Here is a 57,671-nt window from a genome sequence, read left to right as displayed (position 1 = left end):
CTCTCTAAATGAAAGGAGCACTACCATGAAATGTAAACGTCTTAATGAAGTCATTGAGCTTCTCCAGCCGGCCTGGCAAAAAGAGCCAGAGCTGAATCTGATGCAATTTTTACAGAAACTGGCGAAAGAGTCAGGTTTTGATGGTGAACTGGCAGACCTTTCTGACGACATCCTGATCTACCACCTCAAAATGCGTGACTCGGCTAAAGATGCTGTAATCCCTGGCATTCAGAAAGATTATGAAGAGGATTTTAAAACCGCATTACTGCGCGCCCGAGGCGTAATTAAAGAGTAAAAGCTTGTAAGCGGAGCCACCGAAATCGCCACAAGATGATATCCTGAATCATTCGTATAATTTCCGGATGATCGGATGAACGACCAGGCTTTTACTTTCCAGACTTTACACCCGGATACCATTGTGGATGCGCTGTTCGAGCAGGGTATTCGGGTGGATTCCGGGTTAACCCCTTTAAACAGCTACGAAAACCGCGTCTATCAATTCCAGGACGAAGAGCGCCAGCGCTTTGTCGTAAAGTTCTACCGTCCGCAGCGCTGGTCCGCAGAACAAATTCAGGAAGAGCATCAGTTTGCCCACGATCTGCTGGCTGACGATGTTCCCGTTGCGGCACCGATCAAATTCAATAACCAAACGCTGCTGAGCCATCAGGGCTTTTACTACGCGATATTTCCGAGCCTGGGCGGAAGACAGTTTGAGGCGGATAATATCGATCAGATGGAATGGGTCGCCCGCTATCTGGGGCGCATTCATCAGACGGGACGCAAAAAACCGTTTGTTGCCCGTCCGACGATTGGTGTTCAGGAATACCTTATTGAGCCGCGACAGGTATTCGAAACATCGGCGCTGATCCCGAAGGCGCTTAAGGATAAATTTCTTTCGGCGACCGATAAGCTTATTGATGCGGTAAAAACCTGCTGGCGGGATGATATTACCGCTCTGCGCCTGCACGGTGATTGCCACGCCGGGAATATTCTCTGGCGTGATGGCCCCCTGTTTGTCGATCTCGATGACGCACGTATGGGGCCTGCGGTTCAGGATCTGTGGATGCTGCTCAACGGTGATAAAGCCGAGCAGCGCATGCAGCTTGAGACCATAATTGAAGCTTATGAAGAATTTAGCCCCTTTAATTCAGACGAAATTGCCTTGATAGAGCCTTTACGTGCGATGCGATTTGTTTATTATCTCGCGTGGTTAATCAGGCGTTGGGAAGACCCGGCTTTTCCCCGAAATTTCCCCTGGCTTACCGGGGAGGATTACTGGCGCAGCCAGATATCCACATTTACCGAGCAGGTTAAGGTTCTTCAGGAACCCCCTTTGCAATTAACGCCGATGTATTAATTGGACACACTCAGGAGAGAGTTAATCATGAAAAAAATTTGGCTGGCGCTGGCTGGTATGATTCTGGCATTTAGCGCAACTGCTGCGCAGTTTACCGACGGCAAGCAGTACATTACGCTGGACAAGCCTGTTGCTGGCGAGCCTCAGGTGCTGGAGTTCTTCTCCTTCTACTGCCCGCACTGCTACGAGTTTGAGCAGGTGCTTCATGTTTCTGACAACGTGAAGAAAAAGCTGCCGGAAGGCACCAAAATGACGAAATACCACGTTGAGTTCCTTGGCCCATTGGGTAAAGACCTGACGCAGGCGTGGGCGGTGGCGATCGCGCTGGGTGTGGAAGATAAGATCACCGCACCTATGTTTGAAGCGGTACAGAAAACCCAGACCGTACAGACCACGGCAGATATCCGTAAAGTATTCGTGGATGCCGGCGTGAAAGGTGAAGACTACGACGCAGCCTGGAACAGCTTTGTGGTGAAATCTCTCGTGGCACAGCAGGAAAAAGCTGCCGCGGACTTCCAGTTGCAGGGCGTGCCGGCGATGTATGTTAACGGCAAATACCAGGTGAATATGCGTGGTATGGACACGACCAGCATGGATATCTTCGTACAACAGTACGCTGATACCGTGAAACACCTGGTTGAGAAAAAGTAACAAACATAAAGAAAAACGCCGGTCATTGACCGGCGTTTTTGTATGAAGATTTAATCTTCGCTATCTGTTCGTCTTTCTCTTTCCAGAGTGTATTAAGCCAAAGCTGGAAACGACGTTTGAAGTTCTTATCGTTTACGTAATCACCGTGCAGCGCCGCATCTACGGGCACCAGATCAACGCGGACTACGATACGTGTCAGCCTGCCGCTGAGCATATCGTAGAACGGCGTCCTGTCGTTTTCCGGATAGCAGAGCGTTACGTTCAGCAACTTATCAAACTGCTCACCCAGCACGTTGAGCGCCATCGCGATACCCGCGGCCTTTGGCGGCAATAGATTCTGATAGGGAGAGCGCGTCTGCTGTCGCTTCTCTTCGGTAAAGCGTGACCCTTCGACGAAGTTAACGATGGTGGTGGGATGCGCGCGAAACTTCTCGCAAGAACGGCGTGTGGTTTCCACATCCTTACCGCGGCGTTCCGGATGACGAATTAAATAGCTGCGTGAATAGCGTTTCATAAACGGCATATCCAGCGCCCAGCAGGCCAAACCAATGAAGGGCACCCAGGCCAGCTGCTGCTTCAGGAAGTACTTATTCATCGGAATGTGTTTGCGAAACAGCACACACAATACAACGATATCGGCCCAGCTGTGGTGATTGCAGATCAGCAGATACCAGTGCTTTTTGTTCAGCTTCTCCAGGCCCTGAACATCCCACTTCAGCCAGGGGTTCAGATACAACAGGATCGCCAGCCCTTCACACCAGCAGTACATCATAAAATTACAAAAAGCAGACACTGCGCGCCATACCGGAGGGACGGGCAGCAGGAGCTTAATTATTCCGGCAACGATGATTGGCACAGAACAGGCGATGGTAACCAGAATAGTTAAAATGACGCTTAGCAATAATGTTATCGCAGCGAGTAGTCTCGACATAATGAATATTTTCAGATAGTTAGCTGTAATTGAGCAGCCGGCTATCCGGTGCTGGGCGCCGATCTTATCAGAAATACGCCCAGACCAGGGCGCTTTCACACGAAGAGGCTGTTGCTTTTCCTGCTATGCAGCAAAATTCTCTATATAGACACGTTGCTTAAGGCTTATATCCACATAGACTAAATAACCACCAGTGGGAAGGGATCTTAAGCGATCTCAATTCAACCAATTGTTTTTATTAAATAAATAAGTTTGCCTCATCAGCTTTATTGAACTGTTATTCACCTGTATTAAAAATATGCACAAACTTATCCACAGTTTGATTTTGCGAGCGATCTTCACGATCGCAAAATCTTTTTCTGTATAAAGCGCTAAAACCTGATGTTTTCATCCTTCTGTGGCATCCTTTACCCATAAATTCATAACAGGCACGGACATTATGGTTCAGATCCCAGAAAACCCACTTATACTCGTCGATGGCTCTTCTTACCTGTATCGGGCGTATCATGCGTTTCCTCCTCTGACCAACAGCGCAGGGGAACCTACCGGCGCAATGTACGGCGTGCTGAATATGCTGCGCAGCCTCATTCTGCAATATCACCCAACCCATGCGGCCGTTGTGTTTGATGCGAAGGGTAAAACCTTCCGCGATGAATTATTTGAGCATTACAAATCTCACCGTCCTCCCATGCCTGACGATCTGCGTGCACAGATTGAACCGCTGCACGCTATGGTGAAAGCGATGGGGCTGCCATTACTGGCGGTCTCAGGTGTTGAAGCTGATGACGTAATAGGTACTCTGGCGCGCGAAGCGGAAAAAGCTGGCCGCCCGGTCCTGATCAGCACCGGTGATAAAGATATGGCGCAGCTGGTAACGCCGGGGATCACGCTGATCAACACCATGACCAATACCATTCTTGGCCCGGAAGAAGTTGTCGCCAAATATGGCGTGCCGCCAGAACTCATTATTGATTTCCTCGCCCTGATGGGGGATTCCTCAGATAACATTCCTGGCGTGCCGGGCGTGGGCGAAAAAACGGCTCAGGCGCTGCTGCAAGGGCTGGGTGGGCTGGATACGCTGTACGCAGAGTCCGACAAAATTGCCGGGCTTACCTTCCGTGGCGCAAAAACCATGGCCGGAAAGCTCGCCGATAACAAAGAGGTGGCTTATCTCTCTTATCAGCTGGCCACCATCAAAACCGACGTAGAGCTGGAGCTTACCTGCGAGCAGCTTGAAGTGCAGGAACCCGCGGCAGACGAACTGCTTGGCCTGTTCAGAAAATACGAATTTAAACGCTGGACCACGGATGTCGAAGCCGGGAAATGGCTTCAGGCGAAAGGGGCAAAACCTGCGGCGAAGCCGAAAGAGACCCTCGTCGTTGATGCTGAAGAGCAGGAAGAAGAGGCGGCGGCAGCGCTCTCCTTCGACAACTATGAAACCCTCCTTGAGGAATCACAGCTCGTCGCCTGGATTGAAAAGCTGAAAAAAGCACCCGTGTTTGCTTTCGATACCGAAACGGACAGCCTCGATAACATTTCTGCCAATATGGTGGGCCTGTCCTTCGCAACGGAGCCGGGTATTGCAGCCTATGTTCCGGTAGCGCACGACTATCTGGATGCGCCGGAGCAAATCTCCCGCGAGCGTGCCTTAGAACTGCTGAAGCCGATTCTGGAAGACGAGAACGCGCTGAAGGTGGGGCAAAACCTGAAGTACGACCGCGGTATTCTGCAAAACTACGGCATTGAGCTGCGTGGTATCGCTTTTGACACCATGCTGGAATCCTACATTCTGGACAGCGTGGCGGGCCGCCACGATATGGACTCCTTATCTGACCGTTGGCTGAAGCACAAAACCATCACTTTTGAAGAAATTGCCGGTAAGGGTAAAAATCAGCTGACCTTTAACCAGATTGCGCTGGAAGAAGCTGGCCGCTACGCCGCGGAAGACGCTGACGTCACGCTACAGCTGCACCTTAAAATGTGGCCAAAATTGCAGAAGCACGAAGGGCCGCTGAATGTGTTCCAGAACATTGAGATGCCGCTGGTGCCGGTGCTGTCCCGCATTGAGCGTAACGGCGTTAAAATCGACCCAACCGTACTCCATAACCACTCTGGCGAGTTGGCGCAGCGACTGACCGAGCTGGAACAGAAAGCGCATGAGCTGGCGGGCGAGGCGTTCAACCTGTCGTCCCCGAAACAGCTGCAAACCATCCTGTTTGAAAAACAGGGTATTAAGCCGCTGAAGAAAACCCCGGGTGGCGCTCCTTCAACCTCTGAAGAGGTGCTGGAAGAGCTGGCGCTGGACTATCCGCTGCCAAAAGTTATTCTGCAATACCGTGGTCTGGCGAAGCTGAAATCGACCTATACCGACAAACTGCCGCTGATGATCAACCCGAAAACGGGCCGCGTACACACCTCTTATCATCAGGCCGTGGCGGCGACCGGGCGCCTTTCATCAACCGATCCTAACCTCCAGAACATTCCGGTGCGTAATGAAGAGGGCCGCCGTATTCGCCAGGCTTTCATTGCGCCAGAGGATTATCTGATTGTTTCCGCAGACTACTCGCAAATCGAACTGCGCATTATGGCGCACCTGTCGCGTGATAAAGGCCTGCTGACGGCGTTTGCCGAAGGGAAAGACATCCACCGGGCAACCGCTGCCGAAGTGTTTGGGCTGCCGCTGGAGAGCGTGACGAACGAACAGCGTCGTAGCGCAAAAGCGATCAACTTTGGTCTGATTTACGGTATGAGCGCCTTTGGCCTTTCACGTCAGCTCAACATTCCGCGTAAAGAGTCGCAGAAGTATATGGATCTCTACTTCGAGCGGTATCCGGGCGTGCTGGAATATATGGAGCGCACCCGCGCGCAGGCGAAAGAGAAAGGCTACGTTGAAACGCTGGACGGTCGTCGTCTCTACCTTCCGGACATCAAATCCAGCAACGCCGCGCGCCGCGCGGGTGCTGAACGTGCTGCGATCAACGCCCCGATGCAGGGCACGGCCGCAGACATCATTAAACGTGCGATGATCGCCGTTGATGCCTGGCTGGAAAAAGAGAAACCGCGCGTAAAAATGATCATGCAGGTACACGATGAACTGGTATTTGAAGTTCATAAAGACGACCTGGATACGGTCTCACAGAAAATCCATGAACTGATGGAAAACAGCATGAAGCTGGACGTTCCGTTGCTGGTGGAAGTAGGCAGCGGCGAAAACTGGGATCAGGCTCACTAAAGGTTCACGGAACAACGCGCGTTTTATGTAAGTAAGCAACATAAGAACGCGCATTTTGTGACGATCATTAGAATTCCCTATGTAAAGAATGAAAAAAAACTACAAAAAGTGCTTTTTCCAGCGATAAAAAAAGAGTAGAGTTAGCGATGTAGGGTACAGAGGTAAGATGTTCTATCTTTCAGACCTTTTACTTCACGTAATCGGATTTGGCTGAATATTTTAGCCGCCCCAGTCAGTAATGACTGGGGCGTTTTTTATTGCGGCAAGGAAAGTTTCGGGCGAAAAAAACGCGGTCATCGCCGCGCCTGTTGTTACTCTGCTTCCGCTTCTGTCGCCGGTTCCAGGTCGTTAAACCAGCTGTCGAGCTTCTGCCGCAGTTTGTCCACGCCCTGCTTTTTCAGCGAGGAGAACGGTTCAACCTGCACATCACCGTTGAATGCCAGCACCGCCTCACGAACCTTGTTCACCTGCGCCTTGCGCGCGCCGCTCGCCAGCTTATCCGCTTTTGTCAGCAGCACCAGCACCGCAATATCGCTTGCCACCGCCCAGTCAATCATCTGCTGGTCGAGATCTTTTAGCGGGTGTCGAATATCCATCAGCACCACCAGACCTTTCAGACACATGCGTTTTTCCAGGTATTCACCCAGTGCACGCTGCCATTTGATCTTCATCTCTTCCGGTACCTGCGCGTAACCGTAGCCCGGTAAGTCGACCAGGCGTTTTCCTTCAGCCACTTCAAACAGGTTAATCAGCTGAGTACGGCCAGGTGTTTTTGAGGTACGCGCCAGGTTTTTCTGATTGGTCAGCGTATTCAGGGCGCTGGATTTTCCCGCATTGGAGCGGCCAGCAAATGCCACTTCAATCCCTGTGTCTGAGGGCAGGTGGCGAATATCGGGCGCACTGGTGACAAAATGCGTCTGTTGGTAGTTCCAGGTAGTCACGTGGTCGTCTCCAAAAATCGTAATCTGCGGGGGATTATACCTGAATGCGGGCAAAAGGCTTTTCCCATCGTCATTGACCTGTAAGTAAAGACCTTACGGCGTGTGAGAGATCTGCCTTTATGTGTATGAGAAATTTAAGAGAAATCGCAGGCGCTAAAAGAATCAAAATATTAAAATTCAAAGAGTTAATAATGAGTAATTATCTGAAAATCCGGTTTAGTACCTTTTCGTTGCTTGTTAGTTTAAGAGAACAAGGTAAAGTGTGCGTCAAGGCGAGGATGCCAGCAGGATAACGACTTAAGGATAAGGGTCAGGAGCGCCAGGAGGCGAAGACTCAGGATTGTCAGGACGACCGGCGCCTGGAGGCGTTTTTAACAGGAAACGGAACCGTATCACGGACGGTAGTAGCCAAGGGATAAACAGGGTTTGTTGTAGGCAAACACGGAATGTCTGACCCGTTAAGGGTTGTGAGTCAGGAAAAAAGGCGACAGATTGCTCTGTCGCCTTTTTTCTTTGCTTGCTTTCTGCTAGATTTCGCCGCAATTCTATACTGAAGAAAACGACTTAAAGATAAAACATCATGAAAAAACCGACCTCCGCTGCGGGCGCGAAACGCCCTGCAAAAGCACGCCGCAAAACGCGCGAAGAACTGAATCAGGAAGCGCGCGATCGCAAACGCGATAAAAAACACCGTGGCCATGCTTCGGGTAGCCGTGCTAACGGTGGCGGTGCCGCAGGCGCTTCTGCAAAAGGCAAACAGCAGAAAGATCCTCGTATCGGCAGTAAAACTCCCATTCCACTGGGCGTGACAGACACGCCGGTCACTAAGCAGCACAAACCAAAGAGCGAGAAACCTATGCTTTCACCGCAGGCTGAGCTGGATATGCTGGAGAACGATGAGCGCCTGGACGCGCTGCTGGAACGTCTTGAAGAGGGTGAAACCCTGACCGCCGAAGAGCAGTCCTGGGTGGACGCCAAACTGGACCGCATTGATGAACTGATGCAAAAGCTGGGTCTGTCCTACGATGATGAAGAAGACGAAGAGGAAGACGAAAAGCAGGAAGATATGATGCGTCTGCTGAAAGGTGGAAACTAACATTTGCACCCGGCAGGTACACTCGTCCTGCTTATAACCCTTCCGGTTATATGTTATCTGGTGTGGTTATTCGTTAAACTACGGCGGTTGTCGCGGCGACAGAAGTGGCTGCGCACCCGAATGATGGCCCGCAACGGGACCAGAACGGGCCGCCGTATACGAACGCGACACCAACGGAAGGAGTGAGCATGTCTGTACCATCTATCGACTGGGATTTGGCCCTGATCCAGAAATATAACTATTCCGGGCCGCGTTATACTTCATACCCCACCGCGCTGGAGTTCTCTGACGCTTTCGGCGAGGCGGATTTTCAGCAGGCTGTCGCGCGCTACCCCGAGCGCCCGCTGTCGCTCTACGTCCATATTCCGTTCTGCCACAAGCTCTGCTACTTCTGCGGCTGCAATAAAATCGTTACCCGCCAGCAGCACAAAGCAGACCAATACCTCGATGCGCTAGAGCAGGAAATCCTGCACCGCGCACCGCTGTTTTCCGGGCGCCACGTCAGCCAGCTTCACTGGGGCGGCGGTACGCCAACCTACCTGAATAAAGCGCAAATTAGCCGCCTGATGACGCTGCTGCGCGAGAACTTCAGCTTCATCAACGACGCTGAAATCTCGATCGAGGTCGATCCGCGTGAAATCGAGCTGGATGTGCTCGATCATTTACGCGCCGAGGGCTTCAACCGCCTGAGCATGGGCGTGCAGGACTTCAACAAAGAAGTACAGCGCCTGGTCAACCGCGAGCAGGACGAAGCGTTTATCTTTGCCTTACTCAACCATGCGCGTGAAATCGGCTTTACCTCAACGAACATCGACCTGATATACGGCCTGCCGAAGCAGACGCCGGAGAGCTTTGCCTTCACGCTTAAACGCGTGGCTGAGCTCAACCCGGACCGCCTGAGCGTCTTTAACTATGCGCACCTGCCGACGCTGTTCGCCGCTCAGCGCAAAATCAAAGATGCGGATCTGCCTTCCGCCCAGCAGAAGCTGGACATTTTGCAGGAGACCATCGCCTCGCTGACCGAAACCGGCTATCAGTTTATCGGTATGGATCACTTTGCCCGTCCGGACGACGAGCTGGCGATTGCCCAGCGCGAAGGTGTTCTCCACCGTAACTTCCAGGGATACACCACTCAGGGCGATACCGATCTGCTCGGAATGGGCGTCTCCGCCATTAGCATGATTGGCGACTGCTACGCCCAGAACCAGAAAGAGCTGAAGCTGTACTATCAGCAGGTAGACGAAACCGGCAACGCGCTGTGGCGCGGCATCGCGTTAACGCGCGACGACTGCATCCGTCGTGATGTAATTAAGGCGCTGATCTGCAACTTCCGCCTCGATTTCAGCGAGGTGGCGTCGCAATGGGATCTGCACTTCAGCGATTACTTTGCCGAAGACCTGAAGCTTCTGGCGCCGCTGGCGAAAGACGGGCTGGTGGATGTGTCGGAGAGCGCGATTGAGGTCACGCCGAAAGGGCGTCTGTTGATTCGTAATATCTGCATGTGCTTCGACGCCTATCTGCGCCAGAAAGCGCGTATGCAGCAGTTCTCGCGGGTGATTTGAGCTGCAATGCCGGGTGGCGCTTCGCTTACCCGGCCTACATCTCGCACTTATGTAGGCCGGGTAAGGCAAAGCCGCCACCCGGCTTTTCCTCAACAGCTCGCTAGCTAAACAGCCCAACCAGCGCCGCACACAGCACCGCCGCAACGGCAGTTTGTGGCGTGTGGCTTTCCGCTGCTCCGCTCGAAAGCAAAGTCACTAATGATTCCAGCATGATGCTCCCCCAATTTCCGGGCACGATCATACAAAACTCATCGGAACAGTAAAGCGCAAAATAACGGCAATTTGCGCTCAATTAATCATCTTTACACTGCGGTAGAGATCACTCCATTCCCAGCTCTTTCAGCTTGCGCGTCAGGGTGTTTCGACCCCATCCCAGCAGGCGAGCCGCTTCCTGTTTGTGGCCCTGAGTATGACGAAGCGCGGTAGTCAACAGCGTGCGCTCCATCTCAGGCTGCGCTTCGGAGAGCAGATTTTGATGACCGGAACGCAGCGCGCGATCGGCCCACTGCGCCAGCAGAGTCGCCCAGCTGTCCGGCAGCGCATGTCCGGTGCTGCTTTCGGGCACGGTGGCTTCAAACAGTTCGGCAGGGAGATCCTGAATCAACACCTCCTGTCCGGCGGCCATCACGGTCAGCCAGCGGCAGGTGTTTTCCAGCTGACGCACGTTGCCCGGCCACGCCAGACGGGTGAGGGCGGCATCCGTTTCGGGGTGAAGCTGCTTGGCTTCCACGCCCAGCTCGCGGGCCGCCACTTGCAGGAAATGACGCGCCAGGCGCGGAATATCTTCCCGACGCTCGCGCAGCGGCGGCAGGTGCACGCGGATCACGTTCAGGCGGTGGAATAAATCCTCACGGAACTTGCCCTCCTGCACGCGCAGCTCCAGATTCTGGTGCGTCGCGGCGATAATACGCACGTCCACCTTCACCGGCGCGTAGCCGCCCACGCGGTAAAACTGACCATCTGCCAGTACGCGCAGCAGACGGGTCTGTACATCCAGCGGCATATCGCCGATTTCATCCAGGAAAAGCGTTCCACCGTCAGCCTGTTCAAAGCGTCCCTGACGAATGGTGTTCGCGCCGGTAAACGCCCCTTTTTCGTGGCCAAACAGTTCAGATTCAATCAAATCCTTGGGGATCGCTGCCATGTTGAGGGCGATAAAGGGTGCTTTTGCCCGCGGACTGTGGCGATGCAGGGCGTGCGCGACCAGCTCTTTACCGGTGCCCGATTCTCCGTTAATCAATACGCTGATGGACGACCGGGACAAACGCCCGATGATGCGGAACACGTCCTGCATGGCCGGCGCTTCACCGATGATGTCCGTCGTAGGCCCGAAATCCGGTGCGTGGCGGGGCTGCTGTTGCTCCTGATAGTGGCTGATGGCGCGTTCGACCAGAGCAACGGCTTCGTCGATATCAAACGGTTTTGGCAGGTAATCAAACGCCCCCTGCTGGTATGCGCTGACGGCGGCATCCAGGTCGGAGTGGGCGGTCATTATGATGACCGGAAGCATAGGGTGGCGCTGTTTGATCTGCTTTAAGAGCGCCAGTCCGTCCATTCCCGGCATGCGAATATCCGAGAGCAGCACGTCCGGCGTTTTGGTGGTAAGCGCATCGAGCACCTCGCTGCCGCTCTCAAACGTCGTGCAGCTTAATCCCGCTCCCGTGAGCGCGCGTTCAAGCACCCAACGGATGGAGCTATCGTCATCGACTACCCAGACTATCCCTCGTTGCATAAACGTCACCTTTATTTTTTAATCGGCAGGAAAACCGAAAACTCGGTATGTCCCGGCCAACTGGTAAATTCAATTTTGCCGGAGTGTTGGTCAATCAAATTACGGGCTATGGATAACCCCAGTCCGGTGCCGCCTTCGCGACCGCTGACCATCGGGTAGAACAGGGTGTCCTGAAGATGCGGCGGGATCCCCGGCCCGTTATCTTCCACGTCAATACGTGCCGCCAGACGATAACGCACGCCGTGCAGCGTCAGCTGGAACGCGGTGCGGGTACGCAGAATAATTTCGCCACCCTCCGGGCCCAGCGCCTGTAACGCGTTACGCACAATGTTCAACAGCACCTGTTCAATCTGGTCCGGATCGTGTGCCAGCTCCGGCAGGCTTGGGTCGTAATCACGCACCAGCGTGACGTTATCCGGCAGCTCCATAGAGACGAGTTTCACCACTCGCTCCGCAACTTTGTGAATGCTTTCTGAAACGTGCATCCCCGGCTGCTGTGGTCCGAGCAGACGATCGACCAGGTTACGCAGACGGTCCGCCTGCTCAATAATGACGTTGGTATACTCCGCCAGGGCAGGGTCAGGCAGCGCTTTGGTCAGGAGCTGTGCCGCACCGCGTAAGCCGCCCAGCGGGTTTTTAATCTCATGAGCCAGCCCGCGCACCAGGTCGCGCGCCGCAATCTGCTGCGCATGCTGAAGCTGCTCCTGGCTGAGACGACGCTGGTTATCCATCGGCGCCATTTCCAGCAGAATCATGCCATCCGGCAGGCGCTGGGCGGTGAGGGACAAAATATGCGAGCGTCCGTCAATCACCAGCGTCACTTCGTTATCGGTGAAGCCCTGGCCCGCCTGCAAACTCTCCTGCATCAGGCCAATATTCAGCGAGAAATAGCTCAGCAGTTCCGGCAGCGGCGTGCCAAACAGCTTACGGGCGCTTTGGGCGAGCAACTGCTGCGCCGCCGGGTTGGCGTAATGCACCGCCAGCTCGTCGTCGACCAGCAAAATACTGTTAATCAAAGAATTGAGGATCTGCCCAGCATCGGGCAGCGTGCCAGTTGCCATTCAGCAGTCTCCTGGAGTAGTTGCACTATTTTAGTGCAGTATAGCGTTTTAAAGGTAAAAAGCGCGTGAGATCAGGTTGTTGGTGGAGAAAAAAGCCCATCCGAAGATGGGCTAAAGTTTCCACGGCAACTACTCCCGACGCGAAAGCGCCGGGCAAAACAAATCAATTAAACGCTGTAGTACAGCTCGAACTCAACCGGGTGCGGCGTCATGCGAACGCGGTCGTTTTCTTCGGTACGCAGCGCGATGTAAGCGTCGATCGCTTCATCGGTGAACACGCCGCCAGCGGTCAGGAACTCGCGGTCTGCGTCCAGCGCTTGCAGGGCTTCTTCCAGAGAGCCGGCAACCTGTGGGATCTCTTTCGCTTCTTCTGGCGGCAGGTCGTACAGGTTTTTGTCCATTGCTTCGCCTGGGTGGATCTTGTTCTTGATACCGTCCAGACCGGCCATCAGCAGTGCTGCGAAGCACAGGTATGGGTTAGCCGCCGGGTCCGGGAAGCGCACTTCGATACGACGCGCTTTCGGAGACGCCACCACCGGGATACGAATAGATGCAGAACGGTTACGGGCAGAGTAAGCCAGCATCACCGGTGCTTCGTAGCCTGGGACCAGACGCTTGTAGGAGTTGGTGGTCGGGTTCGCCAGGGCGTTGATCGCTTTAGCGTGCTTGATAACACCGCCGATGTAGTGCAGCGCCTGCTCAGACAGACCCGCGTACTTGTCGCCAGAGAACAGGTTGGTGCCGTTCTTAGACAGGGACATGTGGCAGTGCATACCGGAACCGTTATCGCCGAACATTGGTTTTGGCATGAAGGTCGCGGTTTTACCGAAACGGTGCGCAACGTTGTGCACAACGTATTTGTAGATCTGAATCTCATCCGCTTTTTTGGTCATGGTGTTGAAGCGGGTAGCGATTTCGTTCTGGCCAGCCGTCGCCACTTCGTGGTGGTGCGCTTCAACAACCAGGCCCATCTCTTCCATGATCAGACACATGGTAGAACGGATGTCCTGTGAAGAATCGACCGGAGGAACCGGGAAGTAACCGCCTTTCACGCCAGGACGGTGACCTTTGTTACCGCCTTCGTATTTGGTGGAAGAGTTCCATGCGCCTTCGATGTCATCGATAGCCACGTGGGAGCCAGAAATGGAAGCACCAAAACGGATGTCGTCGAACAGGAAGAACTCTGGCTCTGGCCCGAACAGAACGGTGTCTGCGATGCCGGTAGAGCGCAGGTACTCTTCAGCGCGTTTTGCGATGGAGCGTGGGTCACGGTCATAGCCTTGCAGCGTGCCGGGTTCCAGGATATCGCAGCGGATGATCAGCGTAGGTTCTTCGTAGAACGGGTCAATGAGCGCAGTGGTTGCATCTGGCATCAGAACCATGTCGGATTCGTTGATGCCTTTCCAGCCGCCAATGGAGGAGCCGTCAAACATTTTGCCTTCTTCAAAGAATTCGGCGTTCACCTGATGAGCAGGGATCGTGACGTGCTGTTCTTTACCTTTGGTATCGGTGAAGCGCAGATCAACAAACTTCACTTCATGTTCGTTCAGCATCGTCAAAACGTGTTCAGCGGACATACTTAACTCTCCAGATTGGTCATTGTCGTCGTGGTAACGAGGTCTTCAAATCGGCTGGGCTGCCATATTTTTACTGTATTTCTGTAAAGCGAAATCTGTGCCAACTTTTAAAACACCCCCAAAAGGCGTTATCATGCGCACCATAGTGCAGAAGGGCTGCACCACATTGGATTCGTTGCACCATTATAGTGCTTCAATGTGAACATTGAGCACCATATTGGTGCAATTTACGTTAAAGTGCCCTTTTACCGCTCCGTGAAAGCGATCACAAAGCATCTCTGCAATACTTGTTTGCGGGGGATGTTTGTGATCCTGTTTTGTAGTGCGATTAATCCGTGTACAATAACGCGCTATTTCTAAATGCCTGAGGCAAAGTTGTGATCGAAAAATTGCGTAATATCGCCATCATCGCGCACGTCGACCATGGTAAAACTACCCTGGTTGATAAGCTGCTACAGCAGTCTGGTACGTTTGATGCTCGTGCCGAAACTCAAGAGCGTGTGATGGACTCCAACGATTTGGAGAAAGAGCGTGGGATTACCATCCTCGCCAAAAACACCGCTATCAAATGGAATGACTACCGTATCAACATCGTTGATACCCCAGGGCACGCCGACTTCGGTGGTGAAGTTGAGCGCGTGATGTCCATGGTGGATTCCGTGCTGCTGGTGGTTGACGCATTTGATGGCCCTATGCCGCAAACGCGCTTCGTGACCAAAAAAGCATTTGCCCACGGCCTGAAACCTATCGTTGTGATCAACAAGGTTGACCGTCCTGGCGCGCGTCCTGACTGGGTTGTTGACCAGGTATTCGACCTGTTCGTTAACCTCGACGCGACCGACGAGCAGCTGGACTTCCCTATCGTTTACGCCTCTGCGCTGAACGGTATCGCGGGTCTGGATCACGAAGACATGGCTGAAGACATGACTCCGCTGTACCAGACGATTGTTGACCGCGTTCCTGCGCCAAACGTTGACCTGGAAGGCACCCTGCAAATGCAGATCTCCCAGCTCGACTACAACAACTACGTTGGCGTAATCGGCATTGGTCGTATCAAGCGCGGTAAAGTGAAGCCTAACCAGCAGGTCACTATCATCGATAGCGAAGGCAAAACCCGTAACGGTAAAGTCGGTAAAGTTCTGACTCACCTGGGTCTTGAGCGTATCGAGAGCGACATCGCTGAAGCGGGCGACATCATCGCCATCACCGGTCTGGGTGAGCTGAACATCTCCGACACCATCTGCGATCCGCAGAACGTTGAAGCGCTGCCAGCCCTGTCCGTTGATGAACCAACCGTATCTATGTTCTTCAACGTCAACACCTCTCCGTTCTGTGGTAAAGAAGGTAAGTTCGTTACCTCTCGTCAGATCCTTGACCGCCTGAACAAAGAGCTGGTGCACAACGTTGCGCTGCGCGTTGAAGAAACTGAAGACGCTGATGCATTCCGCGTTTCCGGTCGTGGTGAGCTGCACCTGTCCGTTCTGATTGAAAACATGCGTCGTGAAGGTTTCGAGATGGCGGTTTCCCGTCCGAAAGTTATCTTCCGCGAAATCGATGGCCGTAAACAAGAGCCGTTCGAAAACGTAACGCTGGACGTTGAAGAGCAGCACCAGGGTTCTGTGATGCAGGCGCTGGGCGAGCGTAAAGGCGACCTGAAAAACATGAATCCAGATGGCAAAGGCCGCGTACGTCTCGACTACGTGATCCCAAGCCGTGGCCTGATCGGCTTCCGTTCTGAGTTCATGACCATGACCTCCGGTACGGGTCTGCTGTACTCCACCTTCAGCCACTACGACGACGTGCGTCCGGGCGAAGTGGGCCAGCGTAACAACGGCGTGCTGATCTCCAACGGTCAGGGTAAAGCGGTTGCGTTTGCGCTGTTCGGTTTGCAGGATCGCGGTAAGCTGTTCCTGGGTCACGGTGCTGAAGTTTACGAAGGCCAGATCATCGGTATTCACAGCCGTTCTAACGACCTGACGGTAAACTGCCTGACCGGTAAGAAACTGACCAACATGCGTGCGTCCGGTACTGACGAAGCAACGGTTCTGGTTCCACCGATCAAGATGACCCTGGAGCAGGCTCTGGAATTCATCGATGATGACGAACTGGTCGAAGTGACGCCTCAGTCAATTCGTATCCGTAAACGTCACCTGACCGAGAACGATCGTAAACGTGCTATGCGCGGTGCGAAAGAAGAGTAATTCGGTTATGCCGTAGGCCGGGTAAGCGCAAGCGCCACCCGGCAACGAAAAAGCCGCTGAGCGATCAGCGGCTTTTTTATTAGAACGAATACCGTAACCCTAACCGAATCCGGTACTGCTCGCGGTTGTAATCATTCCATCGGTCCAGCCACTGAAGCTCGAGGTACGGCAGCCAGTTTCTGTCGATCTTATAGCTGAACTTGTTGGTTATTTCCCAGTGATGGTCTTTGCCATTTTTGCTGTGGTAATCATTTATCCGCTGGAAAAAGTGCGGCTCAAAGGTGTAGAAAAACGCATCCGTCACTTTGAAATTCCAGTAGTTGGCGAATTCGTGCGTGTCGTTCTTATCCATCTGCCCGTTATAGTCCGGCGTATCGTAATTGTTACGGTTATAGCGATAGCGGAACGTCAGATTAAACCCGTCCGTGAATTTATAGTTGGTATCTAAATACACCGCGCCACCCGAACCGGCGCTGCTGTCGTTGATCAACCCGCCGGGCTGAAAGGTGAGTTTATCCGTCGGTTTAAAGAGCGGATACCACCCCTCTATTTCGTTATAGCTGTGCTTGAGCTCATCCCATCTCCCCACGTTGTAGGCGTTGGTGAACATCAGCCCCGCGCCCATATCGAAGTTATAGCCGGCACGCAGGATCACTTCGTGCAGCTCAGAGGCCGTATTGTAGGCTTCACGGGTTTCAACATAGGCCCCGGCGAATACCGGGCAGGACACAGACGACACGATCAGTACAGTGATGATTCTTTTCATAATTTGTCCATGTATCAGGTACAGAAAGGCCTCCCTCCTGATGAACAGGAAGGAAATACGGGCCGAATTTATTGTTATAAAGTGACTGCTGACGCTTTATTGTTGGATGTTATCTCAGGGGAATTCGCTGACTGTTTTTTCCGTTTTCCAATCTCCTCGATGATAAAGGCGAAGCGCGCTTCGTTGAGTTTATAAAACAGCCCCATGGTCACGGCGGCGATGATTGCCAGACCGCACGGCCAGAGGAAAATAAGCTGACGCAAACCCAGCAGCGTGCCCGCGCTCTGCACGGCGTGGGGAACGTAGCCGATCTGGGTCAGCATGATGCCAGGCAGGAAGCCGGCGAGGGCGGCGGAGATTTTGCGTGAGAAGGTGTAGCCGGTATAAACCGATCCCTCGGCGCGGATGCCGGTTTTCCACTCGCCGTAATCAACGGTATCCGGCACCAGCGCCCAGTTCAGGCTGTTTACAAATGCGGTGCCGAAAAAGGCCATGCAGGAAAAGAGCACGAACAGCAGGGAGCTGGTTCCCCAGAAGAAGTTCAGCACGTCGCCCACCGCCCACAGCGCCAGCCCGCCCAGATAGACGGGCTTCTTGCCAAAGCGCTTCACCGCGCCGGGCACCAGAAACACGCCAATCAGAATGCAGCCCATGCTGAAAAAGCCCATCCACGACAGTAAATGCAGATCGTTTAGCACGTACTGGGTGTAATAGACCTGAATCGCCAGCTTGATGTTAAACGCGGCGAGGGTGCAGAGGTTGGCGATGCACAGCACCAGCAGCGGCGGATTGCGGAAAATCGCGCAGAACGATTTCAGAATGCCGGGCTTATGGTGATCGGGCGTTATCTCGACGTAGCGCTCTTTCACCCCGCTGTAGCACCACCACATGCAGAACAGGCCGCCGGTGACGAACACCAGCGCGGCCACCAGATAGCCGAGAGAAGGCTGGCTGACGAACAGCGCCTGAATGGGCATAAAGCCGACGGTGCAGAGCAACAGCCCCACCGTTGCACCGCCCTGACGCCACGCGGCAAGCTGCGCGCGCTCGTTCGGGTTTTTGGTGATAGCCGGCACCATCGCACCGTAGGCACAGTTCATCAGGCTGTAGCAGAGCCCAAACATCATGAACAGCACGGTGGCGATAGCCGTTTTGACCGTCAGGCTAAAGTCGTTGGCCATAAACTGCGCCGTCGCGACCAGCGCCACCGGCACGGAGGCATACAAAATGAATGGCCGGAATTTTCCCCGCGCGCCGATGTTTCGCCGGGAATCCAGCAGCACCCCGGTAAGCATGTCGGTAAAGGCGGTAAAAAACTTTGCCACCAGGAAAATAATGCCGCCGTAGAACGCGGGCATCCCCAGTTCATCGGTGTAAAACTTCAGCAGGTACAGCGTGCCAATACACAGCATCAGATTCGAGCCAAAATCGCCCATCCCGTAGGCGCACTTCTCTCGCAGGCTCAATTTCAGGGTTAACGGATCAGTATTGTGTGTCATGGTCGATCCTCAGAGCGCCCCGCAGGGCGCTCTATCACGTCATTTATGCCGTACGTTTGCGCAGTTCGATCTCTTCCACGATGCGCACATACATCTTCTCGTTGAGGTTGTAGAAGCAGCCCATCGCCACGATGGTGATGACCGCCAGCAGGCTCGGGTAGATAAATATCAGCTGCCGCAGCCCTTCAACCGTCCCGGCGGACTGCACCACGTTGGGCACATAGCCGATCTGCGTGAGCATGATCCCCGGGAAGAAGCCCGCCAGCGCCTGCGAGACCTTACGGAAGAAGGTAAAGCCGGTATAGACCGTCCCCTCGGAGCGTACGCCGGTGCGCCACTCGCCGTATTCCACGGTATCGGACACCAGCGCCCAGTTCAGGCTGTTCACGAACGCGGAGCCGAAGAACGCCAGGCAGGAGAACGCCACAAAGCTCACCGAGCCGCCGCCGAAGAAGTAGTTGAGCAGATCGCCCGCCACCCAAATCATCAGCCCGCTGATGTAGACCTTTTTCTTGCCGAAGCGCCGCACCGCGCCGGGCATCATAAAGACGCCGATAAAAATACAGCCCATGCTGAAGAAGCCCATGTACGACAGCAGGATCGGGTCGTTCAGCACGTACTGCGTGTAGTAGACCTGAATGGCGAGCTTAACGTTAAACGCGCCCAGCGTGCACAGGTTCGCGATGCACAGGATAAACAGCGGACGGTTCCCGGCAATGGCGCGAAACGACTGCAACAGCCCCGGCTTTTGCGCCGGGTTAGCAGGCTGCGTCTCGACGTAACGCTCGGTGACGCCCTTATAGCACCACCACATAAAGAACAGCCCGAACAGCGAGAAGAGGGTGGCGGCAAAGATGTAGCCAAGCTGGTCGTTACCTTCAATCAGGTTCATCACCGGGACAAAGCCCACCGTACAGAGCAACAGGCCGAGCGTGGCGCCGCCCTGACGCCAGGCCGCCAGCGAGGCGCGCTCGTCCGGGTTTTTGGTGATGGCGGGCACCATCGCGCCGTAAGAGCAGTTCATCATGCTGAAGAACAGGCCGTACAGCATGAACAGCACCGTCGCCATCACCGTTTTGCCGGTCATCTCAAATGGCGTACCGACGAAGTTGGCAATCGCCAGTAAGGTCACCGGGAAGGCGGCATACAGCACGAACGGGCGGAATTTCCCTTTCGGGCCAATTTTGCGCCGGGAGTCGAGCATGATCCCGGTGCCCATATCGGTGAAGGCGGTAAAGAATTTGGCAATCAGGAAGATGATCCCGCCGTAGGTGCCGGGCAGCCCCAGCACGTCGGTGTAAAACTTCAGCAAATAGAGCGTGCCGATATCCAGCAGGATGTTAGAGCCGAGATCGCCCATCCCGTAGGCGAGTTTTTCTTTAAACGGCAGGCGTAGGGTTGCCGGATCGGAAGTATGTTGACTCATTATTGTTCTCCGTCTGCCCGCAGGTTTCCCTGCGGGCGAGCCTTATCAGATATCACGTAAGGTGCTAAACAGATCTGCCCATTCGCTGTGCTGGCGATAGAAGACCGGCGGTTTGCCGATCGGGGCATCAACGGTCACGTCACCGCCCTGGCAGATTTCCCCCGTCCACGCATTGACCCAGCTGTCCTGCGGCAGATAGAGCGACCAGTCCCGGCGGCCCTCTTCATGAACCGGTGCCACCAGCAGATCGCGGCCAAACAGGTACTGGTATTTCAGCGTGTAGGCGCGCGCGTCGTCCTCGTAGTGCAGGAACAGCGGACGCATCACCGGCAGGCCGCTTTTCGCGTTTTGCGCGACCGCAGCTTTGATGTACGGCTTCAGGGTGGTGAACACGGTGGTCATGCGCGCGAAGTGCGCGATGGTTTCCGCATCGCCGTCGAACTGCCAGTTGTCGCCAGGGCGGTTGCCCTCGTGGGTACGCATCATCGGCGTAAAGGCGCTGAAGTCGCACCAGCGCAGGAGCAGCTCCTTGCTGCGCTTCATCTCGAACAGGGTGGTATAGCCGCCGATGTCGCTGTGGTGCAGGCCGTGCCCGGTCATCGCCAGAGACAGAGCCGCGGGCACGACGGACGCCAGACCGTCGTCCAGGCTCCAGTCAACGTTTTGATCCCCCGCCCACATCATCACCGAGTGCTTCTGGCTGCCGGTATAGCCCGCGCGCATGAAGAACAGGATCTCCCCGAGCTTGCCGGTCTCTTCCAGCGCCTCGTAGTTACACTTCGCCCACAGGGCAGGCCAGGCGTTATGCATGATCTCCGCGCTCACGCCGTTGTGCAGGAAGGTATCGGTCGGCAGATATTCCCCGAAATCGGCCATCCAGCCGCCGCAGCCCAGCTCGATCAGGTTCTTTTTAATGACCTCTTTGTACCAGCCGTAGGCTTCCGGGTTGGTCAGGTCGATAACGCCCGCGTAGAACTCGCCGAATTCAACGTGGTAGTCCTCACCGTCGGCGTTTTTGGTCAGATAGCCGCGTTTCGCCGCCTCTTCGCAGAGATCTTTATCGCTGGCGACGTACGGGTTGATATAGGAGAGGAACTGTACGCCCTCCTGCTTCCACTGCCCGATCCGCTCGTCAAGCTGCGGATAGAGCTCGCTGTTCCACTTCCAGTTCCACATCACGCGTTTGCCGAAGGAGGTCATGCGGATGCCGGACCAGTCCTGCGCCCAGATGCCGTTCACATTCACGCCGCCCTCGCGCATGGCGTTGAGCTTCTGCTGGCACACCTCGGTGCCGCCCTGGATGCCCAGCGTCACGCCGTCGTACACCCAGTCCGGCAGCTCAGGCTGACGCCCCAGCAGGCCGGTCAGTTTTTCCAGCAGATCGACGTAGGTTTGTGCACATTCGAAGCGCAGCGTGGCGTTATCTTCCCAGAACGCCAGCTCGTGGAAGTCCGGCGCGCTGAAGTCAAAGTTCATGTAGCAGCTGTTATCTACGTGGCAGTAATACTTCTGGGTGCTCACGAAGGTAGGCTGCGGGAAAAAGGTCCAGTAGTAATCGCCGCCCGCGTTCTCTTTGCAGTCGGCCTGCCAGGTGACGTAGGTCTGCTTGTTGCGGCCCACGCCCTGCTCGCTGGTCCACAGCGGGAACGGCTTGCCGCGCAGATCGAAGTACGAGAACTGCTCGCCGCAGCCGTAGATATGATCTTCCGGCTGCGCCGCCAGCCGCAGCCAGATGCGGTTATGGCCGGGAGCATCATTTTTCAGCTTCAGCTCCAGACGGCCTTCCGCATCCACGCCCACCAGCAGCGTGGCGCTCACCGCATCGCCGCGGGTAAAGCGGATCGCCCAGCCCGCGCTTTGCTGCGTGACGGTCGCGTCCGTCAGGGCAATCTTTTCGTTGAGCTTGTCTTTAATGCTGAAATTGCCGCGAAACATCTCGATATCGGCCTCGCCTGCTCCGATCCACAGGCAAGGCGCTTCTTCGGAGTGGGACAAAATCAGGCGATCCTGCCAGCGCAGGGTGAAGCCACGTTCGTTATTTTTCAGGTCAATATTGTGTAGGGTACGCATAAAAACTCCGTCTTCATTATTTGGCCTGGCTGTCCAGCGATCCGGCGGCGACGGCAGGCGCTAAGCCCGGCGCCAGCGGCAGGCGGGGGATCACCAGGCAGTGCAGCAGATGGTAAATATCCTGCTTGCCGTCCCAGACTTTGGTGGTCACTTCGTTATTGGTGTCCAGCTCCTGCCACCAGGAACCGTTTTCGTAATCCATCAGGTACGTGATGCAGTAATCCCACCACTTCTGATACCAGGCTTCGTACTGCGCTTCGCCGGTCACGGTATAGAGGGCATAGGCCGTGCCCATCGCCTCGACGATTGGCCAGCGCACGCGTTCGCGAACGATAGGCTTGCCGTCCCAGCCCACGGAGTAGACAAACCCGTCGGCGCCGTCGGGTGCCCAGGCGTCGCGGATGGTGGCGTGGAACAGGCCTTTCGCATCTTCCAGCAGCCACTCCGGCGGGGTTTCAAAGCGCGCTTCCAGCGCGGCGCGCAGGTGCAGCATCAGGCGGCCCCACTCAATCCAGTGTCCCGGCGTGCCGCCGTAAGCGCGGAAGCGGTGAGCAGGGTTATCGATGTTGTAATCGCGGATCGGGTTCCAGTCGGTGTCGAAATGCTCGTTAACGCGATACTCACCTTTGCGCGCCACGTCGTGAATAATCACCGAGGCGATGCGCAGGGCGCGGTCGAGCCACTTACGATCGTGAGTTACGTCATAGACAATCAGGAAGGCTTCCACGGCGTGCATGTTGGCGTTACCGCCGCGGTAATCTTCCGTTTTGCTGAAGGCTTCATCCCAGGACTCAAGGCACATTTGCTCCTGTTCGCTCCAGAAGTAGCGCTCAATCACCTCGATGGCATCGTCCAGCAGCTTGCGTGCCTGCGGGTGTCCGGTGGTGACGGCGCTCGCCGCGCCCAGCAGGACGAAGAAGTGCTGATAGCCCTGCTTGGAGGCATCCATTACGCCTTCATCGTTTACGCAGGCGTACCAGCCGCCGTGCTGTTTGTCGCGCAGCGGGCCGTTGAGAGCATTAATGCCGTGCTCAACCAGGGCATACGCGCCGGGACGGCCCATGTTCGCCGCCACCGCGTACACGTGCAGCATGCGGGCGGTGATCCACAGGTGGGTACCCATATCGCTGCGCACCTGCCCGTTATTGCCCAGCCAGCCAAAGCCGGTCGGTACGGCGGCGTTTTTGCCGAAATCAAGAATGCGGTCGGTCTCTTGTTCGAGCCAGCGGTTGTGGCTCAGGGTGTTAAACCATTTCATGTTCGGGTCCTTTCTTAACGGCGAGCCATCATTTCGTCGACGATCTCACCCAGACGCTGAAGTTTTGGTACGGAAATATCACGCAGCATCAGCTCGGTATCCGGCAGGCCAATCACCGAGGACCAGACGGCGCGACCGGCTAAAAAGCCCGATGCCCCCGCCTGCATCGCCACGCTCACGGCGCGCGGGAACAGCTTATCGTCCACGCCGGAGGAGAGGATCACCCACGGCATGGCGATGTTCTCGTTCAGCTTCTGCGAGGCCGCCAGCAGTTCCTGCTGCGTGCCCTTGCCAAACAGCGGCATCTCCACCTTGTAGAGGTCGGCACCGCTGTCGCCCAGCTCTTTCGCCGCATCGATAATCGCCTGTTCGCGGTTAAATTCGGCTCCGCGACGCGGCGGACGCACCACCGGCTCGATAATGCTCAGCAGCCCGTTGTCGTGGCACAGCGTATTGAACGCTTTCACCATCTCCAGGCGCTGCTGCGGATCTTCATCGCTACGCCACAGCACCAGCAGCTTGAGCGCCTTGCCGCCGTCGCGTTTGACCGCCTGAGCGTCGATGCTTTTGTCGATCACCACGCTGTCGACCGGAATACCGTTTCCCGGAATGAACTCGTCGGCGGCCACAATCATCGCGCAGCTGTTGGCTACGGCCTGCTGCTCGACAATCTGGCGATAGCAGAACTGCTGGTCGACGAGGATCGCAGAGGCGTACGGCGACAGAATTTTCGCCGCGTTGACCTTAAAATCCGTCAGGTGCTGGTCGGTTACCGGCACCGGCGCGCCTGCGGCGGCAAACATCAGGCGCATCGCTTCGCGCTGATCCACGGCCAGCATTGCAAAACCGCCGGAAGGTCGGGTGATATCTTTCAGGGTGTACATCGTCATTCCTCAGTCCTTTCGTATCAGTGTGATTTTTTCAGCCCGGCAGATGCGCGAACCTGTTCAAGAATGGCCGTCCAGTCTTCGCGCCCGCGCCCGGCGGCGCGAGCCTGGTTGTATACTTCGCGGGACGCCGCGCCCAGCGGCATCGGAACGTGGAGCTGGTTAGCCACGTCCAGGGCGATCCCCAGATCTTTATGTGCAAGGTCGATCATGAAGGCGGGTGAAAGATCCCCTTTCAGTACCTTGTTCGGCCATGATGTGGTGAAGTGGCCTTTACCCGCCGGCGTGCCGCTCATCACCTTCAGCGCCACGTCAAAGGAGAGGCCAAGCGCTTCACACAGTACCGCCGCCTCGGCGGAAAGCGCGTTCAGGGCGATGCTCATGTAGTTATTGATGAGCTTCACGCGGATGCCCATGCCCGGCCCGCCGGCGTTAATCAGCTCATTGCCCATCGCCATTAAGACGGGGGTGGCGCGTTCCACCTGCTGCGCGGTGCCGCCCGCCAGCAGGAGCAGCGTGCCGGCGATGGCATGGTCAGACGTGCGTCCCACGGGCACGTCCATCAGGCTGAAGCCGCGCTCAGCCATGTCGCGGATCAGCGCGTCGGTTTGCAGCGGGTGGATGGTGGACATATCAATCACCAGCGCGTCGCGGGATAACCCTTCGCACACGCCGTGCTCGCCGAACAGTACGCTGCGCACCAGGTCGCCGTTTGGCAGCATGGTAATGACGAATTCGGCGTCCGTTGCGGCCTGAGCGGGCGTAGCCGCCGCCCGTGCACCGCTCTCCACCAGCGCCTGAACCGCCTGCGGGTTCACATCAAAGACGTTAAGCTGGTGACCTTGCTTCAACAGATTCTTCGCCATTGGCGCGCCCATCTGCCCTAAACCGATAAATGCGATTGCTGACATGCCTCTCTCCTGTCACATCGTGTCAATTTCTGCGCGTTTGTGTTGTCTGTTTTTGATCGTATTTGTAATTTATAGTCAAAAAATTGACACGGGTCACTTTTTAAACATTTGGTGAAATTAAAATGAAGGCATCAGAAATCGCAGAAGGAATCACCATGACTCGCATCGTTTGTGTCGGCATTACCGTGCTGGATCGCATCTGGTATCTCGATGATTTACCGAAAGAAGGTGGGAAATATGTCGCAAAAGACTACACGGAAGTGGGCGGCGGCCCGGCGGCCACGGCGGCGGTGGCAGCGGCAAAGCTGGGTGCTGAAGTGGATTTTATTGGCCGGGTGGGGGACGACGATACCGGCAGACGGCTGCTCGCGGAGCTGGAATCCCTGGGGGTGAACACCCGCTATACGCGCGTGTTTAACGGTGCCCGATCGTCACAATCGGCGGTGCTGGTGGATGGCAGCGGGGAGCGCGTTATAGCGAATTACCCCAGCCCCGATCTCCCTGCCGAGGCAGACTGGCTGCATGAAATCGACTTCTCCCAGTGGGATATTGTATTAGCAGACGTGCGCTGGCATGACGGGGCAAAACAGGCATTTACCCTGGCCCGTCAGCAGGGTGTACCGACGGTGCTTGATGCGGATGTCACCCCGCAGGATATCGCGGAGCTGATCGCCTTAAGCGACCACGCGGCCTTCTCCGCGCCGGGGCTGCGCCGCCTTACGCAGCGGGACGAAACAGAAAATGCCCTCAGAAAAGCACAAACGCTCACAAATGGACATGTGTATGTCACGCAGGGGCGAGAGGGCTGCTTCTGGCTGGAAAATGACACGCTATGTCATCAGCCTGGCTTTGAGGTGAACGTCATTGATACCACCGGCGCGGGCGACGTTTTCCACGGTGCGCTGGCGCTCAGCCTGGGACAGCAATCCACCGCCGCAGACGCCGTGCGTTTTGCCAGCGCCGTCGCAGCGCTGAAATGCACAAAGCCCGGCGGGCGCGCAGGTATACCCGACTGTGATCAAACCCGCTCTTTTTTGTCACTTTTTGTATAAAATGCGGGGCGTGATGGTTTTCAGAGGACAGCCCATGAGCCTTACCGAACTGACCGGCAACCCGCGTCACGATCAGCTGCTGACGCTGATTGCCGATCGTGGCTATATGAACATTGATGAACTGGCGCAGCTGCTGGACGTGTCGACGCAAACGGTGCGCCGGGATATCCGTAAGCTCAGCGAGCAGGGGCTGATTACGCGTCATCATGGCGGCGCGGGCAGGGCGTCCAGCGTGGTAAATACGGCGTTCGAGCAGCGCGAAGTCTCGCTGACCGAAGAGAAGCGGGCGATTGCCGAGGCGATTGCGGACTATATTCCCGATGGCTCGACCATCTTCATCACCATCGGGACCACCGTGGAGCACGTTGCCCGGGCGCTGCTTAACCATAATCATCTGCGCATCATCACCAACAGCCTGCGGGTGGCGCATATTCTGTATAAGAACCCGCGCTTTGAAGTGATGGTGCCGGGCGGCACGCTGCGCCCGCACAACGGCGGCATTATCGGCCCGGCGGCGACGGCGTTTGTGTCGGGCTTTCGGGCGGACTATCTCGTGACCAGCGTCGGGGCAATTGAACACGACGGCGCGATGATGGAATTTGACGTCAACGAAGCCAGCGTGGTGAAAACCATGATTGCCCACTCCCGCCACATTTTACTGGCGGCCGATCATACGAAATACCACGCCTCCGCGGCGGTTGAAATTGGCAACGTGGCGCAGGCGACGGCGCTGTTCACCGATGAGCTGCCCGGCTCGGCGCTGCAAAACCACCTTAAATCCAGCAAGGTTGAGGTTGTCGAAGTCAATTCCGGAGAAGAGCAGCAGGCTGGCTGACCTTCTGATGGCCCGATATATCGATTCGGGCCTTTCCTTTCTCTAAGCTGAATCTGGCGCATAGCTAAAGTTTCTCTTTCCCGCTACAGTTACTTTTCCACGGCGAAAGGAGATAAACATGCTTTATATCTTTGACTTAGGAAATGTAATCGTCGATATCGATTTTAACCGGGTGCTGGGCGCATGGAGCGATTTTAGCCGTGTTCCGCTGGCGACGTTAAAGCAGAATTTTGCGATGGGCGAGACTTTCCATCTGCACGAGCGCGGTGAGATCAGCGATGAAACGTTCGCAGAGCGTTTCTGTCAGGAAATGGGTCTCTCGTTAAGCTACGAGCAGTTTTCCCACGGCTGGCAGGCCATATTTGTCGCGATCCGCCCCGAAGTGATCGACATCATGCACAAGCTGCGCGAGCAGGGGCATCGCGTTGTTGTGCTGTCTAATACCAACCGCCTGCATACCACCTTCTGGCCGGATGAATACCCGGAGATCCACGCGGCGGCTGATAAAGTGTATCTCTCCCAGGAGATGGGGATGCGTAAACCGGAGGCGCGCATCTACCAGGCGGTGTTGCAGGAAGAAGGATTCACGGCGGCGGATGCGGTCTTTTTTGACGACAACGCCGATAATATAGAAGGGGCTAACCAGTTAGGCATCACCTCCGTTCTGGTGACCGGAAAAGAGACGATACCGAACTACTTTGCGAAGCAGTTATGCTAAAAACCGTTCATCAAAAAGCCAACCACCACACGCGCCCGCTCAGGGCGTGGCTGAAACTCCTCTGGCACCGCATTGATGAGGACAACATGACCACGCTGGCAGGCAATCTCGCCTACGTGTCATTGCTCTCGCTGGTTCCGCTGGTGGCGGTGATTTTTGCGCTTTTTTCGGCGTTTCCGATGTTTGCCGATGTGAGTATGCAGCTTCGTCATTTCGTCTTTGCGAACTTCATTCCTGCCACCGGCGACGTGATCCAGAACTACATCGAACAGTTTGTCGCTAACTCCAGCAAGATGACGGCAGTGGGTGCGTGTGGGCTGATTGTCACCGCGCTGCTGCTGATGTACTCCATCGACAGCGCGCTCAACACCATCTGGCGGAGCAAAAAAGTTCGCCCGAAGGTCTATTCCTTTGCCGTCTACTGGATGATTTTAACCCTCGGCCCCTTGCTGGCGGGGGCGAGCCTGGCGATCAGTTCCTATCTTCTTTCGCTGCGCTGGGCGAGTGACTTAAACAGCGTGATCGATAACATGCTGCGCATCTTCCCGCTGATTTTATCGTGGCTCTCGTTCTGGCTGCTTTATAGCGTGGTGCCAACCACGCGTGTACCTAACCGGGATGCCGTGGTTGGCGCGCTGGTCGCGGCGTTGCTCTTTGAGCTGGGCAAGAAGGGATTCGCGCTTTATATCACCATGTTCCCCTCTTATCAGCTGATTTACGGCGTGCTGGCGGTGATCCCCATTTTGTTTGTCTGGGTCTACTGGACGTGGTGTATCGTCTTGCTTGGCGCCGAAATAACTGTCACTCTCGGGGTCTACCGCGAACTCAAAAAAGCAGCAGAAGCTGAAAAACAACAAGAAGCAGACCAACCATGATTGCATTGATTCAGCGCGTAACCCGTGCCAGCGTCACCGTGGAGGATGAGGTGACGGGTGAAATTGGCCCAGGACTTTTGGTGCTCCTGGGTGTCGAAAAGGATGACGACGAACAAAAAGCCAACCGCCTGTGCGAGCGCGTGCTGGGCTACCGGATTTTCAGCGATGCGGAAGGCAAGATGAACCTGAACGTTCAGCAGGCTGGCGGCAGCGTGCTGGTGGTCTCCCAGTTTACGCTGGCCGCCGATACCGAGCGCGGCATGCGCCCGAGTTTTTCGAAGGGCGCGGCACCGGATCGCGCAGAAGCCCTTTACGCGTATTTTGTTGAGCGCTGTCGCCAACAGAACATGAATACACAAACCGGACGATTCGCTGCGGATATGCAGGTTTCGCTGGTGAACGATGGCCCCGTCACATTCTGGCTCCAGGTTTGAGCCAGCTGGCGGCCTGGCCGCGGGTAACAAGAGAGAGTACAGCTATGTATCACCTTCGAGTACCGCAAACGGAAGAAGAGTTAGAGGTTTATTACCATTTCCGCTGGGAAATGCTGCGCAAGCCATTACATCAGCCGAAAGGATCTGAACGCGACGCCTGGGATGCGATGGCGCATCATCAGATGGTGGTGGATGAAGAGGGCAACCTCGTCGCCGTGGGGCGTCTGTATATCAATGCCGATAACGAAGCCTCTATTCGCTTTATGGCCGTTCACCCCTCCGTGCAGGACAAAGGCCTCGGAACGCTGATGGCGATGACGCTGGAATCCGTTGCCCGTCAGGAAGGGGTTAAGCGCGTTACCTGTAGCGCCCGCGAAGATGCCGTTGAGTTCTTTGCCAAGCTCGGTTTTGTGAATCAGGGTGAAATCAGCGCCCCGCAAACCACACCGATTCGTCACTTTTTGATGATCAAACCTATCGCCACCCTGGATGATATTCTCCATCGCGCCGACTGGTGCGGACAGCTCCAGCAGGCGTGGTATCAGCACATACCGCTCAGTGAAAAAATGGGCGTGCGTATTCAGCAGTATACCGGACAAAAATTTATCACCACCATGCCGGAAACCGGCAACCAGAACCCGCACCATACCCTGTTTGCCGGCAGCCTGTTTTCTCTCGCCACGCTCACCGGCTGGGGGCTGATCTGGCTGATGCTGCGCGAACGTCATCTCGGCGGCACTATTATTCTTGCCGATGCCCATATTCGTTACAGCGCGCCGATAAGCGGCAAGCCGAGCGCGGTGGCCGACCTGGGCGCACTGGGTGGCGATCTCGACCGCCTGGCGCGTGGACGTAAAGCACGCGTGCAGATGCAGGTTGAGCTGTTTGGCGATGATACGCCTGGCGCGGTGTTTGAAGGCACCTATATCGTTCTTCCTGCGAAGCCGTATGGCGCTTATGAAGAGGGTGGGAACGAGGAGGAGTAGCCTCCTCTTTACTCTCGCCCGGCATGCTGAATGCGCCAGGCAATATCCCGCATTACGTCTCGTGCTGACTGGCTAATTCCACCCAACTGGAAGAAACCGTGTATTACACCCTGCCATTGCTGAGCGGTACATTTCACGCCTTGCTCCGTGAGGCGCTTGTAAAGCGCCTCGCCTTCGTCGCATAACGGATCATACTCAGCAATAACAATATGGACATTCGGCAGGCCGCTAAAGTCCTTGCGCCAAAGTGGGCTGACCTCAGGATGCTGGCGGTCGGCTCCGGCCAGATACATTTCATAGCCGCTCAGAAGGGTATCGCGAGTAATCACATAATCTATGCCATTGAGGGTATAGCTTTCAAAACTGGCCGTGGCGTCAAGCATGGGGTAGATAAGGATGAGATGCGCCGGATCCCAGAGACCTTTGGCCTTGAGCCGAAGCGCGGTTACCAGCGCAAGATGGCCTCCCGCACTGTCTCCACAAAGCGTAATCCGGTTTTTATCCACGCCTAATTTCTCTGCGTTTTGCCAGACAAGATCTGCCGCTCTCTCTGCATCGTCATGCGCAGCGGGGAACGTATGTTCGGGGGCGAGTCTGTACTGAACCGCAATGACCCGGCAATTACCGTAAAACGCCAGCTGGCGAAGCTGATTATCATGGGTTTCAAACCCACCGCTGACAAAACATCCACCATGATAGTAAAGGGCAGACGGTAACGTTTCTGGAGCATTGAGAGGAGAAAATACCCGAAAGGTCAGATCCTCAAGAACAAGCGTTTCAATCTGGACGCGCGTTTCTGTCTCCCCAGCCAGCGCTGTGCTGGCTACATACCCGGCTCTCCGTTCATCAATACTCTGTTTCCGAGAGGAAGGCCGTCCTGCTGCAATAAACTCTTGTACAAGCTTATCAATACCTTTTTCCAGCGCCATGGCTACGTCCTTTTACTGTGTTTTTATACAGTTTATAACCTGATTTACAACAGATGAAAACAGAGAAATGTGAAAAGGTGAACGTTCTGGAAAGCGGCTCGCAAAATTCATTTTTCCCAAAAAAATGCACTTTAACCCTAAAGTATTTAAGCGTATTTTGCCTGAAAATTAACCGCAGATGATATACTAAGGTGATATATGAGTCTTTTGGCGGATTTTGAGATGGGCAGAATACTGATTGATTTGTCTGATGACGTAATTCAACGGCTGGATAACCTGAAGCAGCTGCGTAACCAGCCCCGCGCCGAATTGCTTCGGGAAGCCATTGAACAATATCTCGATCAGCAGAGTTCTTCGGTAATTCGTGATGCGCTTGGTTTGTGGGGAAATCAGCAAGAAGATGGGCTGGAGTACGAACGCAAGCTGCGTGAGGAGTGGTAATCATGGAACACATGGCAGTGTTTGATACCAATATTCTCATCGATCTCTTTAACAATCACGTAGAAGCTGCCGATACGATCGATCGTACGGCCTCGCATCGGGCGATTAGCCTTATCACGTGGATGGAGGTCATGGTCGGCGCGCGCAGGCATGGTCATGAAGCGAAAACGGCAGCTGTCATGGGCGCTTTTGAAATTATCGACGTCTCGCGGGATATCGCTGAAAGAAGCGTTGTGCTCCGTGAGAAACACGGGATGAAACTACCTGATGCCATCATTTTGGCCACAGCCCAAAGCAGAAATTGTCCCCTGGTGTCCCGCAATACCAAAGACTTTGCCGGAATAGCCGGGGTTGTTTCCCCTTACCAGCTGTAGGCCGGGCAAGCTCGCGCCGCCCGGCACGCTTACAGGAGATTACTCCCCTTCACCCGGGAACAGGAACGGGTTAATCGAGCTACGGGCAAAGCCCTCCTGCTCCATTTTGGCGTCCAGAATCAACGAGGCGAGATCGTCGGCCACCGCTTCGACTTTCGGATCCTTTTCCTGATACAGAATCTTCAGGTAAGTCCCGCAGTCGCCGCAGCTTTCGGCTTTCACCGCCGCGTCTTCATTTTCCAGCGACCAGTAGTTGAGATCGCGAGTCTGCTCGCAGTTGCTGCACTTGATGCGCACCACGTGCCACTCGGTTTCACACAGGTTGCAGTGCAGGTAGCGCAGCCCCTGCGTGGTCCCAATCTGCACCATGCTGGAGACCGGCATTGAGCCGCACACCGGGCAGAACTGGCGCGCTTCGCCATATTCGGCGCGGGCTTTGCCGGGGATCAGGCTCGCCATTTGTGCCCAGTAAAGCGACAGCGCAGCCCAGATAAACGGCGCTTTATCGCTGCTGACCAGCGAGAAGTCGGAGGCAAACAGCGCGCTCGCCATCTCTTCCAACTCTTGCTCTGAGGCTTTTTCCAGGTTCTCAATGACCGCCAGCGCCGTGCCGCTCATCTCCGGCTTCAGCTCGGCAATCAGCGAATGCAGCAGCTTATGCCAGTGCTTGTCGCGCGGCAGGACGTGAATATCCAGCGGCGGCTTGCCCTGCTCGTTAGCTTCTTTGATGCGCGCGGTCAGGTCCATTTGCAGCGGGTGATCGTACAGCACCACCTCCTGCGCATGGGCGACCAGCGCGGCAAAACGCAGAAAATCGCCCAGCGGGTTGTTCTCTGCCAGCTCGCGCAGACGCTCTGCGCGGCGGTTGTAGAGGTTCTTGAGTCTGGGGAATAACAACGGCGGAATATACTCCGCCGTACGTTTCTCGCTCGACCCCAGCTCATCTTGCGGGATTATGCGAATACTCATTCAGATGACTTTTCCTGTTTCTGGCGGACTTCACGGTACCAGCGCGGGTGATGTTTCTTCGCCCACGTTTTGGTTACCCATCCTTCCACCATCGCGGTAATGGTGCCTTTCACCCAGAGGGCGGCGTAAATATGCACCATGATAACCACAATTAACGCCACTGCGGCAAATGAATGCAGCATTAACGCAAATCGGATCACCGGGATTGAGAAAGCAGGCGCAAAGTACGGACGCCAGATGATCACGCCGCTCACCAGCAACAGGACCAGGAAGATAATCGCCGCCCAGAATACGCATTTCTGACCGAAGTTATAACGCCCGGTATCACCCACTTCCTCGTTGACGACGATCTTACGAATATTCTTCGCCCAAAAGATATCATCCCGATTGATTAGGTTATGGTGCCAGTAGCGGAAAAACATGATGATAAACGAGGCAAACATCACCACACCCACGAACGGGTGAAGGATGCGCGCCAGCTGCGGCGTGCCCAGGATCTGCATCAGCCAGTTGAAGGAGGGGAAAAAGAACCCCAGCCCGCTTATCGCCGCCAGCATGAAGCAGAAGGCGGTGACCCAGTGGTTGATGCGTTCCGGCGCGGTGTAGCGCACGATGGTGTCACGTTTTCTCATTTGCGCACCTCGTCTTTCTCTTCATGCAGATTATCGTCTTCCTCTTCCGCGCGGTTCGGACCGACGCCGACGTAGTGGAAGATGCTCGCTGCAAAGGTAGCCGCAAAACCGACCGCGGCCAGCGGTTTCCAGATGCCTTTCCAGAACTTCACGGTGGCGCTGATTTCCGGGTTCTCCGGCAGGCCGTGATACAGGTTCGGCTTGTCGGCGTGGTGCAGCACGTACATCACGTGCGTCCCGCCAACCCCGGCCGGATCGTACAGACCAGCATTATCGTAACCACGGGTTTTCAGCTCGCCCACGCGCTCTGCCGCCAGCGTTTTCATATCCTCTTTGGAGCCAAAGTGGATAGCGCCGGTTGGGCAGGTCTTCACGCACGCTGGCTCCTGGCCGACGTTTACGCGGTCTACGCACAGGGTACATTTGTAGACGCGGTTGTCTTCCGGGTTCATGCGCGGCACGTCGAACGGACAACCCGCGATGCAGTAGCCGCAGCCAATGCACTGCTCGGACTGGAAGTCGACGATGCCGTTGGCATACTGAATGATAGCCCCTTCTGACGGACACGCCTTCAGGCAGCCCGGATCCGCACAGTGCATACAGCCGTCTTTGCGGATAAGCCATTCCAGTTTGTCGTTCTGCTCCACTTCCGAGAAACGCATTACCGTCCAGGACTTGGCGGTCAGGTCTGCCGGGTTGTCGTACACCCCGACGTTGTGACCCACTTCGTCACGGATGTCGTTCCACTCTGAACAGGCCACCTGACAGGCTTTACAGCCGATACAGGTGGTCACGTCGATAAGCTTCGCCACTTCCTGCTGGTGGTCCCGCGCCTGAGGCGCGGGCGTGAAACCGTTAGTCGCGGAACGACGGATAATGTCTTGAGATTGATAAGCCATAAGTCGTCTCCGTTACACCTTTTCCACGTTCACGAGGAAGGCCTTAAACTCCGGCGTCTGCGTGTTCGCATCGCCGACGAACGGCGTCAGGGTGTTCGCAATGAACCCTTTCTTCGCCACGCCCTCATAGCCCCAGTGAATCGGAATACCGATGGTATCCACCTGCTGACCGTGAACGTTCAGCGTGCGAATACGCTTGGTCACTACCGCCTTGGCCTTGATGTAGCCGCGGTTGGAGGAGACCTTCACGGTATCACCATGGGCAATGCCGAGCTTGTTCGCCAGCTTCTCGCCGATCTCCACAAACTGTTCCGGCTGCGCGATGGCGTTAAGCAGCGCGTGCTTGGTCCAGTAGTGGAAGTGTTCGGTCAGACGGTAAGTGGTGCCCACGTACGGGAACTTGTCCTTTTTACCCAGCGCTTCAAAGTCGCCCTTGAAGATACGGGCTGCCGGGTTAGAGACCACGTTCGGGTGCAGCGGGTTGGTGCCCAGCGGCGTCTCAAACGGCTCGTAGTGTTCCGGGAACGGCCCTTCCGCCATCTTGTCGATAGCAAACAGGCGTCCCATCCCTTCAGGCTGCATGATAAACGGCCCAACGTCACTGCCCGGTGCGGCAGTGCTGTAGTCCGGAATATCCACGCCGCCCCATTTCGCGCCGTCCCACTTCAGAAGCTGACGCTTCGGATCCCACGGGTTGCCCTGCGGGTCAGCGGAGGCACGGTTATAGAGGATGCGGCGGTTAAGCGGCCACGCCCATGCCCAGCCCAGCGTATTGCCGAGGCCCGACGGGTCGGCGTTGTCGCGGTTGGCCATCTGGTTGCCTTTCGGCGTCCAGCTACCGGCAAAGATCCAGCAGCCGCTTGACGTCGTACCATCATCGCGCAGGTGCGCGAAGGTGCTGAGCTGGTCGCCTTTTTTCGCCAGAACCGTACCGGTCGCCGGGTCGATAACGTCCGCCAGCGCCTTACCGTTGCTCTCCATGGCCACTTCTTCCGGCGCAGGGTTTTCCGGCGTCGAGTAGTTCCAGGTCATGTTCAGCACCGGTTCAGGCGTTGCGCCGCCTTCAGAGGCGTACATCTTACGCAGGCGTAAGAAGATGCCGGCCAGGATCTCGCCGTCGTTCAGGGCAATGCCCGGGGCGTCCGCGCCTTTCCAGTGCCACTGCAACCAGCGGCCAGAGTTAACGATAGAACCGTTCTCTTCCGCGAAACAGGTAGACGGCAGACGGAACACTTCGGTCTGAATCTTCGACGGATCAACGTCGTTCGACTCACCGTGGTTCTGCCAGAAGGTCGAGGTTTCGGTATTGAGCGGGTCAATCGTCACCAGGAACTTCAGCTTCGACAGAGACTCGACAACCTTGTTCTTGTTCGGGAACGACGCGACCGGGTTAAAGCCCTGGCAGATATAGCCGTTGACCTGCCCCTGGTGCATCATCTCGAAGTACTGGAGGACGTCGTAACCTTTGTCCCACTTCGGCAGCCAGTCAAAGCCCCAGCTGTTGTCCGCCGTCGCCTTGTCGCCGTAGAAGGCTTTCATCAGCGAGACGAAGAACTTCGGATAGTTGCCCCAGTAGTTCACCTGGCCTTCGAGCAGCGGTTTTGGCGTGCTGGCCGTCAGGTAAGTTTGCAGGTCAGTCTGTTTTTCGCTTGGCAGGTTCATGTAGCCCGTCAGGCTCTGCGACAGCAGGCCGAGGTCGGTCAGACCCTGGATGTTAGAGTGACCGCGCAGGGCGTTCACGCCGCCGCCAGCCATCCCCATGTTGCCGAGCAGCAGCTGAACCATCGCCATGGTGCGGATGTTCTGCGCGCCGATGGAGTGCTGCGTCCAGCCGAGCGCATACAGGAACGACGCGGTTTTATCTTTCGCGCTGGTTTCCGCAATCAGCTCGCACACCTTCAGGAAGTCTGCCTTCGGCGTCCCGCAGATGTTCTCGACAACGTCCGGCGTGTAGCGGGAAACGTGCTCTTTCAGCAGGTTCCACACGCAGCGCGGGTGTTGCAGGGTGGTGTCGCGCTTCGCAAAGCCGTTTTCGTCCAGCTCGTAGTTCCAGCTGGTTTTGTCGTATTTACGTTTTTCGGCGTCATAACCGCTGAACAGGCCATCGTCGAAGCTGTAATCCTCACGCACGATCAGGCTGGCGTTGGTATAGGCTTCGGTGTATTCGCGGTTATATTTTTCGTTGGTCATCAGGTACAGCAATACGCCTGACAGGAAAGTGATGTCAGTACCTGAACGAATAGGGGTGTAGAAATCCGCCACTGACGCCGTACGCGTAAAGCGGGGATCGATCACAATCAGTTTCGCACCGTTGTGGATTTTGGCTTCCATCGCCCAGCGGAACCCGACAGGGTGCGCTTCAGCGGCGTTACCGCCCATCACCACAATGAGGTTGGCGTTCTTGATGTCGACCCAGTGGTTGGTCATCGCACCGCGACCAAATGTTGGAGCAAGACTTGCTACCGTTGGTCCGTGTCAGACACGCGCCTGGTTGTCGACCGCGAGCATACCGAGTGCGCGCGTAAATTTCTGAGTTAAATAGCCGGTTTCGTTACTGGAGGCTGAAGCACACAGCATCCCGGTGGAGAGCCAACGGTTAACGGTGGTGCCTTCGGCATTCTTCGCGATAAAGTTGGCATCGCGGTCTTCTTTCATCAGCTTAGCGATGCGATCGAACGCCTCTTCCCAGCTGATTTGCTGCCATTTATCAGAGCCTGGCGCGCGATATTCAGGAAACTTCAGGCGGCTCTCGGAGTGGATAAAATCTACCAGACCGGCCCCTTTCGGACACAGCGCACCACGGTTGACCGGATGATCCGGATCGCCTTCAATGTGGAAAATGGATGCTTTGGCGTTTTTCGCACCGTCGCCGAGGCTATACATTAACAGCCCACAGCCGACGGAGCAGTACGTACAGGTGTTACGGGTTTCGCGGGTGCGCAGCAGTTTATACTGCCGCGTTTCCGCCAGCGCTACGCCGGGCGCAAAGCCCAGTGCCGCCGCCGTGGTGCCTGCCATACCGCCAGCGCAGATCTTAAAGAACTGCCTTCTGCTGACCTGCATGGGTCACTCCTTGGTTCATTACGACATTGCTATGTAGTTTTACTTTGCGGTTGAGAATTAACCGCAAAGGAGAAAAATTTGCATTAAACCCCCATTTCTCCGAGGGATAAGCGCAGAATACCACAATGTCGGTACGCCTGTTCCAACGGCGTTAAAACAAAGTGAACGTATTATCACGGCATTGATTATAAAATGTGATATCAGTCACATTTTTCTCTGGGGATGTTAAGGGTGTGTAGCAGGCGACCGGTTGCACCCCTCCGAATTGAGTAGGAGAATGGTTGCTGAAAAGTTGATCCATACTATGCGTAAGGTCTGCTGTTTGTGTTGCAATAGCAGGCTCACTTCCGTGGTTGTTCAGGAATACCGTTGTGTCTAAACAAAACCGTGCTGCCCACGCGTCGACACTGCCTGCGGGCATTGTGGAACTGTCGGTACACAGACCGCCCCATATCTCAGATGCCACGCCAGATTTTCTGGCGGAAGAAGTCCCCGTTGCGCTGGTTTACAACGGTATTTCGCATGTGGTGATGATGGCCTCGCCGAAAGATCTCGAGCTGTTCGCCATCGGTTTCTCCCTCTCGGAAGGCATCATTGCCCATCCGCAGGAGATCTACGGCATGGATGTCGTGCCGGCCTGCAATGGTCTCGAAGTGCAAATCGAACTCTCCAGCCGCCGCTTTATGGGACTGAAAGAGCGTCGACGCGCGCTGGCCGGACGTACCGGCTGCGGCGTGTGCGGCGTTGAACAGCTTAACGATATTGGCAAACCGATTGTTCCCCTGCCGTTCACCCAGACGTTTAATCTGGCGCATCTTGACCGGGCGCTTGAGCATCTGAACGACGTTCAGCCCATCGGCCAGCTCAGCGGCTGTACCCACGCGGCGGCGTGGGTATTGCCGTCAGGAAGTATTGCAGGCGGGCATGAAGACGTTGGCCGCCACGTGGCGCTGGACAAGCTGTTAGGCCGCCGCGCACGGGAAAACAACGTCTGGCGGCAGGGCGCGGCGTTAGTCTCGAGCCGTGCCAGCTATGAGATGGTGCAAAAGTCCGCCATGTGCGGCGTGGAAATCCTGTTTGCGGTGTCGGCGGCAACCACGCTGGCGGTGGACGTGGCGGAGCGCTGTAACCTGACGCTGGTGGGGTTCTGCAAGCCGGGAAGAGCAACCATTTACACCCATCCTCAGCGGTTAATAGTTGATCAGTAATTTTGAATAATATAGGCAAATCCTTCCGCTTTTAGTTGATCGGGATGAGGACTACTATTTATCTCATCAAGGCACGGTGCCTTACCAAAACAACTTAACGAAAGGGTTTATCTCATGAAAAGCATCAAAACTTTTGTCGCAGTAATCGCTCTGGCTACTTCTTTTGGTTCTTTCGCTGCGCAGACAGTGACCGCATCCGCCTCTACGCTGGACGGTGCTGAAGCTAAAATCGCCGCACAGGCTCAGGAAGCAGGCGCGTCATCCTATAAAATTACCCAGGCGTTCACCGGTAACCGCGTACACATGACCGCTGAACTCAACAAATAAGTTATGCTGCCGCTGTCCCTGCTCTTCGGAGCCGGGACAGGTTTACTATCTGCTGTTCCTTCCCTGAATCTCCCGCCTGTCTTCCAGGATATTCCTGATTAACGAAACAATAACTGTAAAAGTTTCCCATCTTTAGTTACTTTTGTTTGAAATAGAGCAGTTCCATACACATTTCAAATATAAGGTCAGACCAGCTTTCTGCATATATTTATCAAAAGAATGAATTGTGTTTTTTTGATGCTGTATTACCGGTTTCACATTCAGTGTAAATATAATTGATCTTGAGTTTTAAGGAATTCCTCAGGTGTAAATCCTAAAAGGATTTTGAAGCATTGATCGAGTTTATCTGTGATGCTATTTTCCCAAAACAAGCTGTTTTAGGTAATAACCCCAGGCCAGATATTTATTATCTGGTTTATTTTGTATTTCACTTATATAAGGAAATTAAATGAACGCGATGTTTAAAAAAGGGATGCTGGCGTCCGTGCTGGCTGTAGCGGCGTCTTCTGCCATGGCGGCATCCAGCATTGATATTCAGGTTACAGGTAAAATTGTGCCAGCTTCCTGTACGCCTTCTTTTGTGAGCGGGGGCGGTATTGCTGATTATGGTACGATAAAAGCTGCCTCTTTGAATGACACCACGGCAACAGCTCTGGCGGAGACTAAAATTATCCCTATTTCCATCTCCTGCGAATCCCCTACACGTATTGGCGTGACGTTTAACGATGCGCATGCTGACTCAGCGCCAACCGCAACACTGCCTGTCAATTTTGGCGATCTGGATTTTGCAACAACCATTGAAAATACAGCAGGGTTGGGTATGTATAACGGCCAGAAGATTGGTGCTTATGCAATGGGTATTCAGACGGATGCGGGTACAGCGACAAATGATACGGGTGATAATCTGTATCCAATTTACACGAAGGTTGCAGGCGCAACTTCTGGTTGGGGTACAAAATCCGGCATGCATTATATGCAAATTGCTACGGATAAAAGTGAGACGTACTCTTTCACCGACAGTGAGAGTGGTAATGCACCTGTTGCACAGAAACAGATTAACTTCAACGTTGGCATCAGGGCGCAGATCAACCCAACCAACGATCTCAATATTGTCGACGAAGCCACGCTGGACGGTTTAACCAACGTAGAGCTGGTTTATCTGTAATAACGTCACAGACTAAACACTCCACGTCAGTGGAGTGTTATTTCAATATTAATGGACTAATATTATGCCGCTTTTAAAAAGAACGCTGATTTGTGCCTGCCTGTTCGCCTCTTTTAACACGCTGGCAGCCGGAATGGTGCCGGAAACCTCACTGCTGATTGTGAAAGAAGACGAGCAGGGCGCCAGCATGGACGTCAAAAACACGGATGCCGACGCCCAGTTGTTGTACACGAAACTGATTGATTTGCCAGATGATCCTAAACCCGGCCTGATTGTGACGCAGCCGGTGGTGCGCGTGGACGCGGGTAAAACCCAGCGCGTGCGTTTTGTGCTGAAAAACAGCGCCGAGCCGCTGAAGGTGGAACATTTAAAGCGCGTTATTTTTACCGCTATTCCGCAGCGTGAGAAAAACAAGGTGAAGGTCACCTTTAGCCAGAACCTGCCCGTTATTATTCGTCCGGCCGGGCTGGCGGTAAACCTGGAGCCATGGAAAGACTTAAAATGGCAGGTTAACAACGGCAGCGTCACCGTCGAGAATAAAACCCCTTACGTTGTGCGTATGGAACAAAAAGCAAAATTATTGCCATCAGGTACGGCTGCACAATTCTCGAAGTCCTATATATTGCCTGGCGAAAAAATGACGGTAAGCGTAAAAGGGAAAATAACGCCCTCAGAAAAGCAGATTGAAATTTATCCCGCTACCCGTTATGGCTACAAAACGAATAGTTATATTGCCGATTTAAAATAACAATTAATTTAACAGCACATGGAGTGGTTATGTTAACGGTTTCCTGTAAAAAGGGAATGCTGGCGTTTTGCCTTACGGCGCTGGCTTTCAGCATTCGGGCGGAAATAAACCCCACCGCAAATGAATCAATGGAGTTGGCGAGAGCGATATTCGACACCGACGCATTAAAAAATCAGGGGCTGGATCCTGCGATTGCTGAATACTACTCCATGGCTCCTCGTTTTTCTCCCGGCTACCATAACGTAACCGTGAATATTAACGGGAATAAGCGAACGCTGATGCCGGTGAAATTTGATGAGGACGGTACGCCCTGTATTGATGACGAGTTTCTGGAAAATGCGGGTCTGATTAAAAAAACCAGACGCGGTACCTGCCCTAAAATTCATCAGTACTGGTCCGGATCGACTATTCAGTCTTCACCGGATATTGAAGAGATATCGGTCGTGGTTCCACCAGAAGCGTTGGATCCTGATTTCGGGCGCCAGTTCGCGGAAGTTCAGGGTGGCCGTGCGGCGATGCTGAATTATTCCATGTTCGGTACCCACAACCAGTATGACGATGAAAAGGCCGACCGTTTTCAGTCCACCTTCGAAATGGGCTTTAACGCCGGGGACTGGATTGTGCGCAGCACGCAGTTCGTCAGCGACGGTAGCGATCAAAGCTTTGACGTTGAATCCCTTTATACTTACGCCCAGCGTACCTTCACCGACTATGGCGTGATGGTGCAGGGCGGCCAGATTAACGTGGCCAACAGCCGCTTCAGTATTCCGTCTATCTATGGGGTACAGATGATGCCGGATACCGCCCTCCTGCCTCAGGGCGGTACGGGCGTGGAAGTCAGCGGCATCGCCCGCAACCCTCAGGCGCGTGTAGATATCCGCCAGGGCGGACAGTTGATTTACTCGACGCTGGTGCCTGCCGGGCCGTTTAACCTGGATGACGTACCGCTGGCTAACCTCAACACCGACCTGAACGTGACGGTGACCGAGACAGACGGCAGCGAAAACCGTTTTACCGTGTCGGCGAGTACGTTCCGCAGCAACCACGTGGGCCGCGCACCGGGCTTTACCATGGCGGTAGGCCGTGTTGAAGACGACATGGATTCGCGCTACGAAAAACCGTGGGTGGTCTCTGCCAATAACGGCTGGTCCATCAACAAGCGCGTCAATTTCCTCGCCGGAATGGTGATGGCGGATAATCACTATTACGGTTTCTCCGGCAATCTGGACACCGTACCGATGCAGAACCTGTATGCCTCGCTCGGTTTTCTGGCGTCGATAGACAACCAGTCGCAAACGGACGGCAACAAAACCACGCTCGACCTGGGATATTCTCTGCCGTGGGGCATCGGCCTCTCGATGGGCGGCAGCTACGGCACGCCGGATTATCGCGAGATGACGGAGCTGTACGGTGACGACGACGATATGTCGCAAACCAAATATGACACCAACGTGGGTATCAACTGGTCTAGTAGCTTGCTCGGCCGTTTCTCCCTCAGCTACTACCGCAACGAGAGCTGGAACAGCGAGTACGACAGCCGCCGCTTCATCTCTTCGTGGTCGCAGTCCTTTAAGTATTTTAACGTAAGCGTGAACTGGGAATCGGACGTCAGTCGTAACGATGACAGCGATAACGATCTGTTTTACGTGAACGTGTCGATCCCACTTGGACGTACGGGCGTAAATACCAGCTCCTGGTATCGTGAGAGTGAAGGTAAGAGCTCGTACGGCACGCGCGCAATGGGATCGCTTAACGAGGCGAACCAGTACACGGTTGGCGTTTCTCAGGATCAGGACAATAACACCACCAGTTGGGACAGCTCGCTGAGCAGCAACCTGCATTACACCAGCCTGTCGCTGGCGGCAGGGGGCGATAACGACAGCAATACCAACTACTCCGCAGCGCTGAGCGGCGGGATTGTGGCGCACGGCGATGGCGTGACCTTCTCGCCTTACCGCGTGGCTGACACCTATGCCATCGCTAAGCTGGATAAACCGGTGTCAGGCGTCGAGATTGGCACCGCACGTGGTCCGGTATGGACGGATAAATGGGGCCAGGCGGTGATCCCTGCGCTGTCACCGTTCCGCGAAAGCACGATTGAGGTCAACACCCAAAAACTGCCTGGCAACCTGGATGTGCGAAACGGCAGAACGGCGATCAAGGCTTCTCACGGTGCCGTGGCGAAGTGGGAGTTTGCGACGTTAAGCCAGCGCCGCGTGCTGCTGGCTATCAGCCGCGCGGACGGTACGCCGCTGCCGTAAGGCGTCTCTATCGTGGACGGAGCGGGTGAGTACGTCACGACAGCACCCGAAGACGGCGTGATCTTCCTCAACGATATCTCCGCCAACCAGCAGCTCTACGCGAAGCTGGATGAGGGGCGTTGCAGGCTGACGTATACCCTGCCGGAGGCAGAACCGAATAAATTCTATGAAGAGGTGACAGGGACATGTCTCTAAATAACGTTCATAAGTACGTGATGATGGTCGCGCTGCTTTGCGGCGGGGCGGGGATGCCGGCAGCCGCGCAGGCCGATGAGGGCGAGTGTGAAATGATGTCCGCCGTAAAGACCGTCGACTATGGTCGTTACCGTAAAGAGGATATACGAAAGGGTTCTGCTGAGCATGTGGGCCAGGTCTATAACGGTTATGCCTCGGTCACGCGGGAACTTCAGGTGTCGGTGATATGCCCGGATGCGCGTAAAATGCGCATCTCCATCACCGGCGCGGCCCGACAAAACAGGGCCTGGCGATATTCAGATAACGGCGCAATGAAGATTGCGTTCAGGGATGGCCGCGTGGACGGGAATACGGTGCAACTGGCCGCTGTTGATACTGGCGCGGTGGCCGTTCAGGGTGGAGCGTCAGAGGTGACGTTACCGCCGGAAAAAACGCTGGCTGCCGTTAACGGAACGGAAGTCGCGGGGGAGCAGTTCACCGCAACGATGATGGTGACAACCTACCTGTCAGATAAAGCTTTTAGCACAACCAACGAGACCGATTTTACCGAGACGCTGACGCTGAGCGCCGACACCCTTCCGGCGCAGTAATCCCCGCTGATGCCCGGCAGACCGCCTATGCCGGGCATTTCTTTTAGTGGATCCCCGCCAGACGCAGCAGCGCCGTTACCACCGCCGCCGCGACGATCACCACAATTAACGGCATTTTTCGCCAGGCCAGAAACACAGCGAACCCGACGCCCAGCACGCGCGCCATCCCCGCAAAATGTTCCCCTTCATAAAACGTTGTTGCCAGCGCGACGGAGAACAGCAAAACGGTAGCCGCATCGGAAAGCAGCGCCTGCGATCTTTCAGAAAGCGCCAGCCGGTTGCCGAGCTTTGCCCCGCCAAGACGCATCAGATAGGTTCCGGCAGAAAGAATGGCGATGCCGAGAATAAAGACCGTCATGTTTTCCATTATTTTTTCCTCGCGGCGAGACCGAGCAAAGAGAGCAGCACCGGCAGGCCCACCGGCGCAAACGGCACCGCTGCCAGCGACAACACCGCGCCGCTACAGGCGCGGATCAGCGTGGTGCGGTTTTTAAATGCCGGCACGACTAACGCCAGCAGGATCGCCGGAAACACCGCGTCCAGCCCGATGGTCTCCGGGTCCGGCAGCAGCTTGCCGACCATTGCCCCCAGCACCGCCCCCAGCGGCCAGATGATTGCCACGCCTAGCCCGCACAGCCAGTAGGCCGCCTTACGCTGCTCGGCGGTTTTTTGCGACAGGCCGAACACCACGCTTTCATCGTTCATGATATGACAGCCCAGAAAGCTCAGGCCGCGCTTGCCCACCAGCTCACGTACCGTCACGCCGAACGGCACATGGCGGGCGTTAACCAGCAAACCGGCCGCCGCCGCTGCCAGCGGATTGCCGCCGCTCGCCACGATGCCAATGAACATAAACTCGGATGCGCCCGCCAGCACCGTGAGGGAAAGCACAAACGGCACCCACAGCGGGAAGCCGTAGGCCATCGCCAGCGAGCCGTAAGACATGCCGACCACGCCTACCGCGAGGCAGACCAAAATTATCGCTTTTATCGTGTCGCCTTTCAGACAAGAGAGGTGATTCTTCATACCCTTTTAGCCATATCGAACGTATTTCCATTATAATGAACGCATCAAAATCGTTTTACAAGATGAACGAATCGTTCGTTATAGAGAGACAGAGGCCGTTTTTATGACGCAGCCAATCAGCGTGATCGCCAAAAGCCTGGTGCGGGAACGCCTGCGAACCGGGCTATCGCTGGCGGAAATTGCCCGCCGTGCCGGGATCGCCAAATCCACGCTTTCTCAGCTGGAATCTGGCAACGGCAATCCCAGCCTGGAAACGCTCTGGTCGCTTTGCGTGGCGCTGGATATTCCGTTTGCCCGGTTACTGGAGCCGCAGCAGCCCGTCACGCAGGTGATCCGCCGCGGCGAGGGCACAAAGGTGGTTGCCGGGCAGGCGAACTACGAGGCGATTTTGCTGGCGGCGTGTCCGCCGGGGGCGCGTCGTGATATCTATCTGCTGCTGACGCAGCCGGGCGCAGACCGTATTTCCCAGCCGCATCCGCCGGGGTCGGTTGAGCACATTATCGTGACCCAGGGGCGGGCGATGGTCGGCCTGATCGACGCGGCGGAAGAACTCGGCCCGGGCGATTACATTTGCTACCCCGCCGACCAGCCGCATATCTTTAAGGCGCTGGAGCCGGATACGCACGCCCTTCTGGTGGCGGAACAAAATTAACGAAGATACGGAAAATCATGTCGCTCAAAGCCATTGCTAAAGAACTGGGGCTGTCCGTCACTACCGTCAGCCGTGCCCTCAACGGGTATGACGACGTCTCTGCTGAGACGCGCGCCCGCGTGGAGGCGGAGGCCCAGCGCCGTGGCTACCGACCCAATACGTTCGCGCGCCGCCTGAAGATGGGCAAAATTGATGCCGTCGGCCTCGTTTTTCCCGTGCATCCTGTTCCGCTCAATAACAGCGTTTTTATGGACATGGTCGGCGAAATTAGCCACGAACTGGCGCGACATGAGATCGACCTGCTGCTCATTGCTGACGACGATCTGGCGGACAAACACAGTTATATGCGCATGGTGCAAAGCCGGCGCGTGGATGCGCTGATTGTGGCCCATACGCTGGATCGCGATCCGCGTCTTGAACAGCTTCAGGCCGCCGGATTCCCGTTCCTGGCGCTTGGCCGCAGCCAGCTGCCACAGCCTTACGCGTGGTTCGATTTCGACAACTATGTCGGCACATACCAGGCCACCCGCTGGCTGATTGAGAAAGGCCATCAGCGCATCGCCCTGCTGGGCGAAAGCAATAATCAGGCATTCATCACCCAGCGGCGGCAGGGCTATCTGGACGCGCTGCGGGAAGCCGGGCTCTCCAGCGAATGGTTGCGCGCCATGCCCCCTTCGCGCCGCGTAGGCTATGCGACCACGCAAGAACTTCTCTCCCTGCCGCAGCCTCCCACGGCCATCATTACCGACTGCAACACCCACGGCGACGGCGCGGCGATGGCGCTGGCGCAGATGGGGCGCCTGTTCGGTGACGATGCCATCTCGCTGGTGGTTTACGACGGTTTACCGCAGGACAGCATTGTCGATATCGATGTGGCGGCGGTGATCCAGTCCACCCGCCAGGGCGTTGGAAAGCAGATTGCGGACATGGTGCGCCAGCTGATCAACGGCGATGACGTCGAACGGCTCCAGGTGCTCTGGCAGCCGGAATTCTTCCCGGGCCAGACGGCCTAAACCGGGCAAATTTCCAAACCCGATCACAGATCCGAAACGTTTTGGTTTGTATCCGAAACGTTTCGGATCAACACTCAAGGCATCCCGACGACAGGAGATGTCTGATGCAAGATGCCATATTACGACTCGAAAGCACCACGGTTGACGTGGTGCTAAAAACCTATCCGTTCGCCGAAATTCTCTACTGGGGGCCGCACCTTCACCACTTTTCGCCGCAGGATGTCGCTACGCTGGCGCGGCCGGTGGCAAACGGCAGGCTGGACGTGGACTCTCCGGTGACGTTGATGGCCGAGCTGGGGCACGGGCTGTTTGGCTCGCCCGGTATTGAGGGGCATCGCCAGGGGCTGGACGGTTCCCCGGTCTTTACCACCACAGACGTGCAGCAGCAGGGACACACCCTGACGGTAACGGCGGAGGATAAACAGGCGGGCCTGCGCCTGACCAGCGAGCTGGTGCTGGAGGCCAGCGGTGTACTGGTGGTGCGCCACGGGTTAACCAACCTGAAAGCGCAGGCGTGGCAGGTGGACCGATTCGCCGTCACGCTGCCGGTGGCCGAGCGCGCGCAGGAGGTAATGGCCTTTCACGGACGCTGGATCAGGGAATTTCAGCCGCACCGCGTCACGCTTGAGCACGACAGCGTTGTCATTGAAAACCGTCGGGGTAAAACGTCCCACGAACATTTCCCGGCGCTGATCGCCGGTACGCCATCGTTCAGCGAAATGCAGGGCGACGTCTGGGGCGTGCATCTGGGCTGGAGCGGCAACCACCGCCTGCGCGCCGAAGCGAAAACCGATGGTCGCCGTTATATACAGGCCGAAGCGCTTTACCTGCCGGGTGAAATGGCGATTGAAGAGGGCGAAACGCTCTGGACGCCGCGCCTGTATGCCAGCTACTCCCCGCACGGGCTGAACGGCATGAGCCAGCAATTCCACCGCTACCTGCGCGACAACATCATCCGCTTCCCGGAAAACAAACCGCGCCCGGTACACCTCAATACCTGGGAGGGGATCTACTTCAGCCACGACCCGGAGTACATCATGCGTATGGCCGATGAGGCCGCCGCGCTGGGCGTGGAGCGCTTTATTATTGACGACGGCTGGTTCAAAGGCCGCAACGACGACCATGCCGCGCTGGGCGACTGGTACCTGGATGAGAAAAAATACCCGAACGGCCTGACGCCGGTCATCAGTCACGTTAAACGGCTCGGCATGGAGTTTGGCATCTGGATCGAGCCGGAGATGATTAACCCGAATTCCGATCTGTATCGCGCGCATCCTGACTGGGTGCTGGCGCTGCCGGGCTACGCGCAGGCGACCGGGCGGCACCAGCTGGTGCTCAACCTGAACATCCCGCAGGCCTTTGATTATCTCGTGGAGCGCATGAGCTGGCTGCTGGGCGAACATGCTGTCGACTACGTGAAATGGGACATGAACCGCGAGCTGGTGCAGCCCGGGCATAACGGTAAAGCCGCCGCCGACGCGCAGACCCGCCAGTTTTACCGCCTGCTGGACGTGCTGGGCGAGCGTTTCCCGCACATTGAGTTTGAATCCTGCTCCTCTGGCGGGGGGCGAATCGATTATGAAGTGCTGACCCGCAGCCACCGCTTCTGGGCGTCTGATAACAACGACGCGCTGGAGCGCAACACGATCCAGCGCGGCATGAGCTACTTCTTCCCGCCGGAGGTGATGGGGGCGCATATCGGTCATCATAAATGTCACGCCACCTTCCGCCAGCACAGCATCGCTTTCCGTGGGCTGACGGCGCTGTTTGGGCATATGGGGCTGGAGCTGGATCCGCTCACCGTGGATGCGCAGGAGCGTGAGGGCTATCGCCATTACGCCGCGCTGTATAAGCGGTGGCGCGAGGTGATTCATCACGGTATCCAGTGGCGCGTGGACATGCCGGATGCCACCACGCTGGCGCAGGGTATAGTGAGTGAAGACAAAACGCAGGGGCTGTTTATGGTCAGCCAGCTCGCGATGCCGGATTACACCCTGATGATGCCGCTGCGCATGCCGGGGTTAGACGCCAGCGCGCAGTACCGCATCACGCTGCTGGATCACCCGAACATTCAGATCACGGGCGAGGGTGGGCACACCATGCGTAAGCTGCCGGCGTGGATGGAAGCCCCGCAAACGGCAAGCGGCGAATGGCTGATGCGGGCGGGTATTACGCTGCCGATTCTGGATCCGGAAACCGCCATTCTGATTGGCGTGGAACGCGTGTAAAGGTGACGGGCCGGGCAGCCGGCCCTCCGTTGAGGATAAAAATAATGAACACAACAACCTGTACCCACAAAGACAACCCTAATTTCTGGATCTTCGGGCTGTTCTTCTTTCTCTACTTCTTCATCATGGCCACCTGCTTTCCGTTCCTGCCGATCTGGCTGTCGGACATCATCGGTCTGAACAAAACCCATACCGGGATTGTCTTCTCCTGCATCTCGCTGTCGGCCATTGCCTTCCAGCCGGTGCTGGGCGTCATTTCGGACAAGCTGGGGCTGAAAAAACACCTGCTGTGGATAATCTCAGTGCTGCTGTTTCTGTTCGCGCCGTTTTTTCTGTACGTCTTCGCGCCACTGTTAAAAACCAATATCTGGCTGGGCGCGCTGAGCGGCGGGCTGTATATCGGCTTTGTTTTTTCAGCCGGATCCGGGGCGATTGAGGCCTACATTGAACGCGTGAGCCGCAACAGCTTCTTTGAGTACGGCAAGGCGCGCATGTTTGGCTGCCTCGGCTGGGGGCTGTGCGCCTCAACGGGCGGCATTCTGTTTGGCATCGACCCTTCGTATGTTTTCTGGATGGGATCGGCGGCGGCGCTTTTGCTGATGCTGCTGCTGGTGGTCGCGAAACCGAAGCCCAACCAGACGGCGCAGGTCATGAACGCCCTGGGCGCGAACCAGCCGCAGATCACCGCTAAAACCGTGTTCAACCTGTTCCGCCAGCGCAGAATGTGGATGTTCATTCTGTACGTGATTGGCGTGGCCTGCGTGTATGACGTTTTCGACCAGCAGTTTGCCACCTTCTTTAAAACCTTCTTCGCCACGCCGGAAGCGGGCACCCGGGCGTTCGGTTTTGCCACCACGGCGGGGGAGGTTTGTAACGCCATCATCATGTTCTGCTCGCCGTGGATCATTAACCGCATCGGCGCGAAAAACACGCTGCTGATTGCCGGAGTAATTATGGCGACGCGCATCATCGGTTCGTCGTTTGCCACCACCGCCGTGGAGGTGATCGCCCTGAAGATGCTGCACGCGCTGGAGGTCCCGTTCCTGCTGGTGGGGGCATTCAAATACATTACCGGAGTGTTTGATACGCGCCTGTCGGCCACTATCTACCTGATTGGCTTCCAGTTTGCCAAACAGTCGGCAGCGATTTTCCTCTCCGCCTTTGCCGGAAATATGTATGACCGGATCGGCTTTCAGGAGACGTACCTGATGCTGGGCTGTTTCGTGCTGGCGATTACGGTGGTGTCGGCGTTTACGCTGAGCAGCAGGCGGGAGATTGCTGCACGAAGTAACACGGTGGAGGCGAACCAGGCATAGGCGCTGTAAAACGACGAAACCCACCAGAGGTGGGTTTCATAAATCGCTTTGCCTATGGTGTACGCAACCAGAACCTATAAAAAGGGGAAGTAGACAGTACAGGCTTTCAGGACCAAATTCTAACGGTTGAAGGATCCACCGTCAACTGTATCTACAGGTCTATGGTATGCTTCGGCACATCGTTCTGGGAGCACGAAAAAATGCCGCAAGTCACTAATTATAAACCGATTATTTCATTGATCTCATCAATACGTCTGGACGGATATCGCACAACGTTTCGTCCAAATAATGAATGCGAATTATACGGTATATACATCTGGTCTCAGCATGCAGCAGCGTCCATTTATCCTCTCCTCCAAAACCTTGAGATCTCTTTAAGAAACGCCGTCGACAGAGAAGCCAGGATGAGATTTGGCGATATGTGGTGGGAAACGATTCACTGCACAAAAGATCGGGATGAGTGTCATTTCTATAAAAACATCGAGAAGGCTAAAGAGTGCCTTACCCGTGAATGGCGCAAAAAAGAGATGGGACGCAGGCGAGGAGCTTATACTCAGGTGCAACCGGTCCCGGAATGGAGTCACGATCGGATTATTGCCTCAACGGATTTTAGTACCTGGCATTATGTTTTGAACAATGAATTTAACGCTCCCGCGCCGCGAGATAACCATGGGTATTTATGGCCAAAATCATTGAGTAAAGTCTTTAAAAATTACGCCAGAATTAACACGAACCCGCAAAAAGTCAGAAAAGCGCTGATCGATCTCATCTTTGAACTGAGAGAGTATCGAAACCGTATTTTCCATCACGAACCTATCTGGGTTAAAGCGCCAAACGTGAATGACGCAAGAACGGCGATTGATACGATAAGAGTCAAGATAAACAAGATTGAACTTATCATCGAAGCCCTTGATATTAATCTGCTTAAGGTGATGAAAAAGGTAGGGCTGTTTGAGAATGCCAGACGCGTTTGCTCACTAGAAGAGCTCAATATCTATCGTTATACGAAACCGTTTTGTGCGTTATCGCCCGAGCAGATTGCCGTTATTGAACAGTACTGTCACGATGCGAAAGAGAGGAACGAAACCATCATCTGGGAGCATGATACGGTAGTTTATGGATTGAGAACTTTGCGCTAAAAGCAGGTGACGCGTGCGTTGCATCACCCGCTTTGCCGTTACGCTAAGTAAAACACCTCCTTCAGATCCGAACTCACCGGGCTGTTATCCGGGTTCGACGGCATGACGTCAGCCATATGTTTCCACCAGCGCTGGCAGACGTCGGTATTTGCCACCGCGTTCCAGCGCTCCTCCGACTCAATCTCCACCGTCGCAAACAGCAGGTTGCGTTCTCTGTCGAGATAAATGGCGTAGTGGTGCGCGCCGTGGGCTTTCAGCACCGCTTCCAGTTCGGGCCAGATCGGATTGTGGCGTCGGGCGTACTCTTCGTGCGCGTCCGGGTTTACCTGCATCACAAACGCTTTGCGGATCATAATGCCTCCAGATACAGCTCGCGGACCTCGTCGCGGCTGGCGGTGCGCGGGTTGCACGGCGCGCACGGATCGGCGAGGGCTTTATCCAGCCAGCCTTCAATGTCGGCTTTGGTGACGCCGAGCTGGCTGAAGCCGGACGGAATGCCGACGCGGGCGCTCAGCTCACGAATCGCCTGAATCGCTGCCATGCTGGCGGCTTCGTCGCTCATTTCGCGCGTGTCAACGCCCATTGCCTGCGCCACGCGGGCAAAACGCGCGACCGCGTTCGGGCGGTTAAAGTTTTCGATGATCGGCAGCAGGATGGCATTACATACGCCATGAGGCAGGTTGTGCGTTGCGCCCGGCTGGTGCGCCAGAGCATGTACCAGCCCCAGCCCGGCGCTGTTAAACGCCATACCCGCCAGGTACTGACCGAAGGCCATCTGCTCGCGCGCTTCCAGGTTATGACCGTCGTCGACCGCTTTCGGCAGCCAGAGGTTGATCAGGCGAATCGCCTCCAGCGCATTGGCATCGGTCAGCGGGTGCGCGCCAACGGACACGTAGGCTTCAATGGCGTGGGTTAATGCGTCCATGCCGGTTGCGGCGGTCACGGAGGCCGGAATATCGAGCATCACACTGGCATCGTCCACGGCGATATCCGGGATGATGTTCGGGTCGATGATGACTTCTTTCACCTGACGCGCGGAATCGATGATCACCGCGTTGCTGGTCATCTCCGCCGCCGTGCCCGCGGTGGTGTTGATGGCCACCAGCGGCACGCCCGCGTTTTTCACCTTGCCGACGCCGGAATAATCGGTTGATGGACCCGGGTTGGCGGTGAGGATTTTTATCGCTTTGGCGGTATCAATTGGGCTGCCGCCGCCAAAGGCGATGATGTAATCGCATTCCGCGTCCTGGTAAGCGGCAAAGCCTTTCTGCACCAGCGCCTCCGTCGGGTTCGGGAACACCTCATCGAACAGGTGATACGCCATCTGATGGGCGTCCAGCGCGGTAAACAGGCTGTCGAGCAGGCCGAGCTTGACCAGCTGGCCGTCGGTGACAACCAGCGCTTTTCCCCACTGCTTGTTCGCCACCAGGTTGACCATATCGCCAATTGCCCCCGCGCCGTGCAGGCTGATTTTTGGAAGTGCCAACATAAAGCTCATGATAATTCTCCTTAATTACTGTGAATTTTATGCCCGGCGGCGCTGCGCTTGCGCGGGCCTACGGTTAAGCAGGCCGGGTAAACGCAGCTCCACCCGGCTATGAGATCCGTCTTCGCTGCATCACCCGGCGGGTAATAATCGGCAGTGAAATCACCACAATCAGCATCGCGCCGATAATCACCGACATCACAATGCCGGGCACGTTGAGCAGGCTCAGGCCAAAGGTCACCAGCCCCATCAGGAAGGCGGCGATAATCACGCCCACCATGCTGCCGGACCCGCCGAGAATATTGACGCCGCCGAGCACCGCCATCGTCACCACCGCCAGCTCCCAGCCCATCGCAATCGTCGGGCGAGTGCTGCCCAGACGCGAGGTGAGCAGCACTGACGCCAGGCCGGACATTAGCCCCACCAGCGCGAACAGCATCAGATTGTGGCGTTTAATGTTGATGCCGGAGTACCACGCGCCGGTCGGGTTATTGCCGATGGCGTAGGTGCGGCGGCCAAAGTTGGTGCGGTGCAGCACAAAGGCAAACAGAGCGGCCAGCACGATAAACAGCGCGAACTCAAACGACAGCGCGCCCCAGACGTAGCCCTGGCCGAACCAGGCGAAGCTCTCCGGATAGCTGTTCAGCGCCTGGTCTCCGAGCAGGATGTAGGCGATCCCGCGGTACAGGCTCATGGTGCCGATGGTGATGACGATGGACGACAGATTAAAGCGCGTCACCAGGATGCCGTTAAACAGTCCGCACAGCAGCCCGACGCCAAGTCCCACGCAGACCAGCAGCGGCGTATCGACGCCCGCCGCCGCGCAAAATCCCATCACCGTGGAGCTGAGCGCGATGGTGGAGGCCACCGACAGGTCAATTTCCCGGGCGATAATCAGCATCGCCATCGGCAGCACGATGATCGCCTTTTCGGTGAAGTTGAACGTCGCATCGGAGAGGTTCCAGACGTTGAGGAAGTAGGGCGAGGCGAGCGCGTTCACTATGAATACCGCCAGCGTCACCGCCAGCAGGAAACCTTCCCAGCACAGCAGGCGCCGGAAGATGCCCGTCGCAGAGGTCGGTTCGATCGCTTCAGATGTCATCATTTTGCTCATGATTTCACCGCCAGTTTCTGACGCGCCAGCGCGGCGTCGCGCAGGATCAGCCTGCCTTTGCGCCTGTTGCCGCGCTCGTTCAGCAGCACTGCAACGACAATTACCGTGCCGGAAATGGCCATCTGCCAGAACGGCGAGACGCCGATCACCGGCAGGGCGTTGTTAATCACCCCGAGGAACAGGGCGCCAAACAGACAGCCGAGCACGCGCCCGGTGCCGCCCATGGTACTGATCCCGCCAATCACGCAGGCGGCCACCACCTGTAATTCAAAACCGTTAGCGACGTCGACATACGCAACGGCAAAGCGCGAGATCCACAGGTAGCCGCAGAACCCGGCCAGCAGTCCGGAGAGGCAAAAGCTGATGAACTGCATTTTCCCGGCGTTGATCCCGGTATAGTACGCCGCCGTCGCGTTGCCGCCTGCGGTATAGAGCGCCCGTCCGGTGCGGCTGTAGCGCAGGAAGTAGCCCACCAGCAGCAGCGCGGCGATGGCGCACCAGCTCAGTACCGGCAAGCCCAGCAAAGAGGCACGCGGCAGCCCGAGGAAGTCGGCGCTCATCTGGTTGGCGTTCACCCAGCCGCCGCCGGAGAGCAAAAAGATAATTCCGCGGTAGATGCTCATGGTGCCGAGCGTCACCACAATCGCCGGAATGCCCAGCTTCCACACCAGCAGGCCGTTCATCGCGCCCATCAGCAGCCCAAGCGCGCTTGCCAGGATAAGCAGCGCCCAGACGGGCACGTCCGGGTAATGGAAGTTAATCAGGGCGACAATCATCCCGGTCAGGGCAAGATTGGCCGCCATCGACAGGTCGATGCCTTTGGTGAGCAGCACCATCATCTGCCCGAGCGCGAGGACGATCAGAATGGCGGTGTCGTTAAACATTTCCACCAGGTTGCCCGGCGCGACAAACGACGGCACGCGGCTGCCGATGGCGACGACCAGCAGTACAATCACCGCGCCAAGCAGCGCTTCACGGTGTTTTAAGAGTGAGCTCAGCATTTATGCCGCCTCCTGTTTTGCACCGCTGGCGGCGCTGACGATGGTTTCCGCCGTCGCATCTCCCGCCTGGTATTCGGCGACCATCAGCCCCTCGTGCATTACGATGATGCGGTCCGCCATGCCCATCACTTCCGGCAGTTCGGACGAGACCATAATCACCGCCAGCCCCTGACTGACCAGCTCGGACATAAACTGATGAACGGCTGCCTTTGAGCCGATATCAATGCCTTTTGTCGGCTCATCAAGGATGATCACATCAGGGTGCGTTGCCAGCCATTTGCCGATAACGACCTTTTGCTGGTTCCCGCCGGAGAGGGTCTCCACCGCCTGCTTCCAGCTGAAGGCCTTCACGTGCAGACGTTTGGCATACTCGTCTGCCAGCTTCCATTCGCGGTCATCGTGCAGTACGCCGCTCGGATTGAGCGTGCTGAGCTGAGGCAGGCTGATATTCTGGGCAATCGGCAGCGCGATAATCGCCCCCTGTTTCTGCCTTTCTTCCGGCACGCAGACGATACCGGCTTTGATGGCATCCGCAGGCTGGCGAAAGCGCCGGGGCTGGCCGTTGAGGATAATTTCCCCGGACGCTGGCCGCGTAACGCCGGAAAGCGCCTGCATCAGTTCGGTACGCCCGGCACCGACCAGCCCGTAGAAGCCAAGGATTTCGCCTTTACGCAGGGAGAAGGAGATGTTTGCGAACTCGGTCGGGTGGCAAAGGTTTTTCACTTCCAGCACCGTTTCGCCCTTCTCGCAGTCGATTTTCGGGAAGGTTTGCGTAATGGCACGCCCGACCATCATCGACACCATGCGCTCCTCGGTGATCTCATTTATTGCACCTGCGCCGACGAACGCGCCGTCGCGCAAAATGGTGTAATGATCCGCCAGCTCAAAAATCTCGTCGAACTTGTGGGAGATAAACAGGATGGCTTTTCCCTCCTGCTTTAAGCGCTCCACAATCTGGTAAAACTCGAGGATTTCATGCTGCGACAGCGCCGCCGTGGGTTCATCAAGAATAACCACCTGCGCCTCAAAGGAGAGCGCGCGGGCAATCGCTACCATGTGACGCTGGGCGATGCTCAGGGTTTTCAGCGTCGCGCGCGGGCCGATTTGCACTTCCAGCCGCGTGAGGATGGCCTGCGCCCGGCGGTGCATTTCCGGCCAGTCGAGCTTTTTCAGGAAGCCCTTGTGAAGGTACTGACCGACAAAGATATTTTCGGTGACCGATAGCTCATCGAACAGTACGGTTTCCTGGTGAATGGCGGTGATGCCGATTTTATGCGCCGACTCCGGCGTCGGGAGGTGCACGGGGATCGCTTTGTAGAGGATCTCGCCCTCGTCGGGCTGATAAATGCCGGTCATCACTTTGACCAGCGTCGACTTGCCCGCGCCGTTTTCGCCGATAAGCGCCGTCACTTTGCCGGGCCACAGCGCAAGCTGCACGTTCTCAAGGGCACGCACGCCGGGGAACACCTTCGTGATGCCAGAAAGCTGTAGCAATGGGGTCATGATAGTTCTCCTGGACAGGGGAATGTGTAGGGCGGGTAAGCGGCAGCGCCACCCGCCTTTTGCCGGATGGCGCTACGCTTATCCGGCCTACAAATCGCATCAAAAGATTTTCGAGAACTTATCAATATTGCTGGCATCGTAGACGAACGGCTCGGCCATCGCGCCGTTGCCGTCCGCATCCAGCTTCACTTTGCCCAGTTTGCCCATGCTGGCCTCGCCTTTCGTGGCCGTGCCTTTCACCAGGTCATCCGCCAGGTAGGTTGCGGCATAGCCGAGGTCGATCGGGTTCCAGATGGCAAAGCTCTTGCTTGCGCCGGATTTCACCGCGCCCGCCATCTCAGACGGCAGTCCTAAGCCGGTGACGTACACTTTGCCAATCTTGCCCTGGTCTTTTACCGCCTGCGCGGCGGCTACGATGCCCACGGATGAAGGCGAGACGATGACCTTCAGGTCCGGATAGGTTTTCAGCAGACCGACCGCTTCGCGGTAGCTTTTGTCAGAGAGATCGTCCCCGTAGGCCACCGTCACCAGGTTGACGGAAGGGTACTTCGGCAGCACCTTTTTCATCTCCGCAATCCAGGTGTTCTGGTTGGTGGAGGTTGGCGTGGCGCTCAGCACGGCGACGTCGCCCTTTTCCACGTTCAGCGCTTTCAGAGCATCGGCGGCGAGCTTGACGTTGGTTTCGCCAATCAGGGCGTTATTGGACGGATTGAGATGGATTTGACGTCCGGCTTTCGCCACGCCGGAATCCCACGACACAACCTTGATGCCGCGCTGCATCGCTTTTTTCAGCACCGGCACGACGGCGTCCGGATCGTTCGCGGAGATCGCGATCGCATCCACGCCCTGAGCGATCAGCCCGTTCAGCACCTCGATCTGCGCTTCCGCCGTGGTGGTGGTCGGGCCGGTATAAATCACTTTTATATCGCCTAACTCTTTGGCCGCCTCCTGCGCGCCGACGTTCGCTGCTTCGAAGAATCCATTTCCTAAGGACTTCGCCACCAGGGCGATTTTCACTTCTGCTAACGCGGAACCGGACAACGCCAGAGCGGCAACGGTGAGGATCAAGCTTGCTTTTATTTTCATTGCTTTTACTCCACTGACTTGAGTTAGTTGTAGGGATTGCAGGTGGTTTTCGCCCCGTCTCGGTAAGCGGGGCGCGATGTTGTTAGTTGTACAGATCTAATGCGGACTGCATCGGGGTGACGCCAAAGCGTTTGCCCAGGGCGATCAGCTCTTCCCGGGTGATGGTCTGCTTCATGCCGCCCATGGAGTAGACCTTCACCAGCACCTCCGCGGATTTCTCGGCGGTGTCGATCAGGCCGAAGGTTTCA

Annotated in this window: 52 protein-coding genes and 2 pseudogenes (1 of these 54 only partly in view); 27 read left to right on the top strand and 27 right to left on the bottom strand. The window is 56.0% G+C overall.

Features of this window, described 5'->3' with window-relative positions:
* Positions 1 to 25: 25 nt before the first annotated feature.
* The 3 genes from IM267_RS06925 to dsbA all read left to right on the top strand — a co-directional run bounded on the left by IM267_RS06925 (position 26) and on the right by dsbA (position 2,008).
* Entirely contained in the window at positions 26 to 295 is a 270-nt protein-coding gene (locus IM267_RS06925) for a YihD family protein (RefSeq protein WP_003861904.1), read from the top strand.
* Positions 296 to 370: 75 nt separating this feature from the next.
* The gene (locus IM267_RS06920; protein WP_063865407.1) at positions 371 to 1,357 is read left to right on the top strand and encodes a serine/threonine protein kinase; all 987 of its coding nucleotides are present in this window, start codon (positions 371 to 373) and stop codon (positions 1,355 to 1,357) included.
* A 27-nt stretch (positions 1,358 to 1,384) separates the two neighbouring features.
* Positions 1,385 to 2,008 carry a thiol:disulfide interchange protein DsbA gene (gene dsbA, locus IM267_RS06915; RefSeq protein ID WP_063449666.1) on the top strand — a complete coding sequence of 208 codons (624 nt, stop codon included), beginning with the start codon at positions 1,385 to 1,387 and terminating at the stop codon, positions 2,006 to 2,008.
* A 22-nt stretch (positions 2,009 to 2,030) separates the two neighbouring features.
* On the opposite strand, the gene IM267_RS06910 is transcribed toward dsbA, so the two are convergent.
* A complete protein-coding gene (locus IM267_RS06910) occupies positions 2,031 to 2,939 on the bottom strand; it encodes an acyltransferase (RefSeq protein ID WP_193033055.1) in 909 nt (302 codons plus the stop codon).
* A gap of 439 nt (positions 2,940 to 3,378) precedes the next feature.
* Between IM267_RS06910 and polA the strand changes: the two genes are divergently transcribed.
* Positions 3,379 to 6,171, top strand: coding sequence for a DNA polymerase I (gene polA / locus IM267_RS06905; RefSeq protein ID WP_193033054.1), 2,793 nt, complete (start codon positions 3,379 to 3,381; stop codon positions 6,169 to 6,171).
* A gap of 311 nt (positions 6,172 to 6,482) precedes the next feature.
* Here the strand turns inward: polA and yihA are convergent, their stop codons facing one another.
* On the bottom strand, positions 6,483 to 7,112 hold the full coding sequence (yihA, locus tag IM267_RS06900) for a ribosome biogenesis GTP-binding protein YihA/YsxC (RefSeq protein WP_003861913.1): 630 nt from the start codon (positions 7,110 to 7,112) through the stop codon (positions 6,483 to 6,485).
* Positions 7,113 to 7,411: 299 nt separating this feature from the next.
* On the opposite strand from yihA, the pseudogene IM267_RS21520 reads away from it, so the two are divergent.
* The 3 genes and pseudogenes from IM267_RS21520 to hemN form a co-directional block, all read left to right on the top strand.
* Positions 7,412 to 7,498: pseudogene (locus IM267_RS21520) on the top strand (hypothetical protein); the annotation flags it as partial.
* 194 nt (positions 7,499 to 7,692) lie between these two features.
* Positions 7,693 to 8,208, top strand: a complete 516-nt coding sequence (gene yihI, locus IM267_RS06895; protein ID WP_006808729.1) for a Der GTPase-activating protein YihI — start codon at positions 7,693 to 7,695, stop codon at positions 8,206 to 8,208.
* 188 nt (positions 8,209 to 8,396) lie between these two features.
* Entirely contained in the window at positions 8,397 to 9,770 is a 1,374-nt protein-coding gene (gene hemN / locus IM267_RS06890; protein ID WP_063865412.1) for an oxygen-independent coproporphyrinogen III oxidase, read from the top strand.
* A 100-nt stretch (positions 9,771 to 9,870) separates the two neighbouring features.
* Here the strand turns inward: hemN and IM267_RS06885 are convergent, their stop codons facing one another.
* The 4 genes from IM267_RS06885 to glnA all read right to left on the bottom strand — a co-directional run bounded on the left by IM267_RS06885 (position 9,871) and on the right by glnA (position 14,140).
* Entirely contained in the window at positions 9,871 to 9,981 is a 111-nt protein-coding gene (locus tag IM267_RS06885) for a YshB family small membrane protein (protein WP_017382667.1), read from the bottom strand.
* Between the two features lie 108 nt (positions 9,982 to 10,089).
* Positions 10,090 to 11,502, bottom strand: a complete 1,413-nt coding sequence (gene glnG / locus IM267_RS06880) for a nitrogen regulation protein NR(I) (protein WP_063449670.1) — start codon at positions 11,500 to 11,502, stop codon at positions 10,090 to 10,092.
* A gap of 11 nt (positions 11,503 to 11,513) precedes the next feature.
* Positions 11,514 to 12,563 carry a nitrogen regulation protein NR(II) gene (glnL, locus tag IM267_RS06875; RefSeq protein WP_003861923.1) on the bottom strand — a complete coding sequence of 350 codons (1,050 nt, stop codon included), beginning with the start codon at positions 12,561 to 12,563 and terminating at the stop codon, positions 11,514 to 11,516.
* A 167-nt stretch (positions 12,564 to 12,730) separates the two neighbouring features.
* On the bottom strand, positions 12,731 to 14,140 hold the full coding sequence (gene glnA, locus IM267_RS06870; RefSeq protein ID WP_003861925.1) for a glutamate--ammonia ligase: 1,410 nt from the start codon (positions 14,138 to 14,140) through the stop codon (positions 12,731 to 12,733).
* Positions 14,141 to 14,517: 377 nt separating this feature from the next.
* Between glnA and typA the strand changes: the two genes are divergently transcribed.
* Complete coding sequence (typA, locus tag IM267_RS06865; protein ID WP_006808726.1) at positions 14,518 to 16,341, top strand: ribosome-dependent GTPase TypA; 1,824 nt, start codon at positions 14,518 to 14,520, stop codon at positions 16,339 to 16,341.
* Positions 16,342 to 16,420: 79 nt separating this feature from the next.
* Here typA and ompL read toward each other — a convergent pair whose 3' ends face one another.
* From ompL to yihU, 7 genes are all read right to left on the bottom strand, one after another.
* Positions 16,421 to 17,107 (bottom strand): porin OmpL, encoded by a 687-nt coding sequence (ompL, locus tag IM267_RS06860; RefSeq protein ID WP_063865415.1) that lies wholly within the window; start codon positions 17,105 to 17,107, stop codon positions 16,421 to 16,423.
* Positions 17,108 to 17,181: 74 nt separating this feature from the next.
* A complete protein-coding gene (locus tag IM267_RS06855) occupies positions 17,182 to 18,606 on the bottom strand; it encodes an MFS transporter (protein ID WP_131637366.1) in 1,425 nt (474 codons plus the stop codon).
* Positions 18,607 to 18,649: 43 nt separating this feature from the next.
* Entirely contained in the window at positions 18,650 to 20,032 is a 1,383-nt protein-coding gene (locus tag IM267_RS06850) for an MFS transporter (RefSeq protein WP_049138041.1), read from the bottom strand.
* Positions 20,033 to 20,077: 45 nt separating this feature from the next.
* Positions 20,078 to 22,102 carry an alpha-glucosidase gene (locus tag IM267_RS06845; protein WP_193033053.1) on the bottom strand — a complete coding sequence of 675 codons (2,025 nt, stop codon included), beginning with the start codon at positions 22,100 to 22,102 and terminating at the stop codon, positions 20,078 to 20,080.
* A 16-nt stretch (positions 22,103 to 22,118) separates the two neighbouring features.
* Positions 22,119 to 23,360, bottom strand: a complete 1,242-nt coding sequence (yihS, locus tag IM267_RS06840; RefSeq protein ID WP_193033052.1) for a sulfoquinovose isomerase — start codon at positions 23,358 to 23,360, stop codon at positions 22,119 to 22,121.
* A gap of 14 nt (positions 23,361 to 23,374) precedes the next feature.
* Positions 23,375 to 24,250, bottom strand: a complete 876-nt coding sequence (gene yihT, locus IM267_RS06835; protein ID WP_045260226.1) for a sulfofructosephosphate aldolase — start codon at positions 24,248 to 24,250, stop codon at positions 23,375 to 23,377.
* A 17-nt stretch (positions 24,251 to 24,267) separates the two neighbouring features.
* On the bottom strand, positions 24,268 to 25,158 hold the full coding sequence (gene yihU, locus IM267_RS06830; protein WP_041911769.1) for a sulfolactaldehyde 3-reductase: 891 nt from the start codon (positions 25,156 to 25,158) through the stop codon (positions 24,268 to 24,270).
* A 155-nt stretch (positions 25,159 to 25,313) separates the two neighbouring features.
* On the opposite strand from yihU, the gene IM267_RS06825 reads away from it, so the two are divergent.
* From IM267_RS06825 to fabY, 6 genes are all read left to right on the top strand, one after another.
* Positions 25,314 to 26,210 carry a sugar kinase gene (locus IM267_RS06825; RefSeq protein WP_193033051.1) on the top strand — a complete coding sequence of 299 codons (897 nt, stop codon included), beginning with the start codon at positions 25,314 to 25,316 and terminating at the stop codon, positions 26,208 to 26,210.
* A gap of 34 nt (positions 26,211 to 26,244) precedes the next feature.
* The gene (locus IM267_RS06820; protein WP_063865422.1) at positions 26,245 to 27,045 is read left to right on the top strand and encodes a DeoR/GlpR family DNA-binding transcription regulator; all 801 of its coding nucleotides are present in this window, start codon (positions 26,245 to 26,247) and stop codon (positions 27,043 to 27,045) included.
* A 118-nt stretch (positions 27,046 to 27,163) separates the two neighbouring features.
* Positions 27,164 to 27,763, top strand: coding sequence for a glucose-1-phosphatase (gene yihX / locus IM267_RS06815; RefSeq protein ID WP_063449678.1), 600 nt, complete (start codon positions 27,164 to 27,166; stop codon positions 27,761 to 27,763).
* Positions 27,757 to 28,638 (top strand): virulence factor BrkB family protein, encoded by an 882-nt coding sequence (locus tag IM267_RS06810; RefSeq protein WP_063449679.1) that lies wholly within the window; start codon positions 27,757 to 27,759, stop codon positions 28,636 to 28,638. The genes yihX and IM267_RS06810 overlap by 7 nt, the downstream gene beginning before the upstream one ends.
* Positions 28,635 to 29,072, top strand: coding sequence for a D-aminoacyl-tRNA deacylase (dtd, locus tag IM267_RS06805; protein WP_193033050.1), 438 nt, complete (start codon positions 28,635 to 28,637; stop codon positions 29,070 to 29,072). The genes IM267_RS06810 and dtd overlap by 4 nt, the downstream gene beginning before the upstream one ends.
* A 44-nt stretch (positions 29,073 to 29,116) precedes the next feature.
* Complete coding sequence (gene fabY / locus IM267_RS06800; RefSeq protein ID WP_063449681.1) at positions 29,117 to 30,058, top strand: fatty acid biosynthesis protein FabY; 942 nt, start codon at positions 29,117 to 29,119, stop codon at positions 30,056 to 30,058.
* Between the two features lie 8 nt (positions 30,059 to 30,066).
* Here fabY and IM267_RS06795 read toward each other — a convergent pair whose 3' ends face one another.
* Positions 30,067 to 30,987 (bottom strand): alpha/beta hydrolase, encoded by a 921-nt coding sequence (locus IM267_RS06795; protein WP_193033049.1) that lies wholly within the window; start codon positions 30,985 to 30,987, stop codon positions 30,067 to 30,069.
* A 198-nt stretch (positions 30,988 to 31,185) separates the two neighbouring features.
* Between IM267_RS06795 and IM267_RS06790 the strand changes: the two genes are divergently transcribed.
* Both IM267_RS06790 and IM267_RS06785 read left to right on the top strand, forming a co-directional pair.
* On the top strand, positions 31,186 to 31,428 hold the full coding sequence (locus tag IM267_RS06790) for a CopG family transcriptional regulator (protein WP_063449683.1): 243 nt from the start codon (positions 31,186 to 31,188) through the stop codon (positions 31,426 to 31,428).
* Positions 31,429 to 31,430: 2 nt separating this feature from the next.
* Complete coding sequence (locus tag IM267_RS06785; protein ID WP_077221056.1) at positions 31,431 to 31,802, top strand: type II toxin-antitoxin system VapC family toxin; 372 nt, start codon at positions 31,431 to 31,433, stop codon at positions 31,800 to 31,802.
* Between the two features lie 39 nt (positions 31,803 to 31,841).
* Here IM267_RS06785 and fdhE read toward each other — a convergent pair whose 3' ends face one another.
* The 4 genes from fdhE to fdnG are packed head-to-tail and all read right to left on the bottom strand — an operon-like array spanning position 31,842 to position 37,365.
* The gene (gene fdhE, locus IM267_RS06780; protein WP_023315053.1) at positions 31,842 to 32,771 is read right to left on the bottom strand and encodes a formate dehydrogenase accessory protein FdhE; all 930 of its coding nucleotides are present in this window, start codon (positions 32,769 to 32,771) and stop codon (positions 31,842 to 31,844) included.
* Positions 32,768 to 33,403, bottom strand: a complete 636-nt coding sequence (gene fdoI / locus IM267_RS06775; RefSeq protein ID WP_015569914.1) for a formate dehydrogenase cytochrome b556 subunit — start codon at positions 33,401 to 33,403, stop codon at positions 32,768 to 32,770. Before fdoI ends, fdhE begins: the two co-directional genes overlap by 4 nt.
* Complete coding sequence (gene fdxH / locus IM267_RS06770) at positions 33,400 to 34,302, bottom strand: formate dehydrogenase subunit beta (RefSeq protein WP_003861960.1); 903 nt, start codon at positions 34,300 to 34,302, stop codon at positions 33,400 to 33,402. Before fdxH ends, fdoI begins: the two co-directional genes overlap by 4 nt.
* A 12-nt stretch (positions 34,303 to 34,314) precedes the next feature.
* Entirely contained in the window at positions 34,315 to 37,365 is a 3,051-nt protein-coding gene (fdnG, locus tag IM267_RS06765) for a formate dehydrogenase-N subunit alpha (RefSeq protein ID WP_193033048.1), read from the bottom strand.
* Positions 37,366 to 37,736: 371 nt separating this feature from the next.
* Here fdnG and fdhD point away from each other — a divergent pair, with 371 nt between their 5' ends.
* From fdhD to IM267_RS06735, 6 genes and pseudogenes are all read left to right on the top strand, one after another.
* The gene (fdhD, locus tag IM267_RS06760; protein ID WP_193033047.1) at positions 37,737 to 38,573 is read left to right on the top strand and encodes a formate dehydrogenase accessory sulfurtransferase FdhD; all 837 of its coding nucleotides are present in this window, start codon (positions 37,737 to 37,739) and stop codon (positions 38,571 to 38,573) included.
* A 114-nt stretch (positions 38,574 to 38,687) separates the two neighbouring features.
* Positions 38,688 to 38,900 carry a DUF1471 domain-containing protein gene (locus IM267_RS06755; protein WP_003861966.1) on the top strand — a complete coding sequence of 71 codons (213 nt, stop codon included), beginning with the start codon at positions 38,688 to 38,690 and terminating at the stop codon, positions 38,898 to 38,900.
* A 448-nt stretch (positions 38,901 to 39,348) separates the two neighbouring features.
* Positions 39,349 to 40,065: a DUF1120 domain-containing protein gene (locus IM267_RS06750; RefSeq protein ID WP_193033046.1), complete on the top strand. Its 717-nt coding sequence runs from the start codon at positions 39,349 to 39,351 to the stop codon at positions 40,063 to 40,065.
* Between the two features lie 64 nt (positions 40,066 to 40,129).
* Positions 40,130 to 40,813, top strand: a complete 684-nt coding sequence (locus IM267_RS06745; RefSeq protein ID WP_193033045.1) for a fimbria/pilus chaperone family protein — start codon at positions 40,130 to 40,132, stop codon at positions 40,811 to 40,813.
* A gap of 29 nt (positions 40,814 to 40,842) precedes the next feature.
* Positions 40,843 to 43,269: pseudogene (locus tag IM267_RS06740) on the top strand (fimbrial biogenesis usher protein).
* Positions 43,260 to 43,859, top strand: coding sequence for a hypothetical protein (locus IM267_RS06735; RefSeq protein ID WP_193033044.1), 600 nt, complete (start codon positions 43,260 to 43,262; stop codon positions 43,857 to 43,859). Before IM267_RS06740 ends, IM267_RS06735 begins: the two are co-directional and overlap by 10 nt.
* A 43-nt stretch (positions 43,860 to 43,902) precedes the next feature.
* Here the strand turns inward: IM267_RS06735 and IM267_RS06730 are convergent, their stop codons facing one another.
* Together IM267_RS06730 and IM267_RS06725 are read right to left on the bottom strand one after the other, a co-directional pair.
* The gene (locus IM267_RS06730; RefSeq protein WP_006808703.1) at positions 43,903 to 44,226 is read right to left on the bottom strand and encodes an AzlD domain-containing protein; all 324 of its coding nucleotides are present in this window, start codon (positions 44,224 to 44,226) and stop codon (positions 43,903 to 43,905) included.
* Positions 44,226 to 44,885: an AzlC family ABC transporter permease gene (locus tag IM267_RS06725; RefSeq protein ID WP_063449690.1), complete on the bottom strand. Its 660-nt coding sequence runs from the start codon at positions 44,883 to 44,885 to the stop codon at positions 44,226 to 44,228. The genes IM267_RS06730 and IM267_RS06725 overlap by 1 nt, the downstream gene beginning before the upstream one ends.
* A gap of 103 nt (positions 44,886 to 44,988) precedes the next feature.
* Here IM267_RS06725 and IM267_RS06720 point away from each other — a divergent pair, with 103 nt between their 5' ends.
* From IM267_RS06720 to IM267_RS06700, 5 genes are all read left to right on the top strand, one after another.
* Positions 44,989 to 45,537 (top strand): helix-turn-helix domain-containing protein, encoded by a 549-nt coding sequence (locus tag IM267_RS06720; protein ID WP_003861973.1) that lies wholly within the window; start codon positions 44,989 to 44,991, stop codon positions 45,535 to 45,537.
* 17 nt (positions 45,538 to 45,554) lie between these two features.
* Positions 45,555 to 46,550 (top strand): LacI family DNA-binding transcriptional regulator, encoded by a 996-nt coding sequence (locus IM267_RS06715; protein ID WP_193033043.1) that lies wholly within the window; start codon positions 45,555 to 45,557, stop codon positions 46,548 to 46,550.
* Between the two features lie 104 nt (positions 46,551 to 46,654).
* Positions 46,655 to 48,778 (top strand): alpha-galactosidase, encoded by a 2,124-nt coding sequence (locus IM267_RS06710; protein WP_193033042.1) that lies wholly within the window; start codon positions 46,655 to 46,657, stop codon positions 48,776 to 48,778.
* Between the two features lie 44 nt (positions 48,779 to 48,822).
* Entirely contained in the window at positions 48,823 to 50,094 is a 1,272-nt protein-coding gene (locus IM267_RS06705) for an MFS transporter (RefSeq protein WP_193033041.1), read from the top strand.
* 404 nt (positions 50,095 to 50,498) lie between these two features.
* A complete protein-coding gene (locus tag IM267_RS06700; RefSeq protein WP_226847953.1) occupies positions 50,499 to 51,233 on the top strand; it encodes a hypothetical protein in 735 nt (244 codons plus the stop codon).
* Between the two features lie 38 nt (positions 51,234 to 51,271).
* Here the strand turns inward: IM267_RS06700 and rhaM are convergent, their stop codons facing one another.
* From rhaM to rhaD, 7 genes are all read right to left on the bottom strand, one after another.
* Positions 51,272 to 51,586: an L-rhamnose mutarotase gene (gene rhaM, locus IM267_RS06695; protein ID WP_063449695.1), complete on the bottom strand. Its 315-nt coding sequence runs from the start codon at positions 51,584 to 51,586 to the stop codon at positions 51,272 to 51,274.
* Positions 51,583 to 52,731: a lactaldehyde reductase gene (gene fucO, locus IM267_RS06690; protein WP_193033040.1), complete on the bottom strand. Its 1,149-nt coding sequence runs from the start codon at positions 52,729 to 52,731 to the stop codon at positions 51,583 to 51,585. The genes rhaM and fucO overlap by 4 nt, the downstream gene beginning before the upstream one ends.
* A 97-nt stretch (positions 52,732 to 52,828) precedes the next feature.
* Positions 52,829 to 53,833: an ABC transporter permease gene (locus tag IM267_RS06685; protein WP_107534237.1), complete on the bottom strand. Its 1,005-nt coding sequence runs from the start codon at positions 53,831 to 53,833 to the stop codon at positions 52,829 to 52,831.
* Positions 53,830 to 54,834, bottom strand: a complete 1,005-nt coding sequence (locus tag IM267_RS06680; protein WP_193033039.1) for an ABC transporter permease — start codon at positions 54,832 to 54,834, stop codon at positions 53,830 to 53,832. The genes IM267_RS06685 and IM267_RS06680 overlap by 4 nt, the downstream gene beginning before the upstream one ends.
* Complete coding sequence (locus IM267_RS06675; protein WP_193033038.1) at positions 54,835 to 56,337, bottom strand: sugar ABC transporter ATP-binding protein; 1,503 nt, start codon at positions 56,335 to 56,337, stop codon at positions 54,835 to 54,837. It abuts the gene before it with no gap.
* A gap of 99 nt (positions 56,338 to 56,436) precedes the next feature.
* Positions 56,437 to 57,423 (bottom strand): rhamnose ABC transporter substrate-binding protein, encoded by a 987-nt coding sequence (gene rhaS / locus IM267_RS06670; protein WP_193033037.1) that lies wholly within the window; start codon positions 57,421 to 57,423, stop codon positions 56,437 to 56,439.
* An 82-nt stretch (positions 57,424 to 57,505) separates the two neighbouring features.
* Positions 57,506 to 57,671: the final stretch of a rhamnulose-1-phosphate aldolase gene (gene rhaD / locus IM267_RS06665; RefSeq protein ID WP_063865445.1), read on the bottom strand. It continues 665 nt past the right edge of the window; the window shows 166 of its 831 coding nt (coding positions 666-831); its start codon lies beyond the right edge, outside the window; it ends in the stop codon at positions 57,506 to 57,508.

The sequence above is a fragment of the Enterobacter cloacae complex sp. P15RS genome, from assembly GCF_014895905.1.
In the GTDB taxonomy this organism is placed as follows: domain Bacteria; phylum Pseudomonadota; class Gammaproteobacteria; order Enterobacterales; family Enterobacteriaceae; genus Enterobacter; species Enterobacter quasihormaechei.
The sequence above is the reverse complement of the archived record's forward strand: the minus strand, read 5'-3'. Positions and strand labels throughout refer to the sequence as shown.

Coding starts and splice junctions, on each gene's coding strand:
- dsbA (WP_063449666.1), top strand. CDS start 1,385: ATGAAAAAAATTTGGCTGGCGCTGGCTGGTATGATTCTGGCATTTAGC.
- yihX (WP_063449678.1), top strand. CDS start 27,164: ATGCTTTATATCTTTGACTTAGGAAATGTAATCGTCGATATCGATTTT.
- IM267_RS06685 (WP_107534237.1), bottom strand. CDS start 53,833: ATGAGCAAAATGATGACATCTGAAGCGATCGAACCGACCTCTGCGACG.
- IM267_RS06855 (WP_131637366.1), bottom strand. CDS start 18,606: ATGACACACAATACTGATCCGTTAACCCTGAAATTGAGCCTGCGAGAG.
- rhaM (WP_063449695.1), bottom strand. CDS start 51,586: ATGATCCGCAAAGCGTTTGTGATGCAGGTAAACCCGGACGCGCACGAA.
- IM267_RS06850 (WP_049138041.1), bottom strand. CDS start 20,032: ATGAGTCAACATACTTCCGATCCGGCAACCCTACGCCTGCCGTTTAAA.
- IM267_RS06925 (WP_003861904.1), top strand. CDS start 26: ATGAAATGTAAACGTCTTAATGAAGTCATTGAGCTTCTCCAGCCGGCC.
- dtd (WP_193033050.1), top strand. CDS start 28,635: ATGATTGCATTGATTCAGCGCGTAACCCGTGCCAGCGTCACCGTGGAG.
- IM267_RS06680 (WP_193033039.1), bottom strand. CDS start 54,834: ATGCTGAGCTCACTCTTAAAACACCGTGAAGCGCTGCTTGGCGCGGTG.
- IM267_RS06725 (WP_063449690.1), bottom strand. CDS start 44,885: ATGAAGAATCACCTCTCTTGTCTGAAAGGCGACACGATAAAAGCGATA.
- IM267_RS06675 (WP_193033038.1), bottom strand. CDS start 56,337: ATGACCCCATTGCTACAGCTTTCTGGCATCACGAAGGTGTTCCCCGGC.
- yihI (WP_006808729.1), top strand. CDS start 7,693: ATGAAAAAACCGACCTCCGCTGCGGGCGCGAAACGCCCTGCAAAAGCA.
- fdoI (WP_015569914.1), bottom strand. CDS start 33,403: ATGAGAAAACGTGACACCATCGTGCGCTACACCGCGCCGGAACGCATC.
- IM267_RS06750 (WP_193033046.1), top strand. CDS start 39,349: ATGAACGCGATGTTTAAAAAAGGGATGCTGGCGTCCGTGCTGGCTGTA.
- IM267_RS06785 (WP_077221056.1), top strand. CDS start 31,431: ATGGAACACATGGCAGTGTTTGATACCAATATTCTCATCGATCTCTTT.
- IM267_RS06705 (WP_193033041.1), top strand. CDS start 48,823: ATGAACACAACAACCTGTACCCACAAAGACAACCCTAATTTCTGGATC.
- IM267_RS06885 (WP_017382667.1), bottom strand. CDS start 9,981: ATGCTGGAATCATTAGTGACTTTGCTTTCGAGCGGAGCAGCGGAAAGC.
- IM267_RS06700 (WP_226847953.1), top strand. CDS start 50,499: ATGAGATTTGGCGATATGTGGTGGGAAACGATTCACTGCACAAAAGAT.
- fucO (WP_193033040.1), bottom strand. CDS start 52,731: ATGAGCTTTATGTTGGCACTTCCAAAAATCAGCCTGCACGGCGCGGGG.
- IM267_RS06920 (WP_063865407.1), top strand. CDS start 371: ATGAACGACCAGGCTTTTACTTTCCAGACTTTACACCCGGATACCATT.
- IM267_RS06810 (WP_063449679.1), top strand. CDS start 27,757: ATGCTAAAAACCGTTCATCAAAAAGCCAACCACCACACGCGCCCGCTC.
- fdxH (WP_003861960.1), bottom strand. CDS start 34,302: ATGGCTTATCAATCTCAAGACATTATCCGTCGTTCCGCGACTAACGGT.
- yihT (WP_045260226.1), bottom strand. CDS start 24,250: ATGACGATGTACACCCTGAAAGATATCACCCGACCTTCCGGCGGTTTT.
- yihU (WP_041911769.1), bottom strand. CDS start 25,158: ATGTCAGCAATCGCATTTATCGGTTTAGGGCAGATGGGCGCGCCAATG.
- IM267_RS06755 (WP_003861966.1), top strand. CDS start 38,688: ATGAAAAGCATCAAAACTTTTGTCGCAGTAATCGCTCTGGCTACTTCT.
- fabY (WP_063449681.1), top strand. CDS start 29,117: ATGTATCACCTTCGAGTACCGCAAACGGAAGAAGAGTTAGAGGTTTAT.
- IM267_RS06825 (WP_193033051.1), top strand. CDS start 25,314: ATGACTCGCATCGTTTGTGTCGGCATTACCGTGCTGGATCGCATCTGG.
- IM267_RS06795 (WP_193033049.1), bottom strand. CDS start 30,987: ATGGCGCTGGAAAAAGGTATTGATAAGCTTGTACAAGAGTTTATTGCA.
- IM267_RS06720 (WP_003861973.1), top strand. CDS start 44,989: ATGACGCAGCCAATCAGCGTGATCGCCAAAAGCCTGGTGCGGGAACGC.
- rhaS (WP_193033037.1), bottom strand. CDS start 57,423: ATGAAAATAAAAGCAAGCTTGATCCTCACCGTTGCCGCTCTGGCGTTG.
- IM267_RS06745 (WP_193033045.1), top strand. CDS start 40,130: ATGCCGCTTTTAAAAAGAACGCTGATTTGTGCCTGCCTGTTCGCCTCT.
- ompL (WP_063865415.1), bottom strand. CDS start 17,107: ATGAAAAGAATCATCACTGTACTGATCGTGTCGTCTGTGTCCTGCCCG.
- glnA (WP_003861925.1), bottom strand. CDS start 14,140: ATGTCCGCTGAACACGTTTTGACGATGCTGAACGAACATGAAGTGAAG.
- yihS (WP_193033052.1), bottom strand. CDS start 23,360: ATGAAATGGTTTAACACCCTGAGCCACAACCGCTGGCTCGAACAAGAG.
- IM267_RS06735 (WP_193033044.1), top strand. CDS start 43,260: ATGTCTCTAAATAACGTTCATAAGTACGTGATGATGGTCGCGCTGCTT.
- fdhE (WP_023315053.1), bottom strand. CDS start 32,771: ATGAGTATTCGCATAATCCCGCAAGATGAGCTGGGGTCGAGCGAGAAA.
- IM267_RS06845 (WP_193033053.1), bottom strand. CDS start 22,102: ATGCGTACCCTACACAATATTGACCTGAAAAATAACGAACGTGGCTTC.
- IM267_RS06910 (WP_193033055.1), bottom strand. CDS start 2,939: ATGTCGAGACTACTCGCTGCGATAACATTATTGCTAAGCGTCATTTTA.
- IM267_RS06820 (WP_063865422.1), top strand. CDS start 26,245: ATGAGCCTTACCGAACTGACCGGCAACCCGCGTCACGATCAGCTGCTG.
- glnG (WP_063449670.1), bottom strand. CDS start 11,502: ATGCAACGAGGGATAGTCTGGGTAGTCGATGACGATAGCTCCATCCGT.
- glnL (WP_003861923.1), bottom strand. CDS start 12,563: ATGGCAACTGGCACGCTGCCCGATGCTGGGCAGATCCTCAATTCTTTG.
- IM267_RS06710 (WP_193033042.1), top strand. CDS start 46,655: ATGCAAGATGCCATATTACGACTCGAAAGCACCACGGTTGACGTGGTG.
- hemN (WP_063865412.1), top strand. CDS start 8,397: ATGTCTGTACCATCTATCGACTGGGATTTGGCCCTGATCCAGAAATAT.
- IM267_RS06715 (WP_193033043.1), top strand. CDS start 45,555: ATGTCGCTCAAAGCCATTGCTAAAGAACTGGGGCTGTCCGTCACTACC.
- IM267_RS06790 (WP_063449683.1), top strand. CDS start 31,186: ATGAGTCTTTTGGCGGATTTTGAGATGGGCAGAATACTGATTGATTTG.
- polA (WP_193033054.1), top strand. CDS start 3,379: ATGGTTCAGATCCCAGAAAACCCACTTATACTCGTCGATGGCTCTTCT.
- IM267_RS06730 (WP_006808703.1), bottom strand. CDS start 44,226: ATGGAAAACATGACGGTCTTTATTCTCGGCATCGCCATTCTTTCTGCC.